The sequence below is a fragment of the Candidatus Tisiphia endosymbiont of Temnostethus pusillus genome (assembly GCF_964264675.1).
Classification (GTDB): Bacteria; Pseudomonadota; Alphaproteobacteria; order Rickettsiales; family Rickettsiaceae; genus Tisiphia.
Genome location: NZ_OZ183472.1, coordinates 1383223 through 1440893, shown reverse-complemented (window position 1 = coordinate 1440893; position 57671 = coordinate 1383223). Strand labels below are relative to the sequence as shown.

Sequence of the window (57671 nt, the reverse complement as noted above, 5' to 3'; positions counted from 1 at the left end):
AATTTTAATAATGACACTTTCCGAATATTTATTTTTGGAGGAAGCCAAGGAGCAAAGGTTTTTTCTACTTTAATACCTGAAGCTATTCAGATATTGGTGCAATCAAATCCTGATATTAAACTGCATATTACCCAACAAGCTCCCTTAGAAGATCATGATAATATTGCGAAAATTTATGCTCAGTTGAAAATTCCATATAAATTAGCAGATTTTTTTTATGATATGGATCAGCAATATGTGAGTCAAGAGCTAGTAATATCAAGAGCTGGGGCATCAACTATTTCTGAGCTTAGCTATATTGGCTTGCCGGCGATTTTTATTCCACTACCTTCAGCTAGCGAAAACCATCAATTCTATAATGCCAAGGCTCTAGAAGATAGTGGGGCAGGGTGGTGTTTTGAACAAAGTACGATCACAGCAGAAAAATTAGCCGATAAAATCTTAGTGCTGGTAAAAAATCGTGATATACTAGGGCGGGCATCTCGTGAATTATTAAAGCGAAGAAATGACGGTAGTATAGTTTTAGCTGATACAATAGAAGAAATAATAAGCTGACTTTTTAATTCAGTTGAGGGAATTGCTTCTTGCAACTTTAATAATTCTGTGTCATTAATTATGGCTTATTAAAAAATTATCGGATTGCTTTATGTTAAGGAAAACTATTATTACAGTTTTGGGATTGTTCCTACTTTCAGGTTGTACTGATGGTTTTAGAGGATATTTTAAAAAATCTGCTAATAATAAAATTATAGATACAAAAGGTTTTGAAGGTAGTAAGCGACCGCCTCTTTATAATAAGAAGTATATATCAATGGCAAAAAGGAACGTCACGGAAGAAAATTTTGATGACGATGAGGAAGATTTACTTAGTGAAGCTGATACGGAAACAATTAATCCAACTTTAAGAAATCGTCAGATGTATCTTAAGATGGTAAAACAGGATGCAGATCGCAAAAGAAGGCAGAAGTTAAATCAAGATAAAGATTATCCTTCATTGAACTTAGCAAGTGATAGGGTAAAAAAGCGAAATAGTGATGAGGAAAACAGTAAGTTGCACAAAGAGCTAGAGCAAATTAAAGCTATGCTGCATGAAACTAAAAAAGATTTAGAAAAGTATAGTTGTCCTGCGGGGAAAAATGTTAAAACACAAAGTGCTGATATGTTACCAATAGAAACAGATAGTCATAAAAACAGTAAAAAATTAGAAACTAATAAAACTAAGAGTGTACTCAATAAATCAGAAATGAAAAGAAAATTTCTTAGTGAAGATTATGATGATATAAAGGTAAATGATCCTAATGGGAAAGTTGGTAAAAACGACACTAATAATAGAGTGAATAGTACTATTGTTAATGAACAAGAGAAATTTCAGTTACCGCCTCGTGCAATATAAATACAGATTATATACTCAGGTAGAACTTCAAGAATTGGCGTTGTCGTGTCTAAAGATCGAAGCTGCTCCGTTACTCATGTACGCTACGCTGCTCGACTTTGCTACTGCCTAGCTCTTCTTGAAGTTATACTATCGTCTACCAACTCTTCATTTACGAGCAGTATATATATAATTAATTGGCAACTCGGGTTAATTATAGTTTTTTGTTACGCTGTCCATAAATTAAAAACTCCTGATTGCCTTTTGCTCCTAGAATAGGGCTGGGTATTATCCCATATATGTTAAAATTATAGTTTGATTCTAGCCATTGTTGAATATGGTCACATACTCTTTGGTGTAAGAGTTGGTTTCTAACAATGCCACCATCCCCTACCTCGTTCTTTGCCACTTCAAATTGGGGCTTAATTAGAGCAACTAAACTACAATTATCTTTTGCCAAGCTAAATGCAGTGGGTAATATGGTGGTAAGGCTAATGAAACTAGCATCGCAAACGATCAGGTCTGGTGGTAAACTAATTTGCTCAATTGTTAAATACCGGGCATTAGTTCTTTCAATTACTGAAATTCTGGGATTATTACGTAGCTTATGATGTAGTTCACCATATCCTACATCTACTGCAAAAATCTTTTCAGCATTCCTACGGAACAACACCTCAGTAAAACCACCCGTACTAGAGCCTATATCTAGACAGACTAGCCCTTGTGGGTCAATATTGAAATGATCTAGAGCAGCAATTAACTTTAACGCCCCTCGTGATACATAATCATGTATCGGGCGTTTTATAATAATATCACGAGTATCAGTTGATATGCCAGTACCTGGTTTAGTATTTTGCTGCTGATTAACATATACTTTGCCTTGTATTATTAAGCTTCGTGCAATGTTAATATCATCAACTAATTTGGATTCTACTAGATATTGGTCAAGTCTTATTTTTTTCATAAATCTTCATAGCAACTTAAACCTGAGTTCGATGTAATAGGTTTGATGTCATCCCCGTACAGGCTTTACCCGTGTGGATCACTAGTATATACTCTTCTGCTTTGAAGAATTGTCTCCGTAAAACTGCGGGGAATTCGCGTACTCACGTAGCTCATCTACGCTCCGTTCGCTCACCCCTTGTTTTACGTTCCAATTCTTCAAATCATTTGAGTATACTCGGTGAACTGTAAGAATTGGCGTTCTCGCGACCAAATATCTCCGCTCCTCATGTACTAGTTGTCCAGTAGTGTGACTAGTTGTACGCTCCAGTACTTGACACTCGTACTCCGAGTAGCAATTTAGTCTTGGGAAACTGTTTAGATTATACCCCTACCACCTGTACAATTTCCGTTTAAAAAAATACCAAGAATAATAAAGTACAAAAGTTCCAACAACGCTAAATGTAGAAAATAAAAAACCTTGTTCATCAGAAAGACCATAAGATATATATGAAGATAAAGCTCCAGAATACGCACCAATAGCACACATAGTTAAATATATTACAAGTGCGGTTCTAAAATCTTGTGTCTCGAATTTATTGGATAATATTAATATGTTACAAATAAAAATAGCACATAAACATACGCCAATTGTAGAAAGGAGATAGATATTACCTATTAAAGTTACCCCATAATTCGGTAAAAGAATAAAGCTGACTAAAAGGATAATTATCAATATTAAGTTAGCAAGATATTTATTGATTATTTTTAATAATAGAATAACAGGTGATATCAAGAAAAATATGCTTATAAGTGTAGAATGTGTAATAGATTCTATCTTTGATACAGGAAGATGTTTTTCCAATGCAAATTCTTCATAATACCACAATATATCGAAAGTAATGTAAGATACCATAAAGCCTGTTAGTATCTGTAATTCTATATTTTCTATTAAGAATGAAAACCTAGAAACTAAAGTTGTATTTTTATTAACACTCTCTCTTTGTAAGCAAGTTATAATAATGAAACTATAAAGTAATATGCATAATAATAACCCGTTTATGGCTGATACGAAAAAGTCGGTTAGTGAATTAACTGCAAAATACCCAGCTATCCATAACAAAGAAAAAATGATAAGAGAGAAATATTTGTAATTATTGGTAGATTCTATAATTTTTATGATAGTTATGGTTATATAAGTGTAGTATGCAGAGGCCATTACAATAAAATTGATTCTAAGGAGTGTGTAGTCCTGCATCATAATTATGTTTAATATACCTATTATAAGTATAACTAAACTAATAATGGTAGTTTTGTTATCACTGATTTTGTTAATTAATGGGGTTAAGAATAAACCAGCTATTATATAACCTAACATTTCGATTGATTCGATATGGTTTAGTTCCTCCCCAGATAAGCCTTTACTTAGCAGAAAACTTGGCATTATAATTGCATTGATGTAAGTGATACATGCAAAAAGAAATACGCTAAGAAACAATAGCAGAACTGTTTTTAAATGATTATTTTGGGTCATAAATAATTGTTTGCTAAACTAGATTACATCGTATATAAATTTTGTTAGTTGAGAGGCGTTTCAGAGGTTTTTATATAACCAAAAGTACATTATATCACTCATTATGATTTGTCTAATTAATTTGTTATTTTGACCTTAATAAAATATTATATAACCAAGTAGGTATAATAGTTCTCGATGTCATCCCCGCTTCACTGTAGAATCCAAACAGCCTGAATAACTGTTAGGTATCATGGATTTCTGCTTTTAGCTAGGAATGATCAATGGCATAGTAATGTTATATCGAATTTAGGTTAAGTAGAGTTTTTTAGTTATTTGTTAGGTTAATGTACTTGTTAAATGTTTTCTCATTAAAACTTAATATTAAGTTTTAAATTTGTTATAATATTCTCTAATGTTGCTAAATTTACAGAGCTTAGAGATATATACTCAAATGATTTGAAGAATTGGATTCGAAAATGAATGGTGAGTATGCTAGGAGTTACGCATGCAAATCCATGATATTTTCAAAAAACAATTCGTAGGAGCAGAAGAGTATACCTAGAAATTTACGAGTAAAAAATTAATGAGTAAAAAAATTATAGTTGATGCTAACTTCCCTAATGAAACAAGGGTGGTTTTACTGAATCATAGTAACAATATCGAGGATATTGAATATGAAACAGCCATAAAACAACAAATCAAAGGTAATATATATCTTGCAAAAGTTATAAGAGTTGAACCAGCGTTGCAGGCTGCCTTTATAGATTATGGTCCGGACAAAAGCGGATTCTTGCCTTTCAATGAAATTCATCCATATTATTATAATGTACCAGTATCTGATCTTAAATCTTTGACTTCTATAAATAAATTACAAGAAATTTCTCTTTTAGATATTACCCAAGATGATTTTGTAGAATCTGAAACAAAGAGGGATTATAATCCGATAATAGATAGTGAAGAAATTGATTTAAATGCCATAGAAAGATTAGTGGACGAAAAAATTCAGGTAGAATTTAATTTGGATGTCTTAGATAATGATATTGAAACAATAAGTGTAGACAAAAGTGATAGAGAGGAAGACAATAAACAAAAGCAATACAAAATTCAAGAAGTAATAAAAAAAGGACAAGTTATGCTTGTTCAAGTTACAAAAGAGGAAAGAGCTAATAAAGGTGCATCATTTACAACCTTTATATCTCTTGCGGGAAAGTATTGCGTTCTGATGGCTAATACTCCATTGCAGAATGGTGTATCACGGAAGATATCCAATGCTGATGAGCGAAAAAGGCTTAAGAATATAGTCAGTAAAATAACTGCAAATAATAACAGTAGTGGGTCAAGTATCATAATTCGTACAGCTGGTGCTGGCTGTACTACTTTAGACATAAAAAGAGATTATGATTATTTAGCAAGATTATGGAATAAAATTAGGGAGAATACTCTTAAATCTGTAGCTCCCTGTTTTATACATGAAGAAGATGGTCTAATTCAAAAAGTCATAAGAGATATGTGTGATCCTACTGTTAAAGAGTTGATAATACAAGGTAGTGGGGCTTATCAAAATGCTGTGAAATTCATGAAGGATATATTACCTATTGATTTGGTTAAGCTCAAAGAATACAAAAATAAGGTGCCAATTTTTACAAAATTTGCTGTTGAGGAACAACTAGCAAAACTATACCAACCAGTTTTTGCTTTACCTTCTGGTGGTTATATAGTGATAAATCCAACAGAAGCACTTATTTCAATTGATGTTAATTCAGGAAAAGCAACTTCTGAAAAAAATATTGAAGAAACGGCATTAAAGACTAACTTAGAAGCTGCTAGAGAAATTGCTAGGCAAATTAAATTAAGAGATTTATCAGGCTTAGTGGTTATTGATTTTATCGATATGTATGAGGCTAGAAATCGTAGGATTGTCGAGAGGTCTTTTAAGGAATTTCTAAGTAGAGATCGTGCAAGAATTCAAACTGCTCATATTAGTCAATTTGGTTTGCTTGAGATGTCTCGTCAAAGATTAAGCCCCTCATTTTTGGAATCAAATTCATCGATTTGTTCATATTGTAACGGTAAGGGTCTTGTTAGGGCAGATGAATCAAATGCTATGTTGATTCTACGTACAGTAGAAAATGAAATCTTTAATGAAAATATTGATTTAGTAAATATTTTTGCTAATATTCATTCAGTTATCTATTTACTGAATAATAAACGTTCAGAAATATCTCTAATTGAAGAAAAATATAATTTAAAGTTAAAATTCCACGTTGATCCTTCTGCCACTTCTGATAATTATTCAATTGAAAAAATAAAATTGCCGAAGAAGTCTAGCCATACAGAAACTGGTAATAAGCCATTAATTCAGAATCAGTCATCTAATTATCAAGAAGAAAAGAGTATTAAAGAGACTCCTGTTCCTAACAAGAAGAAGCAAAAATGGAAAATGCCTAATAAATTAGAAACTAGTAGTGAATCAAATAAGGATATAGAAAAAATTGATAAAGAGGTAATTGATTCTATTAAAGAAACTAATAAGCCAGTAGTGGTAAATGAATCGGATAACGGAGATAATGACCTTGACACCAATAAGTCAAGCCGTAAATATATTGAGAAAAAATCAAATTATTCTCGCCCCTCTAGAGTACGTAACTATAATAAACGTAAGGTAAATAACAATGATAGTGGACAATCTCAGGAGGTAGCTAATAGTTAAAAATGGTAAATATAATATGGTACGTTTAAATTTATTATTAGCTCTTGCTTACTTATTTTTATTTACCTCTTGTAGTTTAAAACCTGTATATAGTAATAAATATAGCACGCAGGAATTAAGCCAATTAAGTAGCATTGAAATTGAACCAATAGCATCTATTGAAGGTGCAGAATTTTGTTACTATTTATCGAGTATTTTACCAAGGTCTACAACAGCCACAACAAAGTATTTATTAAAGGTAAAATTTACCAACAAACGTTTACCACTTATTCTTCAAAAGAATTCTGATGTGTTAAGAGAAGCAATCAGTCAAACTGTTCAATATAGGTTAGTTGATATTGTAACTAGTCAAGATATTACTTCAGGAACATTCCGGCATGTAACTTCTTATAGTACAGCTGCTTTACCATATCATAGCTATATAGATGAAGAAGTAGCATTGAAAGACCTTACAAAACAAGGAGCAGATGATATCCTAGCAAGATTAATTTTATATTTTAAGAGAGTGCCTACGAACTGAATAATTTTTAGGAGAAATGTAGCTGAGTACCGCAACGTACTTAATGTACGTGAGGAACGGAAGCAAATTTTGACGACAAAATTACTAAAAAGAATCAGTTTGTTTTAACAAAATAGAATTAAAGATGAAGCTTTACCTATCACAAATCATTCAGCTACTTGATAAGGTAGAAAATGGACAAATTAAGGCTCTGTTGCTTTATGGTCCAGATAAAGGGTACATTGATAAAGTTTGTAAGACTTTAGTGAAGAAATTTGACTTACTAAAAACCTCTATAGAATATTCTGAAATTAAAAATCGATCTCTCGAGACTTTAGTTAATACCCAAAATTTCTTTATGCAAAAACAATTGATTATAGTAAGGTCAGTTGGTGAGTCTATAGATAAATCTTTAAAACTAGCTCTCAGTAAAGAGTCATTGCATTTCTTAGTTTTTATTGCTGATGAATTATCAGCTGCTTCTAGTATACGTAAGTTTTTTGAAACTGAAACTTATTTAGCTTCTCTAGCTTGCTATCACGATGATGAACACAAAATTACTAAGATAATTTTACAAAAATGTAACAGTGTTGGTAAGGTTATAAGTGAAGATACTGTTAACTATTTAACAGATCGTTTAAAAGGTGACCATCAAACACTAATTAATGAAATCAATAAGTTAATATATTTTACATTTGATAAAGATCAAATCACCTTGGATGACGCACTAGCTGTAGTTAGTGATGATTTTACAGGGAATGGGGATAATTTATGTGTTTATTTTTCCTCAGGAAATCTTGATAATTTTTTACAAGAATTCACCAAACTAAAACAACAAAATATTAATGAAGTGCTAATTATCAGAGCATTAATCAGGTATTATCTAAATCTATACACTGTATTGAATAAATTAGCAATGGGTGTTAATATAGATATGGCTATAAAATCAGTATCTCCACCAATTTTCTATAAATATGTGCCAAATTTTAAGCAAGCTCTAAATAAGGTTAACTTAGAAGATTGCATTAAAACATTGAAACATTTAGAGCAAGCAGAAATTGATTACAAGCTAAATCCAGCTGGCTTTGATATATATCAACAAGTTTATGTTAAAACATACTGATTGGAGATAATTATGCATAAAGCAAATTTTTAAGGAGTCTTCTAGTTAAATTGCCAACAAAATAAGTAAAATTATATAATATATTCTCAAAATATAACGATAAATCTATATGAAAACTACCTTACCTAGCCGTTCTATGATAATTCAAGAAAAGCTTGATGAGATTGTAAAAGAAATTTTAGCAGTTGGAAAAGATAAGATAGCGATGATTATTTTATTTGGCTCTTATGCTAGGGGAGATTGGGTACAAGATGAGTATAAAAAAGGACACATTACTTATAGTTATCAAAGTGATCTTGATCTTATGTTGGTGATGAAGAAAGGCAAGCATGCTGGTCTTGCCGGTTTATCCATAGAAGATAAAATAGAAAAAAGGTTGGAAAAAAAATCATTAAGAAGTCCTTTTGAGTTATGGGTAACTTTGGTGCTAGAATCAATCAAGACGGTAAATAGTCAGTTAGAGAAGGGGCATTATTTCTTTTCCGATATAAAAAAAGAAGGAATTCTTTTATATGATAGCGGTGAATTTCAGCTGGCAGAAGCTAAAAACTTACCATGGGGAGAAAGAAGACAAATAGCTAAAGAGGATTATGAATACTGGTTTGCAAGAGGCAAAGGTTTTTTTATTGATTGTAAATATCCATTAGAAAGAAAAGATTATGCTTTATCAGCTTTTTACCTTCATCAAACTACCGAAAGTTTTTATAATGCTATCCTGTTAGTTTTTTCCGGTTATAAACCGAAACTGCACGATATACGAAAATTAGGTAGCATAGCTGGAAATTACAATGAAGAACTATGGCAAATATTTCCTCATTCCAGCATTGAACAAAGGCAATGTTTTAGATTACTTGAACAGGCTTATATTGAAGCTCGCTATAACAAAGATTATAGAATAACTAAAGAACAGCTACTTTACCTTATTGATAGAGTTAAAAAATTAAAAACAGTGACGGAGAAAATTTGCTTGGAAAGGATTAATGGAAAAGAAGTACTGTGATTTGGCTTAATCTTACTATAATAAAAACAAAGTAATTAAGAACAGGAGAGTCTTTAAAGACTAAAGATCATTGAATTATCAGGTTAAGTGAAGAAAATGATAATTTTTATCGATTAAATGTTAAATATCGCTTAGTGGGTGCATTAATTGTGATATAAGTAGTAACTAGACGTTATGAAGTAAACACTAAGACAGGGTAATTAAAAGCCTACTTGCGGCTTTGAATGAAAAATAATAGACTAGTGCTATTAAACAAAAAAACGTGGAAAAGTTATGTACCCAACAATAAGATTAAGAAGAAATAGAAAAACGCGGTGGCTAAGAGAATTAGTAGAGGAGAATAGTCTTGGCGTGGATGATTTAGTGCTAGCATTATTTGTGGTTGAGGGCGAGAACCAGCGTCAAGAGATCAAAACTATGCCTGGCGTATATAGATTATCTATTGATCAAGTAGTGTTGACGGCTAGGCAGGCTTATGAAAATGGCATAAATGCTATAATACTCTTCCCTTGTATAGATGCAAAATTAAAAAGCGATAATGCTGATGAAGCATATAATCTAGACAACTTAATGTGTAGAACTATACGAAGTATAAAAAATGCCAACATCGATATTGGTATAATATGTGATGTTGCCCTAGATCCTTACACTACCCATGCACATGATGGTATTCTACATAATGGGGATGTAGATAATGATAGAACGGTTAAAGCTTTGTGCAATCAAGCTTTAGTTTTAGCAAAAGCTGGGGTAGATATTGTAGCCCCATCTGATATGATGGATGGTAGGATTATGGGCATACGTCAAATACTAGATTCAGAAGGGTTTATTAACGTTAATATACTATCTTATGCGGTAAAATATGCTTCAAGTTTTTATGGTCCATTCAGAGATGCATTGAACAATAATAAGACAGCTTATCTAAATAAAGCGACCTACCAAATGGACGTACGTAATAGCAGAGAAGCTATGTTAGAGATAGAACATGATCTTGCCGAAGGTGCAGATATGATTATGATTAAACCTGGTATGATGTTTTTGGACGTCATAGCACAAGCGGCCAATAACTTTAATACTACTATATTTGCTTATCAGGTAAGTGGTGAATATTCCATGTTAAGATTTGCGGCAGATGCCAATGCCTTAAATTGGCAAGCAAGCATAATAGAATCATTGGTATGTTTTAAGCGTGCTGGAGCAAAGGGCATTGTTAGCTATGCTGCATTAGAAGTAGCACAAATATTGAATAAGCAGTCTGTTATAAAAAAATAGTATCGCAAAGGTGAAGAATACAATGCAAAAAAAATGTAATATTAATTCGAATTGTCAGGCTAATATTGTTATAAAAATTATCTTAGTAGTAGGTTTATTGATAACTATTATGTCATTGTATTTTTGGTTATCTTTTGATATACCGCAAAAACCCCTTGCTGGGAAGGGAGGAGAGGATAATATTGACGTGCAAATTGGTGGAAACTTTGAGCTAACTGATCAAGACGGCAAGACTTTTAATAGTGATAATTTGAAAGGAAAATTAAGTTTAATTTATTTTGGTTTTACTTATTGCCCTGATATTTGTCCTACTTCTTTGCAAAAATTAACAGAGGTCATTAATACTCTTGATAAATATAAAATTGATGTTGAATTTGTTTTTATTACTGTAGATCCTCAGCGTGATACTCCAGCAGTGCTTAAAGAATATTTAAAGCATTTTAATTCTAAATTTATTGGTTTAACAGGTAATGAACAACAAATTAAAGAGGTTGCTGATAAGTTTAAAGTGTATTATGCTAAAGCAAATGATGGTGAAAATTATATGATTGATCATTCTTCTTTTAGTTATTTAATGGATCAACAAGGGAAATATATAAAGCATTTTTACTTAAATAGTTCTGCTCAAGAGATTATAGATTTTATTAGAGTGAAGCAGCAAAATCAAAAAAGATATTAAGATGTTTAATTATCTACTAGTCTCATACCTGTTTGCGTTTGCTGCTCTTGCATTATTGTTAATAACAAGTTGGCTAGATTATAATAAAATTAAAGTTAGATCAAGTAATGCAAAAAAAGGTAAAAAATAGATTAAAGTTTATATTATTTTACCTTTTATGCAGTGCTGGGGGAATATATATGATATTATACAATCTTGAAGATAGTATAGTATTTTTTTATCCTCCGTCAAAAATTAACGAGTTAAAACTTGGCAAAGAATTGAGAGTAGGGGGCTTAGTTAAAGTAGGCTCAATCAGAAAAATTACTGCTGATAAAGTGCATTTTGTCATTACAGATGACATTAAAGACCTAGAAATATCTTACCAAGGAGTTTTACCCGCCTTATTTCGTGAGAATCAAGGGATAGTAGCTGTAGGTAAGTTATCAGGTAATATATTCATAGCTCGTGAGTTATTAACTAAGCATGATGAAAATTATTCTCCAGCCTCACCTAACGTAGTTAAAAGACAAACTGGCTAAAAATATGCTATGAGACAATAATGATTATTCGAATCATCTTACTTGTTATGTAATGATGTAAAAATATGCTTTGCAAGAGTTTTGCTTATACCTTTTACCTTAGATAATTCCTCAATAGTAGCATCACATATTGCTTTATATGAGCCAAAATAATGTAACAAGGCTTTTTTTCGGATAAGACCAACTGAATTTATGTCATCTAGACTAGAAACTTTAATGGCTTTAGAACGGCGTAGCCTATGATTTTTTATAGCAAAATTATGAGCTTCATCACGCAGAATCTGTAAATATTTCATAATTGGCAGGTTTTTATCGATTGTAAAAGACTCTTTACCTGGCATATGAAATTGTTCGCATCCGGCATTTCTGTCAGGTCCTTTTGACATACAAACAAATGGAATTGCAAGGCCGAATTCTGCCATTATTTTTTGTACTACTGATAGATGTCCTCTTCCTCCATCAATAATCATCAAACTAACTATACTCTTTAGAGGTTCTTTTTTTAATCTTGTAAATCTTCTTGTTAGGACTGTTCTTAGCATTTCATAATCATCACCTCTATTGGCATCACCTCCTTTGGCATCACCACTGGAAGCGGGTATATTAAAAATCCTATATTCTTTTTTATCGAAACCGAATTTAGTCGCAACGATCATACTACCTACGGCAAATGTTCCCATAATGTGACTATTATCATAAACTTCTATTCTATCTGGTAGTAGTGGTAGGTTGAATAATTGTTGTATTTGTTGAAAGATCATTTGATTTTTAGCAAATTGTTTTAAATGCTGATCAAGTGCTAGCTGACCATTCAATTCAGCATTTTCTAATAATTTTACTTTATTACCGCGGATAGGGTGTATTATAGACAATTTATTATTAGCACTAAGTTGTTTAATAGCTTTAGTTACTAATTCTAGATCAATGATTGGATGATTTATAATTATCTCATCTGGAATCTGAGCAGTTTGATAAAATTGATTGATAAATTGTGTTAGAATTTCAGCTTTGTTGCTCTCTTCAGTGTGAATTGGGAAATAAGGTATATTCCCGTAAGATTGACCGAATCTATATACAAATAGTTGGATACAGTAATAATTATTTTTTTCAACAATAGCTATAATATCAGCATTTTTTATAGAACTACTGGATAAGGTTGATTTTAGTTGGACATAACTCAGTGCTTTTATTCGGTCTCGTATTTCGGCAGCAGCTTCAAAACGTAATTGTAGACTTAATTGTTCCATTTTGTCAGATAGAGTTTTTTGTAGTTCCTTAGTTTTACCAATTAAGAACTCTCTTACTTGGCTAACCAGCTCACCATAATCTTCTTTAGTAATTTTGCCAACGCACGGGGCAGAGCATCTACCAATTTGGTATTGTAAACAAGGGCGCTTGCGGTTCTTAAAATAATTATCACTACAAGAACGTAGTTTAAAAATTTTTTGTAATTCTTTTAAGGTAGTATCTACTTGCTCTGAAGAAACAAACGGACCAAAGAATTCACCACTAGATAAATTTTTTCCTCTATATTTAATTAATTGTGGGTAATCAGTATCCAAACGTAATTTGACATAGGGAAAAGATTTGTCATCTTTAAGTAATATGTTAAATTTTGGCTGAAACTTTTTTATTAATTGTGCTTCAAGTAATAAAGCTGCAATTTCGGAGTTAGTAACATTATACTCTAAATAATGTGTTAGAGATACCATGCGTATTGTTTTATTGTCAAGATCAGTTTTAATATAGTTAGTAAGACGTTTTTTTAGATTCTTAGCTTTCCCCACATAGATAACTTGCTGATCAGCACCCAGCATTTTATAAACCCCAGGAAGATTAGGAGCATTCTCAAGATGAGATTTTATTAATTCACTACCTATAAGTTTAGATTTTTGTAACATAATTTACCAAACAACCTGAGTTTGACATAATATTAACTGTACGTACGACTGTATACTGCTCGTAAATGAAGAGTTGGTAGACGATAGTATAACTTCAAGAAGAGCTAGGCAGTAGCAAAGTCGAGCAGCGTAGCGTACATGAGTAACGGAGCAGCTTCGATCTTTTGGTCGCGGGAACGCCAATTCTTGAAGTTCTACCTGAGTATACTCCTTATTTATCAAGGCTTATAGCTCAACTTTCAAATTACCTAGCTTTTTGGTAATTAATCCTATGCAGAAGACTAACAAACTGCACATAGTACCAACAAAGACAGCCTTTAGACAAGAATTATGAGTGAAAAAATATGTCCAAATGAGAAAAGATGTGACCCCGCTTAATCCACATAAAACCATCATTTTTTGTGTTATAGTAATGTTGAAAAGAGCAAATACTAGAGGGACTAATATTAGTGGTCCCCAAAATCCAGTAATAAACATTACTAAATCAATTACATTATTAAATTTTAAGGCAACAATTATTGCAAAGCTGCCGATTACGACATTAGTAATTCTAGCAATTAACAATAATTTCTTTTGATTTTGTATTTTAAAAATAGGATTTAATAAGTCCTTCACTAAAGCTATTGAGGTAACATTTAAATCAGAATCAGCAGTAGACATAACTGCTGCAAGTAAGCCAACTATCACAAAGCCTTGTAACCCTGAGGGTACTATTTGATCAATTAGGTGTGGTAATGCAAGATTAGAGGAGTAATTGGGATAAAGATTATAGGCAATCAAACCATTTAAGGTGATAAATATTAAGAATATAGCATATATAACTGATTTTATATATATAGCGGTACTAGTCTTTTTTGCATTATTATTAATTAGAGCCCTCTGAATAAAATTAGGATATAAATTCATTACACAAAAACCTAGCATGACAGTTATCGTATTAATAAATATCTCACTGGCAAAATTATTATTATAGATAAAATACACTTTTTCATTAGGTAGTTGTTGGATAAATTCACTAATGCCAACTTTATTGAGACCACATATGGCAATAACTGGAATAGCCATTATCATTGCAAAGAATTGTAATAAATTAGTAAACATAATCGATTGTAATCCACCAATAGTTGTGTAGATGATAACAATTCCATAGCTTAATATTACTCCTTCTAAATAATTAATCTTTAAAATATATTGAAAAATATAACCACTAACGCTAATTTGGGCAGCAACAAAGCCTATAGATACCATAACAGATGCAGTGCCAGCAATAAAACGACCTGATATACTATAATATTTTACCATTATATCACCGACACTTTCTGCTCCATAATGTTTAGTTATTTGGGGTACAAGATAAATAGCTATGAGTATATCGATTGGTAGAGTAAGTATTAGTCCGTAGCTATACGATAAATCACCGGAAAAGGCTTTTTCAGCAATACCAAAAGTAGCACCTCCACCAACAGATGAAGCAAAAATAGTTGCAACCAACAATAGTTTACTATTGCTAGTCTTACCTTGAACGGTAGCATAATCTGTAAAACTTATAAGTCTAGATCTGTAGTATGTACCAACAATAAGTATTGATAGCAAATATACTAATACAATAATATTATCAAGGGTCATTTAATTATTTTTATTGAAAGCGACAGAGTATAATATAAAAAAAAACTTTTTCAATAACTGCAATTATCTTTATATATACTGCTCGTAAATGAAGAGTTGGTAGACGAAGGTCAACTTCAAGAAGAGCTAGGAGTGTCAAAGTCGAGCAGCGGAGGGTACATTAGTACGTGAGCAGCGGAGATCTTTAGACACGACGACGCCAATTCTTGAAGTTCACCGAGTATATATCTTTTCTATGTTTTATAGCAACTATAAAAATCGTTTTAATTTTCGGCTCAATTCTATAGACAATACGATAATCGCTAACTCGGAGGCGTCTATGACCTTTCAGGCTATAACGTAAAGGTTTTCCAAAACCAATAGGGTCGATCATCAAACGCTCTTCAATAACTTTTTTAATAAGTGCCTTAGCTTTTGTAGAGAGAGAAGGAATGTGTTTGTTTATTACTTCTTCTAAATAACGTACTTGATATTTTACTTCCATGTATCATCATGGCTATAAGTTTTGACAGCGTCCTTATCAAGTTTCTCTGCTACTTTAGATAGATAGAAGTCCTCACGCATTTCTAAAGCTTCAAGAGCTAATTCACGCACTAAACTCGCAACAGACTTATGCTCCTGATGAGCTAAATGTGAGAGTAAACCAGCAGTTGTTTCTTCAAAAGTTACATTGATTCTTGGGTTTTTTGTTGCCATGATGTATAGCTTTATTAATGTTTAGCATAAGTGCAATGTAACACCTTTACATCACTTTGTCAAAGGATATCAGAAACAAGCAATGCTACAAGATCGTTTGTTACCTTCGAGTATTTGTAAATGAATTTTGGTTATAGGTCTAGGTAATATTTTTTCAATTAGTTCTGGCCATTCAATTAGACAAAGATTACCCTGAAGGGCTTCTTCTATACCTAGTTCATAAATTTCTTCTAAGTAGTTTAAACGATAAAGATCAAAATGATAAATCGTGAATTTTGATGTCGTATAAATTTGTAGCAAATTAAAAGTAGGGCTAATAATATGAGTAGCAGAGCCACAAAAATACTTTATGATCTCTCGACATATAAATGTTTTCCCGCAGCCTAAATCACCGGAGAAAGTTATAATTTCACTAGATTCTAAATTTTTAGCAATAGTTTGTGCAAACGATATAGAATCTTGTTCATTGTTTAAAATAATAGACTCTTGTTGAAACTTCATTGGATATTCAAATTTGGGAGTGAATCAATAGAAGTTAGGAAACTGGCTGTTTTTCCTCTTCCAAGCGATCAACCTTAGTTAAGAACCAATCTGTATTTTTAGAGATAAGGCTTCTAGAAAACGTCCATTCTTCTTGCATATATTTTATACTACTAGTTATTTTTTCACCTGTGAATAATACTTTTATGAAAATATTATTAGCAAATGTATAAGCTTCAGAAATTTTAGCATCTAGTACGCTGCCATTGACAAATTCTCCATAAGTTTCAGAAAAAATATGGAATTCTTGTATATATCTTTTATCTACCAATGTAAGTAAATCTTCAATATCATCATCATTAGAGGCTTCAATAATCAGTTCCAAGGCTGCTTTTGCACTATGTAGAAATTTTCTTGCTTTAAATGATGGAAGTTTAGCCAATACAGCTTCAAGACCAGCTATTATAGCAGTGGAATTCTCTTCAACTATTAACCCATCAAGCTCCATAGGGTTAATAGTAGGGGTTTTTACCACGCTATGAGGCAAATTATTCTTAAAAATATTACTAGCAGTAGTTTTTGCTGTATAAGTAACGTCTTTGATTCCTGTTTCACCGAAAAAGGAAGATTTTCGTTTAGCTGGATCGTCCTCTGATGTAGAGCCAAGAGTAGCAATTAGCCTATTTATAATAATAAAAGCAACTCCAGCAAAAATTAACAACTCTATTATTTGAGCAGACATTAATATAACTCTATTAGGTTGAATTCTTTATATACTCGGTGAACTTCAAGAATTGGCGTCGTCGTGTCTAAAGATCTCCGCTGCTCACGTACTAATGTACGCTCCGCTGCTCGACTTTGACACTCCTAGCTCTTCTTGAAGTTGACCTTCGTCTACCAACTCTTCATTTACGAGCAGTATATTATCCCTGAATTCGATGTAACAAGTTAACACTAGACTCAGTGTCATCTCTGTTAGGGGTGTGATGTTACCCTAGGCTATTAAACCAATGTCTTACATCGAACTTAAGATTATACATATTCTATTGTAAAATTTAAAGATTTGGAAGTTATTTATGCACCAAAATACTTAGTGCAAGTACAAAATATGTTATAAGTGACAATTATTATTTATTTTAGGTGAATATGATAACAAAATATTTAAAAAAAATCTTTAAAGCTAAGTCCTGTAAATCACATACATTTATTGATTTTACTGCTTTAGGGAATTCAGAGTTTAGGGATATAAAAGTTGGTATAGAGGCATATCGTAAAAATGTTATAGTTTATCGATGTGTGAATTTAATAGCACAGTCAGCAAGCCATGTACCTTGGATAGTTAATAAAAATAATCGAGGAGCTTTGGAAAAAATAGCAAATCATCCTGTTTATAATTTATTGAAAAGACCTAATCCAGAGAAAGCAGGGGCAGATTTTTTCGGTGAAGTGATAGCAAGTAAGTTGTTATATGGTAATGCCTATATTTTAGCTACGTTAATGAATAATCGCCCCCGAGAGATATACTTATTACCTGCCAATTCAACTGAATTAGTGTTAGAGAGGAATTCTCCAGTAGCTTATAGATATATGAGTAGCAGTGGAGAACGAATTTATCCTATTTCGCCAATTGATCGAATGAGTAAGGTATTACATTTAAAAAATTATCATCCTACTAATTCGTGTTATGGGCTATCTTGTCTTGATGCAGCTTCTTTGTCAATTGATTTGCATTCGCAGGCTACTAGTTGGAATAGTTCTTTACTAAGGAATGGAGCACGTCCAAGCGGAGCATTGATAGTCAAAGAGAGTAATGGTTATCTTAGTGATGAACAGTTTGACAGGTTACATGAACAGCTTACCGAAAAATTTACCAGTAGTAATAATTCTGGCAAACCTCTTCTTTTGGAAGGAGGACTTGATTGGCAGGAAATGAGTATTAATCCAAAAGATATGGATTTTATTGAAGCAAAAAATTCGGCAGCTAGGGAAATAGCTTTAGCTTTCGGCATTCCTCCTCAATTGCTAGGTATTAATGGCGATAATACCTATAGTAATATGCAAGAAGCTAGGTTAGCTCTGTGGGAAGAGACGTTAATTCCGTTGCTTGATAAATTATCAGATGCTTTAGGTAATTGGTTATCACATTGGTATCAGGAGGAGATTATTATTGATTTTGATCGTGATAGTATTTCAGCATTGACCGAAAAACGTGAGAATTTATGGGCTAAAATATCCAATGCTAGTTTTATGACTTTGAACGAGAAAAGGTCTCTTGTTGGGCTTAAGCCTATAGATGGTGGAGATAGATTATGACAAACGACACAATTACCATATTACATAGTTTCGTTGCTAAGATAGTTTCTCTACTTGAAAATGAACTAGACGAGCTAGAATCAAGAAAATCCAAGGGGGAGATAATAATTAAAAAGAATATTACTGAAACACTGAATAAATTAGTTAATTTAATTATCCAGCTAAATAAGCTCAGTAAAGATGAGTATTTAAATGAAAACACCATAATGAAAGAAGAGGATAAAGAGATTATAGCTGAATTTTTGAGTAAATATCAATGACTTATCCAAAGAAATTATTACATGCAATATTGAGACAAGATTTTAATAGTTTTATCAATAAAGTATTTAATACCATTAATCCTGGCACAGAATATCAAGCCAATTGGCATATTGAGCTAATTGCTGAATATTTGCAGGCTGTACAGAATGGGGATATTAAGAGGCTAATCATCAATATGCCGCCTAGGTCTCTAAAATCGGTGTGTATTGGGGTAGCATGGCCAGCTTGGATATTAGGACATGATCCGTCAAAAAGGATTATGTCTGCCAGCTATTCCCAAGTATTAAGTGTAAAACATTCTTTGGATTGTCGTTTGATACTTACTTCTGACTGGTACAGCCAAATTTTTCCGAAGACTATTTTAAGTAAAAAACATAATCAGAAAAGTAAATTTCTGACAAATAATAATGGTTTTAGGTTTGCTACGTCAGTTGGCGGTTCGGCAACAGGCGAGGGGGGTGATATACTGATCATTGATGACCCACATAACCCTACTCAAATCAACTCACCCAAAATGCGAAAGAGGGTAATTGAATGGTTTGAACAAACTTTTGTCACTAGACTTAACAACAAAAATACCGGAGCAATAGTATTAGTTATGCAGAGATTACATGAAGAAGATTTAAGCGGACATTTATTGGCAAATTCCAATTGTTGGCATCATTTAAAAATTCCAGCTATGGCGAAACGAGATCAAATATTCTCAATTAATAATTATAAATATCAATATGTTACAGGAGATATTTTGCATGGATTTCGCGATAATCCTGAATATCTTATAAAATTAGAACAGGAAATTGGGGTACATAATTATGCTGCTCAATATTTGCAAGAACCAATATCCAATAATTGTATATTATTGAATATGGAGGATCTTAGTTTTTATGAGAGCTTGCCAGAAAAATTTGATTATTTTGTGCAAAGCTGGGATACCGCCATTAAAATCTCAGAAAATGCTGATTATAGTGTTTGTACATCATGGGGCGTTTTAGATAAGAAATATTATCTTGTATCGATGTTTAGGCAAAAACTTACTTACCCAGAGTTAAAGAGTCAAGTAGAGAAATTAGCCAAGAAATATTGTCCTAGATATATATTAATTGAAGATAAAGCCAGTGGTCAGCAGGTTATACAAGATTTAAGATTAGATGGGGTTGTTAATATAGTTGCCATAAAGCCCAAACTTGATAAAATTACTAGGTTTTCTTCAGTTTTAGCTTTATTCCAATCTGCAGCCGTAGTTTTACCAAAACAATCGGCTTTTAATACTATATTACTTAGCGATTTGTTAAGTTTTCCACATTGCAAAAATGATGATATAGTTGATTCGGTTAGTCAATTTTTGAATTTTATAAAAGAACGGTCTAACAAATCATTAGCAAGGATAAGGGGGTTTTAGTTGGTTATATTTACAAATCATCCCCTGTTTGCTTTTTGTACAAATTACAAATATTATGAAACCATTTATTACGCCACTCACCTCCTACCGGGTGAGTATCAAGAACTTTTTTTAGTGCAGTTACAAATTCAAAACGACTATTAAAAGGTTTATATGATGGATTTTTTGCATACCAAGTTGCTGGTCTGATATTAAATGTTTGATTTTGTTTCCATTGGATTCTTAAAGCTGATCTTTCTGATGGGCAGCAAATTTCCCATACTTTCTTTAACCAAATATTCTTTATCATAATATCTGACTTTAATGCTGCATATTCAAAAATCAAATAATCAGCATTAAGTCTATATGGGTAGAATGCTATTGATCTACAATATGCAACAAAGTTTGCGACATCAAAATTTGGTGATTTTGTAAAACATTTAACTTCCAATAGATTTATGTCATTTCTATGCCCATCCATATAAAAATCAGGGAACTCCTGGCTATTATCAGGTAGACGATAAGTGATATTATGTTCATTCATAAAGGATTTTAGCCATTCTTGTATTACATTGCCAATAATACTATTATCTCTAACAATGGTTTTAATATTATGTAATTCAAAATATACATTACCTTTTGCTCCACAGATTCCAATATTTTGTAAGCTATCAAATAGTAATTTTGCACTCATGATAACATTCTTACAACGATTTCTTTTATTACTGGTGGCATCACAGTATTTCCTATTAAATCAAATGCTTTATAATAATCTAATTTGTCTAAACTGTAAGTTTCAGGATATCCTGAAAGTCTTAAGCCTTCACGAACAGTAAACCCTCTAATTCCATTTCCTACCGGAATTGCTAACTTACCAATTTCAGTTGCAACAATAGTTGGGACGTAACCTTTTGGATCAATAATCTTTGAGATTGGAAATGAAAGTTTGCCAGCTACTATATTATAGCCTTTTTCTTTAGTGGTATCGTATTCACGAACTCTGATTCCTCCATTTTTAATAAAAATATTTTTAGGATGTTCTAATTTTAAATAACCTTTTTTTGTTAGGTCATCAAGTAATCCTTGTAGTTTTGGATGTTGATAAAAAGTTTCAATTTCTGAGACCGTTAAAGGCATTCCATCCATCCACACAATGCCTTTTAATGTCGCCCATTTCTTCATTCTACGCTTCTTTAAAAGAATGTTCATTAGAGCTTTTTGTTCTTTACTTATTTGCCCCTTAAGATTTATATCCCAGCTGTGAATATTATCATTTCCGCCTCTTTTATCCTTAATTGATTTACCAGTAAGCTGCTCTATTGTATAATTTTCTAAGAGCAGCTTGCTAAATTTAGTATCATATAAAGGTATATTTTCTTCTAATATGTCTTGTATACAACGTGTTTTTTTATCAAAGTTTGTAAGTTGTATTTTTTTCTTTAAATGTCCAACAATATATACTCTTTTCCTATTTTGAGGCACACCAAAATCAGCGGCATTTAAAATACTCCAACTAATATTGTAACCTAAATTTTTAAGTGTCTTTATAATTTCGTCAAATGTTTTGCCATTGTCATGATTAACTAGACCATCAACATTTTCTAATAAAAAACCAATTGGTTTTTTTGCCTTTAAGATTCTAATTATATCAAAGAATAAACTACCTCTGTCATCTAAAAACCCTTTTCTTTTACCTGCACTGCTAAATGGTTGACAAGGAAAACCAGCTAGTAGGTAATCAAAATTTGGTATCTTATGTTCTGCAATTTTTTGAATATCACCTGCTATTTCTTGATCATGAAAATTTGTTTTATATGCTTGTATTGCATGTGCTTTAATTTCACTACTGAATACACATAAAGTAGAGAATCCTTGTTGGCTGCATGCTTCTTCAAAACCAATTCTAGTACCACCAATGCCAGCAAACAGATCGATAAACCTAAGATTATTCTTACTCATACCTTCACTTATCTTTCCATCCCAAGTTTTATAGCGTAAATATTAAGTTGCACTAATTATTACTATTTTATCGTAAAAATCAAGACGGTTTTGTTTATAACCAAAAATAATGAGTTAATATATACTCCGTACCGCCAACATGGTAGTTTGTCCCATTTTATTTTTTTATAAATTTTTTTTCCAAAACACTTAGTGCTAGAGATTTATAATATATATTACCATTAGTTATTGCAATTATGAGGTAATATGTATACTGAAAACTTACATCAAAGTCAAACGATTCAAAATTTAGTCATAAAATCTGTTACAAATAATAGCATAGTTATTTCAGGTTATGCTAGTGTTTATAATATTTCTGATCAGCATAATGACCTAATTGCTAAAGGGGCTTTTGCCTCAGCCGATCATTCGTCCATCAAATTTCTTTGGCAGCATGATTGGCAACAGCCAATAGGGGTAATTAAGTCTTTAACAGAGGATGATTATGGTCTAAAAGTTGAAGCTATAATTAATAATAAAATCGAGAAAGGTAAAGAGGCTATAGAACTTGTCCGTCAAGGGGCAGTTGATAGTCTTTCTGTTGGTTTTAATATAAAACTATCAAATTACAATAACTTAAACCAAAGAGTTATCACTGAAGCTGAATTAATTGAGGTTAGTATAGTGACTTTCCCAGCCAATTACCATGCCAAGATTTCGCATATCACCAAACATATATATTCAAATGATACAATTTTAATGGAGAATAACATGGATACAGAATTAACAACAAAACAAAATAGTAATGAAGTAAAAATCAATGAGTTACAGGAGAAAATTTATAATCTAGAAAATTTTCTATCTCGTCCAGAAATAGGGGGGATGCAAGATATTGAATATAAAACAGCTTTTAATAATTATATTCGCAAAGGTAACCAAAGTGAATTAATCGAAAAATCCTTAAATAGTGGGGAGCAAGAAGGCGGGGTATTATTAGTACCAGCTTTATATAATAGTATCATCAGTGAGATTAACGCTAGATCACCTATGCGGCAATTAGCATCAATTGAAATGATTTCTAGTAATGCCCTTGATATAGTAATTGAAGATGGCAATTTTGCTAGTGGTTGGGTTGGCGATCTAGAGGCAAGAGATGAAACAACGGCTCCTAAGTTAAAGCAACAGAGAATTTTTGTACATGAGCTTTACGCTCAACCAAAAGCCAGTCAAACTTTGATAGATGATTCAGCTATTAGGATAGAGAGCTGGCTGATAGAGCGTTTAAGAGATAGTTTTGTAAAAGCCGAAAATGATGCGTTTATTAATGGAGATGGTAAGAAGAGACCACAGGGTATTTTATCTGGATATCATGATAAAATAGAACATTTTGATATGGGTGAGCAAGTTACCGCAGAAAAATTACTGGATTTTATCAATTTACTTGATGAAGAATATTTGGCAAATGCTAGTTTTTTAATGAACCGTACTACCTTGTCATTCATTCAAAAACTGCAAGATAATAATGGTCGTTTTATTTGGCAGCAGTCCCTCTCGGACTCTTTAAAGCAAACAATTTTTGGAGTGCCTGTGGTTTGTTGTTCTGAAATGCCCTCGATAAAGAAAGATAATATTGCAATTGCCATAGGTGATTTTAAATCAGCATATAAAATTATAGATCGTGGTGGTATTAATATCATGAGAGACCCTTATACCGATAAGCCATTTGTAAAATTTTATGCAGTCAAAAGAGTAGGGGGTGATGTAGTAAATCAGAGTGCTATTAAATTGGCGATATTTAGTTAACCTAATCTCAATTTCGGATTAATTTCATTAATCCGAAATTAGAATGAGAATGTATATGCATAAAGAAAATATATTTAAAGTTATTGAATTAATTCCTCAGACTATTTGGACTTTAGTAGAAGTTAAAAACTATATGAGGATAGAAGGAAATTATGATGATGAGTTAATTAGTGGCTTAATAGATGCGGCAATTATGGCTGCTGAGAATTTTACTAAACTTACGATAATAACAAGGCGGGTAGAGTTTATTTGTAACATTAAAAATCAACAAAATTTTCAGCTAAAATATCAACCGATAAAAGAGATAGTGAAGATTGCTCTAACAAATAGTAGTGAATCGATTGAACTGCGATCTGATCAATATTATCTAGATCATGATCGATCGTTATTATGTTTGAATAAAAAGTTAGAAAACTATCAATTAATGGTTGAATATATTATTGGATATGATAAAATTAATATTCCAGCTTCAATAAGGCATGGAATATTAATGCATATAGCAGAAATGTATGATAGGGAAAGGCAAAATGCTACTTCTTTGTCAACGGAAGTTAAAAATTTATATTTAGCATATAGACAATTAAAAATATAGTTAAAAATGAAAAAATCAGTAGCACGTAGTTTGCAGCATCAGGTAAAAATTTTAGAAAACTTTTCTACAAGTGAAATAGAGCAAGAAAAATGGCAAGAGAAATTATCTGTTTATGCTGAAATAAAACCTATTTGTGATAATCGATTTACATCGATAGAACATGTGAATTTTGGTCATATTATGACGGAAGGGTTTTATCTGTTTAAAATAAGATTTATCAAAGAAATTACCACCAAGATGCGTATATCATTTAGAGATAGGCAATTTGAGATTAAACGGATTATTAACGTGGCAGAACAAAGTAAATTCTTGAATATCGTAGGGCTAGAGATATATGTCTGTTAATTTTATTCATGATTTTCACATGACAATATATAAATTATTATCTAATGACCAAGATATTAGACTTAGCGTTGATCGAATTTACATATCGGTAGTCCAAGATGCAAAATATCCGTGCTTACTAATAAATATTTTGAAAGTTGAAAATATATCAAGATTAGATCAAAATATTTACGAGGTGGAATTTGAGATAAGTGCTTTTGCTAGGGATAAAAACCAAGGTCTATTGACTTTACTTGCTGAAAAAATTACTAATAAATTAACAGCTAATGCATGTATTCTTCAAGATTATATTGTTGCTAGTATGAAGGCATGTAATATAAATTTTCAGCGTAGTTCTGACCTTATAACTACTAAGCTTACGATAGATTATAAAGCTTTATTAAAGGGAAGCAAAATTGGCAACAAGTCTGTAGTAAAAGGGATGAAAGATATTGATTAACAGTACCATATATAGTACTATTAGACTTGCTGCATAAATCAAAGATAGTTGAGGGATTTTTAGGAGAAACGAAGCCGAGTACCGCAGCGTACACAGACATACGTGAGGAGCGGAGGCGAGTTTCGACGACAAAATCACCAACTAGATTGACTTATGCAGTAAGTCTATTAATTAACATTTTAAAAGGAGTAATTATGACATATTTAATAGCTAGTGAAGCTAGAAAGAACTTATATAAATTGATAGATTTGGTAGCAGAGAATCATGAGCCAACAATAATAAAAGGTAAAAGAAATGCAGCAGTTTTAATTTCAGAGCAGGACTGGGAAGATATTCAAGAGACATTATTTGTAGCAACAAATAAAGAATTAAGCCAATCCATAATTAAAGGTCTTGCTACTGATTTTAAAGATTGTAAGACAAAACTGGTGGATTAGCTTAGATGTATAGTTTGTATTTTACTAGCGATGCTTGTAAAGATTTTAAAAAGATTAAAAAATCACCTTTGCAGAAGCAAATATACAAGTTATTAGAAATTGTAGGTAATGATCCATTTCAAAATCTGCCGCCCTTTAAAAAGTTAAGAGGTATGTATTTGGGGGCTTATTCAAGAAGGATTAATTTGCAACATAGATTATTTTATGAAGTAGATATGGTAGATAAGAGGATAAAGATACTACGTATGTGGAGTCATTATGGAGATAACTAAGAACTATAGCTAACCCGTTAAGGTTTTAGATAGCCTTTACGTCATTGCAAGGAGTCACTTCAGTGGTGACGAAGCAATCTAGGAAGGTGTGATTAGCAATGGATTACCACTACACTCACGTGGTCTTGCAATGATGCCTGAGATATCAATAACTTATTATGGTTAGCTATATAAGTCTAAAAAACGTCTATTGCCAAGAGGTGGGGGGATATTAAAACTAAATAATTTAAAGGTAGAAAATGGTATATTTGATTGACAATATTGATATTAGTAATTTATTAAAGGCACGTAGCAAGTTTGAGGATTTTCGTCTTAATTTGGATACTGAACAAAATAAAGCCGGGGCTATTCAAGCATTTGAATATTGTTATGAGTTAGCTTGGAAAACAATGAAGCGATTGTTAGAGGTTCAAGGTAAAAATGTTTACACCCCACGTGAAGTATTTCGTGAATCAGCTGCTGCCGGGTTAATTTCAGATCCTGCTGCTTGGTTTGATTGTATCAAGATTAGAAATCTTACAGTACATACTTATGACGTCAAGAATGTAGAGCAAGTTATTGCAACTTTTGATGATTTTTCGGGCATGTTACATGATTTTTTTAGAAATTTGCAGAGGTTGAAATGATCAATCTTGAGCAGAAAGACTTTTTGTTATTAAAATCTATCCTAAAGAAATATCCGTATACATTTCAAGCATACGGTTCTCGTGTTAAAGGTAGTCACAGGAAATTTTCTGATCTTGACCTCTGTGTTATGGAACTAATAAGTGATGAAGAATTACTTAACTTGCAAGAGGAATTAGAAGAATCTAATTTGCCAATTAAAGTAGATGTTAAAAGATGGCTTGTTGATATGAATGAGGATTTTAGGTCGTTGATAGAAAAAGATTTGATACATTTATAACCTCAGTTTTGGATTAAAATTTTTAATTTTAATCCAAAACTGGCTAGAATATCAGAAAAATGCATTCTTGAAGCGGCTAGTACGAATGCATTTTAATCTATTAGCAAATAAAATATTTAACAATCAGGCGTCAAACCGCTTTAAGCCTGATTGTTTACATTCTCATTCCAATTTCGGATTAATAAAATTAATCCAAAATTGAGGTTTATAGGAGAAATTATGAATTTTCATGATATACGTATGCCAAAATTTATTGAAACTTTTGCTGTTGGCAGACCAGAATTTGCTACTTCTTGTGCTATGACATTATCGGGCAGAGAAGTAAGAAATTTAGATAGAGAATATGCTAAACAAAAATATTTGATTAAAAATTGTCGTCTGAGTAGTCTCGAATTTGAACAGTTTAGTTCTTTCTTTAGAGCAAGAAGAGGAGGGAATTTTGCCTTCCGCTTTAGAGATAATGTCGATTATCAAGTATCAAGGCAAATTATTGGTAAAGGTGATGGGGAATTAACTCAATTCCAACTGGTTAAACTATATGAAGACCCAATTTTGCCCTATGCTAGGACAATTAGCAAACCGGTATTTGGTAGTGGAGAATTCTATGTTAATAATATTAATACAGAGGTTGAAGTTGACTATAATACCGGATTAATAACCCTACCAAGACCATTAGATAAGGGGCAAATTTTAATAGGTAATTTCACTTTTGATGTAGCTGTGCGATTTGCTAGTGATAGTTTTGAATATTTTTATTCTTCTGACGGGTCAATAGAATTATCTCCCATAGAATTATTGGAGGTTATATGACAGTAGCAGAAAATATTGATAATTCCATAGCTGAATTACAGGGGTTTACTTATTGTTTCCATATAAAACTACAAGATAGTCTTGATCTGTATCTTACCGAGTCTGATAGATATTTATCAATTGATAATGTAATATTTGTTCCGAATTCTGGAGTAACTTTAAAGGAAGGAGGATTTAATGATTCTGCCCAAAATTACATTATCTTAGAAGGAGTTTTTGAAAATGAGGGAGTAAAGCAACATTATGATTTAACGCAGGCTATAGTCAAGATATATGTTTGTTTTGCTAATTCTTGTAGGCATTTTGTTACTTATCGTTGCATCACTTATACTAAAAGAGATTTGGATTTTACTTTACGTTTAGAGCCAAATATAGATGTATATAATCAATCGTTACTGCAATCTTTTAGTAAGAAATGTCGTGCTAATTTTGGTGATTTAAAATGCAAAATAGACAAAACAGTTTATAGTCAGATATATAATATTAAGGAAATGTTTGGTAGAACTATGGTTATCTCAAACCTTGATAAAGAAAATGGTTATTTCAATTATGGGGATGCTACTTTAGTTGATGATCAAGCTGATGTTCAGTTTTATAGTAAAATCCTTAGTCATTCTGAGAATTTAATTACACTGGATAAAACAATTCCCGATAGTATGAAGCATAGTAAAATTGTTTTACTTACTGTAGGTTGTGATAAAAAATTTACAACTTGTTGCAATAAGTTCAACAATGCAGTAAATTTCAGAGGAGAGCCATTGATTCCTGATGATAACTTTATCAAAGTGATTTAGGAAACCGAATATACTCAGGTAGAACTTCAAGAATTGCCGTTCCCGCGACCAATAGTTAATGGCAATTACTAGAACCTTTACCCATCCCTACTGTAGTGTTATAGCCACAATCTACATAATGTATTTCACCAGTAACTCCTTCTGCTAAGTTACTCAGCAAATATAATGCAGCCCCTGCAACATCACGCTGAGAAGTGTTTCTGCGTAACGGCGATGCAGCTTCATGGAGAGCTAACATAGTTTTGAAATCATTAATACCACTAGATGCTAGAGTTTTTATAGGCCCAGCTGATATGGCATTTACTCGGATGTTATTTGAACCCATATCAGTTGCAAGATATTTTACACTAGATTCTAACGCAGCTTTAGCAGGCCCCATGACATTATAATTAGGAACTACTTTTTGTGAGCCATAATAAGTTAGGGTAAGGATACTACCACCGTCTTTCATCAAAGGTTCTGCACGTTTTGCCAAGGCAATTAGAGAATAACATGATATATTCATGGTATTAAGAAAGTTAGACAATGAGGTATCTATATATCTGCCTTTTAATTCATTCCTGTCAGAGAAACCTATAGAATGAACCAAAAAATCGAGTTTGCCCCACTTTTGCTCAATAATTTTAAACAAATTATCAAGTGATTCTTCATCTGTTACATCACATGGAACAACGAAATCACACTTAATTTCTTCAGCAAGTGGTATAACGCGTTTCTCAAGCACTTCTCCTTGATAGGTAAGGGCTAAGTTTGCACCATGTTCTTTGGCAATTTGAGCAATAGCCCAAGATATTGATAAATTATTAGCGACACCTGTAATTAATCCTTTCTTACCATCAAGCAAAGCAGTGACTTTAACTTGCATACATATTCCTTATTTTTATTAAAACCTTGCCCAAACAATAGCATGATGTATATTTTTGTAAACAATTTTTATCAAAGTAACATTAATGTTCTCATCCAAAATATTCACCCTGATTTCAGGTCTGATTAGCGGTTTAGTTTTCGCTCCAACTTTCTTTGTACCTGGGTTGTTTTTTCTGGCTCTACTATGTTATCAAGTACAAATTGCTAATAGTTGGCAAGAGGCGTCTATATTAGGCTTTATATTTGGTTTTGGGCATTTTTTAGTCAATATGTACTGGATTAGTATAGGAGTTACTGTATATATTGATGAATTTTGGTGGGCAGTACCACTGGCATTATTTGGCTTTCCAATTATTCTTGCTTGTTTTATTTCTGTAACCTGCGGTCTAGGGTTTTTAGCAAAGAATCATGGTTTGTATCAGTTTATCTTTTGCCTTTATTGGGTATTTTTTGAATGGGTAAGATCATGGATATTTACCGGATTACCTTGGAATTTGCTTGGATACGCTTTTTCATTTTCTGATACTCTTATCCAGCCTTCTAGTATTATAGGAGTATATGGTTTAAGTTTTATTGTAGTATATATATCAACAAGTTTTTATCACCTATTTACTAAACGATATAATCTACTAAAAATATCATTAGCAAATTCATTGCTAATAATGTCTCTGATAACTTCCTATGGTTTATTAAGGCTGCATAACAACCCTACCAGTTTCTCAAATGTAAAAGTTCGATTAATTCAGCCAAGTATCCCACAAACTGCTAAATGGGATGTTGAAGAATTTTGGAAAAATTTAAATCTTCATCTCACATTGTCTAAAGAGCCGGGCGACGTAGACCTAATTATATGGTCAGAAGCCGCTATGGTAGTACCGTATGATTATAAACCGATCAAAATGAAACTATCAAAAATGTTGGAAAGGAAAAAAGCAATTTTAATTACTGGTGGTATAACAAATAATGGTAAAAAAGGGGATGATTTTGAGATTTACACGAGCTTATACGCTTTAACAAAAGAAGGGGATAAATTATTTGAATATCATAAGTCTCATTTAGTACCATTTGGTGAATATATGCCTCTTAAATGGATATTACCCTTGAAGAAATTAACCCCTGGGTTGTTAGATTATACTGAAGGGAGCAGACAACTCGTTAGTCTTGATAAACCTAATATAATCATAAAACCGCTTATTTGTTATGAAGCGATCTTTCCAAACCTTGTTCAAACGAGTAATAAACTTTCAGATGTGATTATTAATGTCACTAACGATACATGGTATGGAAATTCCTCTGGTCCATACCAACATTTACAGATTAGTCGTATGCGTAGTATAGAGAATGGTCTTCCTATGCTTAGAACGGCTAATAATGGTATATCTGCCGTAATAGATCCAGTAGGCAGAATTATTCAACAACGAGCTCTCAATGAAGTATGTTATATAGATAGTTTATTACCAAATAAGCTAGAATATGAAACTTTATACTCCCAATTTGGGGATATAAGTGCTTTATTAGCAATAATATTTACCCTAATTAGCTATATTTTAATAAAAAATCTTATCAATATCAATAAAAAATTACTTGATTAAGCCAGAACATTATACTATCATTAGTTGCAATAGGTAGAGAAATATTAAATTATTATAACAATGAATAAATATAATGAATCAAAAGAAAGAATAAATATAGTTGTAGGTATGCGTTTAAAAAAGCGTCGTATAATGCTCGGCATAAGCCAACAAGAATTGAGTGAAGCTATTAATCTTAGTGTAAAACAGATACAAAAATATGAAGATGCTACTACCCCAATAGCTGGCAGTATATTGTATTTTTTTGCAAAAATATTAAATGTATCTATTGAATATTTTCTTGATATGACTAAACCTACTGAGGTATCAGAGGATTACCTATTTGGTACGCAAGACAACAATAGTCTTGTAAATAATATTATTGCTGAAGATAAAGCAGAGTATTTAGTACCTTTAAAATACGACACAGAAAAAGAAGTATCTTATCTTGTTGAAGGATTTACCGAGATTCAAAATCCACAGATTAGGCAGAAAATAGTTGAACTGATTAAGTCAATAGTAGCCTCTCAAGGTAATCAAGTCTAAACCGTAGTAATTACCTAGCTTTACAAGCTGTTCAACTTTTTAAGTTAGTCAAGTCAGGAGAGTTGGATAGCAGGAATGATGGAGCAAAGACTATAGATAATAGGCGAGCGATCGAAGACGACGTAACCAAATTCTTATCCATTGACTATATAACCTCAAATATTAGACCTCCCGACTTCCGCATTTTTTAATAAGGCATAAGCTTGGAAGGCTCATAGTGCTAGGGTTTTTAAAATTTAGGCACAACATTATTTTGTTATTTTAAATATATTTCAGTATGGTCTGAACGTTTGATGTTAAAGCTTTTATAGATTTTTCTAGCTTCGTTTTTTATTGCACTTGGTATACTGCTCGTAAATGAAGAGTTGGTAGACGATAGTATAACTTCAAGAAGAGCTAGGCAGTAGCAAAGTCGAGCGGCGTAGCGTACATTAGACTTGCTGCATAAATCAAAGATAGTTGAGGGATTTTTAGGAGAAACGAAGCCGGCTACCTTCGCGTACACAGACGTACGTGAGGAGCGGAGGCGAGTTTCGACGACAAAATCACCAACTAGATTGACTTATGCAGTAAGTCTATTAGTAACTAGGCAGCTTCGATCTTTGGTCGCGACAACGCCAATTCTTGAAGTTCTACCTGAGTATATTCGTTAGAAAGAAATTAATATTTTTATATGACAGAAAAGTTAAAGCATGATTCATTGGCCAAAACAATCATGAGTGATCCTGTAGCAGCACAAGAATTTTTAGAATATTATTTACCGAGTGATTTTAAGAGTTTAGTAGATTTATCAAAAATAACAGTAGAGAAAGAAAGTTATATAGAGGAATCGTTAAACAAAAAATATAGTGATATAGTGTATGGAGTTGCAACCAAGAAGCATGGCAGGGCGTTTGTTTATATATTAATTGAAGCTCAATCAGGTGTTGATTATTGGACAGCTCTACGGTTATGGAGATATACATTATTATTGTGTGAAAGGCATAAGAAAAGGAGGGCTAAATTACCATTAGTGTATAATTTAGTGATCTATAATGGTAAGGAGGTTTATAATGCTCCTAGGAATTTGTGGAATTTGTTTACCGATGCAGTGATAGCTAAGCAATTAATGACAGAAGATTATCAATTAGTTGATTTGCGAAGTATGTCAGATGATGAAATTATCCAAAAGAATCATATTGGTATGTTAGAGTATATGCTAAAACATATTCATCAACGAGATATGTTGAAGCTTTGGGAAGAGTTTCTAATAAAGTTTAAACATGTTATAATACTGGATAAAGAAAAAGGATATATTTACCTTCGATCATTTTTATGGTATACTGATACCAAATTACTAGAGGATCAGCAACCAAAATTAGAGCAGGTCTTGTCTAAGCATTTATCTGAAGAAGAAAAAGGTAATATTATGCGAACTATTGCACAAAAATATATCGAAGAAGGTGAGTTTAGAGGTATGAAGATTGGTAGAAAAGAGGGAAAATATGAAGTAGCAAAAAATATGTTCTCTAATAATTACTCTATCCCTGAAATTTCTCGTATTACCGGTTTATCTATTCAGGAGATCAACAATCTGCTTAAATCCTAGTTCGGGTCTGTCAGGGTCTGTTAGATTCTTTGTGTAAGTATGATTGCTCCATTCCCAATTTTATTCTTAACTGGCTTCATAACTTACACAAAGTATATTATAGACTCGGTTATTTTTTTGCTTTACTAGCATCAATACCATAAAAACTCCTTGCTCTCTCAACTATCAGATCAAATTGTTCTTCATTGAGAGTTTGTGGTGTAGCTCCTTCAATAAATGTTCCACCAATAACCCCTACATCATCAGCACTACTGCTCGGTAAATGCTTTGGATGCATGTAGAAATACCAATTTACTGCTTGCCCAAAACTAGTTTTACCGTTACCTAAATTAACTGAAATCAAATATTTCACATCTTCAGGATCTTGGTTTTTTAACATAATTAAATGTCCTTGACCAGGAGTCATTGCATTATCATTATCAAGTTCTTTAGCACCAAGACCAGTACAATCTACTATATACTTAGTTTTAATTTCTGCAAAATTTTGAATTTTATTTTTAATAAAAGGTACTTTCTTATTTTTTAAATAAGTTGTTAAACTTATCATCATTTTTGGTACATTGATCAGAATTCCATCATCATAAGCTACCATAAGCCTTGTTGTCCCATTACCAAAATCAAGTGCTACATCTTTGGCTGGTTGCATCACCCCGGCAGTTACATAAGGTTCTAAATCTGATTCTTCCCTAGTTGGAAAGTAAGCTGGCATTATAACAGCTCCATCTATAAAATTACTCTGTTGTTTTTTAGCAATAGCAGAATAAACTTTATAAGCATTAACAGCTATTTTATTCATCATAGGTCTTGCATTTGGTGGATAATCCATGAAAGAAGGCTTAAGCAATCCACCAGCATTATTAGAAGGTAGTCCATCAAATTGGTCAGCAATAATAGTGATGTTATTATATCCCCTTTCAATTAGATCATAAGCGCTCCATAACCCCATAACCCCATAACACCAGCTCCGATAATAGTAATGGGAGTATCGGGTTTTAAATCAGTAGCATATTCTGATTTTTGCAATAATTCATTAACATAAGCAATAGCTCCTGGTGCTAATGTCCAACCACTACCACTATGACCATAATTATGGGCAATAACTTTACCACCTAGCTTAGTAACAGTCATATTTGGTATACCATGCCTCGTAGGACGATAACATATAATTCTTTGACCAAGATTAACAGCTTCTAGTTTTAGTGGGACAATTTTCCGTATTTCAGGTTGAGGTTGAGCGTGCACCGTTGGTAACATAAATATTAGAACCATAGCAAAAGATTTAACATAATTAACCAATAGAGTAGGAGGTAGTAACTTTAATAAGGTGACAAACATATTTAACTCATTAATTAAAATTTTTATTAGCAATATATGACCATTTCCTTTCAAACAGTAGCTGAATATATAAGATGTGTTTTAGTAAATAAAGACATAAAATTTTTAGAAGTGTCACTTGCTACTGTTTCTAGGTTTGTTTCCTTTATTTCAGCTATTTTTTCTGCTACATATTTAACAAAAGCTGGCTCATTTTGCTTTCCACGCATTGGAACAGGGGCTAAGTAAGGAGAATCTGTTTCAATTAATAATCTATCTAGTGGAATATAACGTACTATATCCTGTAAACTAGCTGCATTTTTAAAGGTTATAATTCCAGCAATTGAGATATACATACCAAGGTCAAGCATTTTCTTTGCCAAATGCTTTGAAGCAGTAAAGCAATGAATAAGACCGGTAAATGGTGCATTTTGCATTTCACTGCTTAAAATATCAATAGTGTCTTCTTCTGCTTCTCTTGTATGTACTATAATTGGTAATCCGGTACTTTGAGATGCTTGTATATGCTGCTCAAAAGAGCTAATCTGTTTATTTTTGTCAGATGTTTGGTAATAATAATCAAGACCAGTTTCACCAATACCAATAATTTTGCGGTGATTAGAATAATCCACAATAGTTTCACACATAGTGATTTCTTTAACTTCATTAGGATGTACGCCACATGAAGCAAATATATTGCCGTATTTTACGGTTATTTCTAAAATAGCTGGTAATTCCTCAAGGGTAGTACAGATAGTCTGCATGTACTGAACACCATTATCCTTAGCCCGAGCTATTATTGCTGATAAATCTTCTTTCAACATGTTTAAATGGCAATGAGAATCAATTAATATCATGAGCGTGTCCAATTTTTTGAGACTATTATATTAGCAATTTTTTCTACTTCATTAAGTGGGACATAATTATACTGTTCAAGCTGAGTTACAGATTCGTCTAATATTTTCGCTATTCCTAATTCTACCAAATTTTGTGTAAATGATAGATGTTTAGGTAATTTAAAATTACTAGGACAGAATATATAAAGCGGTTTACCAGTAGAAGCTGCCTCACTACACATTGAAATCGAATCAGCAGTGGAAATTATATAATCTGCCTGTGATAACATACCAAAATAAGGGTTAGGTTTAGTGTTTTCCTCTGTTGGATCATAAATAATGGCAGAGGAAGATACATTGTTTTTAATAATTTCTTTTGCTGAATTGGGGGTACGTCTACTAAAACTAATAAACAAGCTATATTCTTTGCTTTTTTGTATAAGATTAAATAATATTGTTGCAATTTGGCGAGCATTATCATTGGTAAAAGTATAATTTTTACTATTACCACCGATAATTACTGAGATAAATTTCCCAAGTTTTGGATAATTTTTACGTAATTCAATGCCGCCATCCTGTATTTTTTCTTGAACATTGTTTAAAGCCCCAGTAATTCTCAATATACTCAAATCACTTGAGTACATATTTAGTTCTTCCTTACTAACTTTATCATGGTGTGGTAAAATAATTAGATCAAATTGTTTAAACGGCAGGTTAGGGTGCATAATTTGAACAATTTTTATTCTACCATTAGACTTATGTTTTAAATAACTTGCTAAAGAAGCAGTTCTTCTTCCGGCAGAAATTATTAAGTCTGGGAATCCTTGCCTGTCTGTAATAATTTTCCACGATTGTAATAGTTCCTTTTTTACATGGATAGGGCTGAATCGGAGTAAGAAATTTGGTAAATTACCCCAAAAATTATATTCAATAGGTTGTAATTCATAACCAAGCTTGATATTTTCTGCTAGAGCTATGGCTTGATTGGCATTACCGACGCTACTGTCAGTCAGCACCCAAATTTTAGGTTTAGTAGTATCTATCATATTCTTTTCTATTTAGGCTACTTTATTAATAACTAGTTCACTACCAGTTGATTTGATGTTTACCGTATCACCGCTCATGATACTACTCGAAAGAATCATTTTGGCAAAATGATTCTGTAGTTCTCGTTGAATAACTCTTTTCAATGGTCTAGCACCAAACATTGAGTCATAGCCCTTATCAGCAAGGTAATTTATAGATGATTCATCAAATTGCAATGTAATATTTTGTTGCAAAAGAACCTTTCTTAAATTATCTAGTTGTATTTTAACAATATCATGGATGTTGGCATGAGTTAGTTTATGGAATAGAATAATCTCATCTAGCCTATTTAGGAATTCTGGTTTAAATACGGCTCGTACATATTCCATTACTTGTTCTTTAATTTTATCTTGGTCATCGCCTTGCTGTTGATTAATAAGCGTTTCAGCTCCAAGGTTGGAAGTAAGAACAATAATGGTATTTTTAAAATCAACGACTATCCCTTGACTATCGGTTAGTCGTCCTTCATCTAAAATCTGCAGCATGATGTTAAAAATATCTGAATGAGCCTTCTCCACTTCATCAAATAAAATGACTTGATAAGGTCTCCTACGTACTGCTTCGGTTAAGATACCTCCCTGCTCATAACCAACATACCCTGGAGGAGCTCCAATCAAACGTGATATAGAGTGTTTTTCCATATATTCAGACATATCAATTCTGAGTATGGCATTACGATCATCAAATAAAAAAAGTGCCAAAGCCTTGGTTAGTTCGGTTTTACCAACACCAGTGGGACCTAAGAATAAAAATGACCCAAGTGGCCTGTTAATATCTTGCAAACCAGCACGAGAACGACGTACAGCATCACTGATTCCTTTTATAGCTTCATCTTGACCAATCACCGATTGACGCAGTTTATCTTCCATCGCTAGTAGCTTTTCACGCTCGCTTGATAGCATTGTATCAATCGGTATACCAGTAATTCTAGATATGATTATAGCTATATCGTTTTCTGATACGACTTCTTTTGATAGTTTGTTATCTCCACCTTCCATTGCTTGTTGTAGTTTCTTAGTTAAATCAGGAATAATACCATATTTCAGCTCACTAGCTCGGGCAAGATCGCTACTTCTTTCTGCTCGTTCAAGTTCTGCTTTAGCTTTTTCTAGCTCTTCTTTTAATTTTTGTTCAATATGTATTTTGGATTTTTCAGCTTGCCAGCTAGCACTCATATCATAAGAAAGAGATTCAAGTTTTTCTAATTCATCGGTTAAGAGGATAATTTTCTTTTTTGAATGTTCATCATTTTCTTTTTTTAGAGCTGCTAGTTCAATCTTTATTTGAATAATACGGCGATCAAGTTCATCCAATTCTTCCGGTTTACTAGATAATTCTATTTTTAATCGACTACATGCTTCGTCAATTAAATCAATAGCTTTATCTGGTAAATAACGATCAGTAATATATCTGTTAGATAAAGTACTAGCAGCAACTATAGCACTATCAGCAATTCTTACACCATGATGTAATTCATATTTGTCCTTAATGCCACGTAGAATTGAAATAGTATCTTCTACTGTTGGCTGGCTAACGTAAACTGGTTGAAATCTTCTAGCAAGAGCTGCATCTTTCTCAATATATTTACGATATTCATCTAAAGTGGTAGCACCAATACAATGGAGTTCTCCTCTAGCAAGCATTGGTTTTAGTAAGTTTGATGCATCCATAGCTCCGTCTGTCTTACCAGTTCCTACTAAAAGATGTAGCTCATCAATAAATAAAATAATTTCCCCACTAGAGTTTTTAATCTCATTTAATACAGCTTTTAGTCGTTCTTCAAATTCCCCACGATATTTAGCTCCAGCAATTAAGGCTCCCATATCAAGTTCAATGATACGACAATTTGCTAAAGTTTCAGGAATATCTTGGCTAAATATTCTTTGGGTTAACCCTTCTATTATGGCTGTTTTACCAACTCCTGGCTCTCCTATCAGTACGGGGTTATTTTTCATTCTTCTCGACAAAACTTGCACTGTTCTTCTAATTTCCTCATCTCTGCCAATTATTGGATCAAGTTTACCAAGTTCTGCCAGCTCGGTTACATCTCTACCGTATTTTTTTAGGGCATCGTAACTACTTTCAGAAGATTCGCTATCTGCTTTTTTACCTTTTCTTAACTGTAAAATTGCTGCATTTATTTTCTTATTAGTTATTGAATTATCCGATAAAATTTTACCAGCAGAGGTTTTGTCATATGATAAGCCTTCAAAAATTCGCTCAATAGTCACAAAACTATCAGCATTATTCTTGGCAAGCTCTGATGCTTTATCAAGTAATTTTAGTGCTTCCGATGATAGGTAAAGCTGCCCACCTCCCTCAATTTGTACTTTTGGGATTTTGTTTAATTCTATAGTTAAAGCTCTATTTAAATCATCTAGGCTAATGCCTAAAATATTAATGAGATTATCAATAACACCGCTATCATCATTTAATAAGCTTGCCAATATATGTAATGGCAATATTTGCTGATGATCATTCTTTGCTGCTATGCTCTGGGCATTAGACAGTACAGATTGTGCATGGGTAGTAAATTTATTCATGTCCATTTCAATAACCTTATAAATTGTAAATTAGGTCAAACCTGATTGTTAAAATGTACTCGTGTCAGCCGCTCCAAAAGTGCATTTATCGAATTAATGATTAGAATATATCATAATATTTGACCCCACTAAGTATTTTATATTATTTTATATAATTAATGGTTAATAATAATACAAGGGGCTATAACTTAACTAGAAAATGTTTGAGTCATGAGAACGATGCTAAACTAGCACTTATTTTAACAGATTGACAAATATATTAAATTCAGATATCCTCTAGTCCTTAAATTCTAGTAGGCGAAGAAATATTAAGGACTAGGTTTTAAGGGCTGAAAAAGAGAAATTCGGTGTCAAAATCACGACATCCTTGCTCACGAAAGGGTGGCAGTTCGAATCTGTCATTGTCCACTAATAATATTAAATAATTAATTAAATAAGTAGAATTATGACAAATTGTATTAAAAAATCATTGTTTGTTACAGCTGGTCTTGCTGTAATAGGTTTGGGACTATTTTTGGGTAATCCTAGTAGAGTTGATGCTGCGGTTAAAGAGGGGCAAAAATTTTCAGATTGGGTAGTTAACTGCACCACAGATGCTGAAAAAAAACAGGTCTGTTTTTTAAGTCAAGCAATTAACTCTACTAATAAAGATGGTAAACAACAAGTGTTAGCTGTGTATCAAATAGGTTATTTGGGTAGTGGTAAGGCAAGAAGTTTAAAAATGATACAAGTAGTTCCTGCTGATGTTTCTGTTGCTCCAGGTACGTCAATTATTAGTTCCCAAAAATTAGTTGCTCCAGGTAAGTACGTTACTTGTACAAAAGATTCTTGTCAGGCTGTTGCTGAAATATCAGATAAAGATCTTAAAGATATTTTATCAAAAGATGCTAATCCTAGCGTGGGGATAATGAATTCAGCTGGTCAACAAGTAAATTTTCCATTTTCTACGAAAGGTCTTGAAGAAGGCTTGAAAGCGTTAAAATAAATTAAGTTATAGCTAAACCGAAAAAGTTTTAGCCTAAACACCGTCTATTAGCGAGAAGACCGTAGGTCGGCGAAGCAATCTATATGACAAGCTTCATGGATTGACACGCTCACGTACGTTCGCTCGCTAATAGACATATCTATAATTTTATAAAATGCACTCGCAAAACCGCTTCAAGAATGTATTTCCCTTATATTAAAGCCAATTCGGAATAAAAATTAGTTACTTCTTATAGGTTAGCTCAATGACTATTTGTCCTAATAAATTATCTGAAACAGATAATGAAATATACCAAATTATTAATGGTGAAAAAAAGCGTCAGCATGATTTTATCGAATTGATTGCTTCTGAAAATTTTGTAAGTCCGGCAGTATTAGAAGCACAAGGGTCAGTTCTTACCAATAAATATGCTGAAGGATATTTTGGAAAACGCTATTATAATGGTTGTGAAGAGGTTGATAAAGCTGAGTTTTTAGCGATAGAACGAGTAAAAAAACTATTTAATTGTAACTATGCTAACGTTCAGCCTCATTCCGGCTCTCAGGCTAATCAGGCAGTATTGTTAGCTCTGTTAAAGCCACATGATACTATACTTGGTATGTCACTAGATACTGGAGGGCATTTGACTCATGGTGCTCCGCCTAACTTATCTGGTAAATGGTTTAACTCTGTGTTTTATTCGGTAAATAAAGAAACGTATCTCATTGATTATCAGCAAATAGAGCAATTAGCAATGCAGCATAAACCTAAATTGATTATAGCTGGTTATTCTGCTTATTCACGTCAATTAGATTTTGCTAAATTTAGGGAGATTGCTGATAGAGTAGGAGCATATTTGCTAGCGGATATTGCCCATATTGCTGGATTAGTTGCGGTAGGTGAGCATCCAAGTCCTTTGCCTTATGCTCATGTCGTGACTTCTACTACTCATAAAACTCTGCGTGGCCCACGTGGTGGTATTATTCTTTCAAACGATGAGGAATTGGGTAAAAAGATAAATTCTGCTTTATTTCCTGGGCTGCAAGGTGGACCGTTAATGCATATTGTTGCAGCAAAAGCAGTAGGCTTTTTGGAAGCCTTAACACCAGATTATCATCTTTATATAAAACAGGTTATGAGTAATGCAAAAGCTCTTGCTAACAGTTTGATGGTAAGAGGTTATGATATTTTAACTAATGGTACTGATAATCATATAGTATTAGTGGACCTACGAAAATATGGTATAACTGGTAAGATGGCCGCAGATTCGCTTGAAAGAGCCGGCATAACCTGTAATAAAAATGCTATACCATTTGATACAACTTCACCGTTCATTACTTCTGGTATTAGGCTTGGTACTCCAGCATGCACCACTAGAGGATTTAAAGAAAAAGAATTTGTAGAAGTTGGCGAGATGATTTGCAACGTATTAGATGGGTTGAAAGCTACGCAAGATAACAGTGATTGTGAGCAAGAAACTCGCAAGCAAGTTAAAAAGTTAGTAGATAATTTCCCGATTTATGTTTAAACTAGAAGTTAACAATCTAATGAATTCTTCACCTGTAATTAAAACAGTTTAATCAGAAACTGAAAGTGTTATGCAATAATTTTTATAATCTTCTTGACAAGCTATAGAAAGTTACTATTATCCGTTTATAACGGGTTTAAAAAGGTAAAAATTATGACTTTTAAAGAATTATTAGAAAAAATAAAAAATAATACGCTTAGTAGCGGTCTTCTTGACTTAAGGGAATATGATATAAAAGATGAAGAAGTTAAAAAATTAGGTGAAGTCCTTAAGTATAATGATCGAGTTTGGTATGTTGATTTAGCAAATAAACAGCATAATATCACCAATGAGGCATTTAAAAGTTTTGCAGAGAATATTAAGCTTAACGGAAGACCTATTGAGGTTGAATGTAATGACACAGCCTGGAATTACTTATTTATGTTTATTAAACGCATTAACAGTCAAAAGACCTCTAATTTAGACCAAAAAGCAAAAGATGAATGGTTTACAAGCATGGTAGTAGCAGGTCATAGTCATGACAGTATAATTGAATATTTACTTAAACATACCGATGAGACCTATTCGTTTTCAATTAATGGAGCTATTCAAGGACGGACTATTGCTAACTATTATATGGATAGACCGGATATTCAAAAATTGTTATTTGCTCATGGATACATTCCGCGTGAATTACCTGCTAATCATTATCATGATCTACAAGATATTATTCATGATACTCAATCTGTACATAACAGTACAGTAGTAAGAGCAACAAACTCCTACATCAAGGATATGTTAGAACAATTGAAAGCTTCTGATAAACAATTAGATCAAGCTGCAGTGCAAACTATAACAACAATAGAAAACTTGTCAAATATTACAAGCAAAGCAGAATATACACCATTTCTGTTGTCCAATTTACCTGAAGATAGGAAAAAGGATATTTTTTATAAAATACCAGAAGATCATAAACTAAATTATCTACAAGATAACAAGCAAGCTATGCGAGCAATAATAGCAAAAGCAGTCGATATCTTAAAGAATCTTTATGTAAAAATTAATGTTGATGGTAAATATGACGGAACTTATGCTAATTATAATTATTGTTATGATTACCTGCATGGGAAGAATCTACAATTACCTAGAGCAATAGGAGCTGTTAAGCTATTCATTGATAGTAATTATCCTAATGAGCAAGAAATACAAGAATTATATGTTAGCTCTATATCTAAATATTTAACTATAGAGACAGATGAGTCAAAAATTTTAAGTACTCTAACTAAAATTAAACAACTACTTAATAAAGATGAACTAACAATAGAAGAGCTTAAAAGTCAAGAGGCATGCCATAATTTACTTATTAACTGTAATGCTACTCAGCAGCAAATAAAAGACTTGTTTCAAGATTTAAACAACTGTTCTGTAGAAGAGGTATGGAAGGTAAATAAAATGTCGGAGTTGGCTATGCAATTATATATGGCTGCGACAACGTATGGTCCTAATGACTCTGCTTGTAATCAAGGAACCTTAACTCAAGTAATCCATACTTTAGCAAAGGTTAGTTCTCAATTTATAAATAACTTTGCATTACGGGAGGCTGAGACAAAAGAGGAGATTACTGAGAATAATATTGGAGACTTTATGCAACACATTGTTGATAAGTTAATAGTAACATGTGAAAAAAAAGGACTATCCAAGGAGCTTTTAGAATTTATAGCGTGTGAGATGGATATGGATTTTAACAAAACCACACATGAACAACAAAAAGTATTTGCTGAAATTAATAAATTATTTTTGGAGAATATTAGAGACTATCTACCTGAATATGCTGAGCGTAACCCTTTAGCGACAGAATACCAAATTATGATTAATGCACTACGACAAACCAAAAAGATGCAAGATTTTGCTAGTCAACATAATACCGAGCAATTAACTAAACAAGACAAACAATTTATTGTGGATATGAAACATCAACAAGAAGAACAAGCAACAAAATTGCAAGAACAGCAAGTTAAGGTAGTAGTTGAGGATATGTTAGATGCTTTGAAACTGTCAGAGACAGGCTCTAAATATTTTGATGATCCCATTGCAGCATACAAAAGCTTACTGGGAGAGTATGGTAGTATAATAGATTTTGAATAGGCTGTAATTCTTAATAATCGATCTCAACGTCATTATGAGGAACTGCTTTATAATCTCAATTTCGGATTAATGAAATTAATCCAAAACTGAGGTTTATAGTAGTGACTAAGCAATCCATTTCTAATCCTTTTTAAGGATTGCTTAGTTGCTTTCGCCTACTTGCAATGATGCCTTTTTTACATCCCCTTAATTTTTGCCATAATCTTTTCTAGGATATTTGAGGCAGTAAGCCCAAAATATGAGTATAAATCAGTAGAGGGAGCAGATAGACCAAATTGGTCGACTCCAAAAAACAGTCCGTTTTCTCCAATGATTCGATGCCAGCCAAAGCTACTTGCAGCTTCTATAGCAACTTTCAATTTGGCATTGGACAGGATATTTTGGGTATAACTACGAGGCTGTTTAAAAAATAACTCAAAACATAATATTGAAATAACATTTACACTAAATCCATTTTTACTTAGTATATCTTTTACCTCTAAGGCAATTGATAATTCAGAACCTGTAGCAAAGATAGCAACATCTACTTTTTCTTGACTATTTCCTGACAATATATACCCACCTTTAGAGTATAAATTTTGTGAACTAATGTGGCTAACTATTTGATTTTCCTTATTTTGAATCTTAATAATTTGAGAGACAGCTTGTCTTGTTAAAGCAAGAATAGAAGGACCTTGTTTATTAGATAGTGCAATTCGCCAGGACTCGGCTGTTTCTATATAGTCTGCAGGGCGTAATACCATCATATTTGGTAAGCTTCGAAAGGACGCTAGATGCTCAACTGGTTGGTGAGTAGGGCCGTCTTCTCCTACGCCGATTGAATCATGAGTCATTATATAGATTACTTGTTGCTGCATAATAGCAGAAAGTCGCATACTTGGCTTCATATAATCAGAAAAGGCTAGAAAAGTAGCACCTACAGGCAAAAATCCTGATAATGACAGTCCATTCATGATAGCTCCCATAGCATTTTCGCGAACACCATAATGGATGTAGTTGCCGCTAAAATCATCTTTACTGATTACTTTACTATGATTATTTTTGATATTATTGGATGATGATAAATCAGCTGACCCAAAAATAATTTTTTCAGATAGTTTGCTTAATTCTTCTACAATTCTACCGGATGAACTACGGGTTGCTTCATCTTTTACCGGGATAGGGATATTGTCAAGAAAAGAACAATCGATATTAGGTCTAGCAAAATACATTTTTTGTTCTTGACTTATATCAACAAAGTTTTCCTGCCAATTATTATAACTCACTTGATTTCTTAGCCAAGCCATGCCCCATATATCTTTTAATTCTTTTGGTAGGTCAAATTCTTCATCCTTAAAACCTAAATTTTCTTTTAGCAATTTAACTTCATCTTTGCCAAGGGGCGAACCATGGGCTGCATTTGAATTTACCTTGTTAATAGAACCTTTGGCAATTAAAGTACGACAAGCAATGAAGTAGGGTTTATCAGAATTTTTTGCCCTAGTTAAGCTGGCATTAATTTGCTCAAAATCATGTCCATCAATAGATTCAGTAATCCAACCCATGGCAGTAAATTTAAGCAAATGGTCTTCAGATACGGTAAGGTTGGTAGAGCCATCGATGGAAATTTTATTATCATCAAATAAAACTATTAGGTTATTAAGGCATAAATGTCCAGCTAAAGAAGCAGCCTCGTAGCTTATACCTTCCATTAGGCATCCATCTCCAATTATACAGTAAATTTTATGATCACTAAGATTTTTGCCCAATTTTTGTTGATATTTTTTTTGACCAATAGCCATACCCACTGAAGTGGCAAATCCCTGACCTAAAGGTCCTGTAGTAGCTTCAATAGCTTCATATGCTCCATATTCTGGATGTCCAGGAGTTTTTGAATGTAATTTGCGAAATTGTTTTAAATCTTCTAAGTGAAAATTTTTATAATTTGTTAAATAATAAAAACTATAAAGTAACATAGATCCATGCCCAGCTGATAGAACTAGGCGATCACGGTCAAACCAAGTTGGATCATTAGGATTGAATTTAAGAAAATCAAACACTAAAACTGTCATCACATCTGCCATGCCAAGTACCATACCTGGATGGCCTGACTTGGCATGTTCTATGCTATCACTTGCTAAAACTCTAATACAGTCACTTAGTTTACAATATTCTTCTGAATATTTTGGTATTTTATTAAACTTCATTATGATAAATATCGCTTTTATGTTAAAAGATATATACTTTTCTAGTTTTAAGAATTGGAATATATTGATAAAAATTTTTTATGAATCTACATCAAAATAGATATTATGACAACAAAACTATTATCCGTTTTCTCGTGGTTTACTACTTTATTTCATCAATTACGGTTATCAATCAGTTCAATAAATTTTTACCAAGATGTTTATAGATCATATACAGGGTATGGAATTAAATACATATTTACTGTATCTTTTATATCATCATTGATTTTCTGTCTTTTTATATTTAATTATTTGTTGGCTTTGACGGATTATTTTACTGAGAACCGCTCTACAAAAAGCACCACAACTATTGAATATATATTAAAACAGTTACCGGAAATCTATTATGATGGTAGTAAAATTTTAGTTGATCAAGATGAAGCTATATATTTACTCGATGAAAATGGTAATAAAATTGCTGTTATAGACTCAAAGAATCAACTACCTTATAGCGAGAAAATTAAAGTTCCTATCCTCTTTAGTAGCAATAATATAACCCTTACTACGATTGAAATAACTGATAAAAAAAAGAGTGCATTTAGTATTGGATATTCTAAATTATTTACTTCTGATCAAAAAATTCTAACTGAAGAAGTCATTAAAAAGCATTTTTCTAGGATTCTTACACAAGCACCGAAGGTATTTATTTACATTTTAATGCCGATAATGATAGTCTTTCGCTTTGTAACAATTTTATTCGAAAAAAGCTTTATTATCATATTAGTATATCTGTTAACTAATTATTTTGGTCCTAAATCCTCTTGGCAAACATGCACTAGGATAGTATTATTTTCAAGTGGAGTGCCCATTTTATTACAACCTATTATCGTTATATTTTTACCAGCATTGAGTGGCATACTATTTTTTATACAGATGTTTGCCTATTTTTTACTCTTTTTGGGGATGTTACAAATACGAAGTAAATAGGGAAGGGGGGCTAAACGTTAACGTTCTAGGCTTTGTTTATACAGTAACAATATTAATGATATTATGCAAACTCAAATTCAAAAATGGGGAAATAGTTTGGGGATCAGAATTCCTAAACATCTAGCTGATAAGTTACATTTTCAACAAGGTACATTTGTTAATTTAACAATAGCTGATAACTATTTGATTATCAGTACAGAAACACCAGAATTAGATATATTATTGGATAATATTACAGATTCTAACTGTCATCATGAAATGTTAAATGATGACATTGCTGTAGGCAATGAATCGTGGTAACATTCATACCTGAAAGAGGTGATGTAGTTTGGCTTAATTTTGAACCTCAAAAAGGCAAAGAGATTCAAAAAACACGACCAGCGGTAGTTCTTACTCCTTATAAATATAACCTTAAGAGTGGTCTTGCTCTATTTGTACCTATCACTAGTCAAGTTAAGGGCTATCCTTTTGAAGTGATAATAAACTTTGAACAAATAAAGGGAGCAGTATTATGCGATCAAGTACGTTCAGGGAATTATAGTTATCAGTATACAGTAACGAGTATGAAAAAAGGATTATTTACCCGTCGTTGTCCTCATTACACACTGAATTACAGGATCCTATTAAAATTTGAACATCACTAGAACAATCAGAAAATTTTTTTGACAATATTTTTGTCTCCCACTCCTCTTTAAGTATACTATAGTATACTGTATCTCGGCGTCTCTAATCTAGCATGAGGGTGTGACTTCGTAATACGCCTTCTTCCGTTGCTCCAATTTTAATAAGTGTACCTCTAGCCCTTACATTGAGTGCATCTATTTTAAACTCCACTCTTTCCATATTCAAGTAATTAAACGCAAAATTTAACAAAAGAAACTTTGAATTTGTATTAATACCACTGCCTTGGAACGATGTTTCTACCCAACTCCACCCTATTTCTATCCTGCTATCTTTGGGAGAATAATTTCCAAAAGCGGTTGATCCAACAATCTCACCTGTTTTCTGATCTTCGATAGCAAAATGATATCGCAATCTCAGCTTTCTTTGTTGTACAGCGTCATCAATGTAGTCGTTCATATCTTGTAATTGGTGCATTTTGATAGCAAAATATTTCTAGACCGCATAATCAGAAGTGAATCGAGCAAAAGCGACCATATCCTCTATTTTTAATGGTCTTAATCTTGCTGACTCATTATTGCAGATAATATCATGCTCAAAAAAGCTACCGTTATTTTGAGCTAATGCTAACTTAAAATTTTCCATATTTTTCTTAGTATTCATGCTAATGTATGACTTATTAATAGTATTTATTAATGTTCATGACCACACACTTAAAACCCGATGCAGCCTTGCTGTAAGTTATTTTCATGAGCTACCTCCTTATAATTTTACTTAAAATCTAAATATTTTAATGATTAATTATACGCACAGTACCATATAAACATAATGTCACGTATACAATTTTTTTGACCCTTAGGATTTATATTTTTATGGCTACTCCAACGTAACATACGAAATATATACTAATTTCATGTAAAAAAACAATATAATCAAAATTTTGTTACCTTCAAAAACAAGAAATACATATATGGAGTATTGATTTAAATAATTATCTTTATCAAGAAGAGAATTTATATAACATTCTAACTGATGATGAGCGTCAGCGTGCCAATGCCTTTACTCACAAAGAAAATAAATCATTTTTTGTTGTCACGAGAGGAATAGTACGTAAAATCCTCAGCTTATATACAAATATAATGCCGCATTGTATAAAGTTTACTTATAACGATTGCGGCAAACCCTATTTTAGCAATCAAAAAGATACCAGTAAGTTATATTTTAATATTGCACATTCGGAAAATTTCGCCCTATGTATTATAGCTTGGGATAGAGAAGTCGGATATGGATTGGAAAGCCCGCACAGCAACTAAAATTCTTACATTAGACAAAATACTCATAAATGTTATATTATCAAAATTAAGACTATTATTGTAGTTATACATTGCTATGAAACAAATATATAAATTTTACTCTCAAAAAGTAAAAGTTGCTTTGAGAATATTGCTTAAAACTATCCTATATGGGATTATAGCCATTAGGCTAGCGGTTGGAAAGAAGCTATTTCCTGGACCTGCAATGGCGCTGGAGCTTTGGCTATTGAAGCTGTAGGATATTGTGGATATGGTGCAATTAATGCAGCTCAAGATAATATTAACGCTACCTGCGACATTCCAACTATAAGTGATACTTACAGGTCTTTATAGGTAACTGCGATGACCATTCTTCTGTTCCTACAGATTTAATGGGACACAGTATGAATCACAGTATTTTTGACTATGGACATCATTAAAATCATGGAAAAATTGTTATTTAGACTCTGTTTATTTGGGATTTACCAAATCTTCATTTTTTGCCTAATAAACGTTGTTGTTTATCAATATAGTGGAGTCAAACTTTCTTGGCAGAAGAGTAGCTTTATAATATTGTTTAATATATTATTTATAAGTTGTTTGGTTAGTTTTTATTTTTGTAATCATTATAATAATTCTAAGGAGGATAAATTCTCTAGTGGTTTAGATTTTCTTACGTATATTATACTATTTCTAACTTTTGTGTTAGCTCTACCATTGATATCAGCAACTCAAGATGTTTATCATCAAAACCCTTTAAAAAATTGGCAGGAATATTTAAAATGTAAGCCTTAATATTTATCCATGAATTTACACGGTTAGAAAAAGCGATTAATAGATTGATGTTTAATTATTATCTTTTTTGTTGTCATTCTTATTATATTCAGAATAATAATGAAAAAATTTATTATTAAAATCTAATAATATGCAAAGACTAGCAAAAGCGATTAGTACGGCAGGAATATGTTCAAGGCGTGATGCAGAACTGCTTATTAAAAATAATCAAGTAAAAGTAAATGGTGTTATTATTGATTCACCAGCAACCAATGTTGATGAAACTAGTATTATTGAGGTATCAGGAAAACTAATAAATCAACAACAGATCCCACGTTTATGGGCATATTACAAACCTGTTGGACTCATTACTTCGCATAAAGATACAAGTGGTCGAGAAACAGTATTTGCCAGTCTTGCAAAGTTGAACCTGCCTAGAGTAATCTCAATTGGGCGACTAGATATCAATAGTGAAGGATTGCTATTACTTACCAATAATGGTGACTTAGCAAGGAAGTTTGAGCTACCATCAAGTAAACTCGAACGTGTATATAAAGTCAGGGCACACGGTAATCCAAATCTTTTGCTAAAAAATTATAAAAATATAGAAATTGATCAAATACGTTATGATCCTAAATCAATTAAATTAATAAAATCAGGCAGAACTAATTGTTGGTTTGAAGTAGTTTTGACTGAAGGAAAAAATCGTGAAATTAGGAAGATATTTGAACATTTTGGCTTGACTGTTAACCGGTTAATTAGAATTAGCTATGGAGATTTTTTATTAGGTAATTTGCAACCAAATCAGTATAAAGAACAGCCACTTGAACAATTTAAGAAATTTTTATGATTAGAATTATAGCAGGCAAACATAAAAATCGGATCATACCTACCTTAAAAAACTCTAACTATCGTCCTTCCACAGGGAAAATCCGAGAGGCGATTTTTAGTATACTAACTTCAGGAGAATTCATTGATTGTAGGTTATTTACCCAGGAGTCTAAAGTCCTCGATTTATTTGCCGGTACTGGCAGCTTAGCTTTTGAAAGCTGTTCTAGAGGTGCTGGGGCAGTTACATTAGTTGATATAAATAGCGATTATTTGCGGGTAGCAAAGGAATTTGCTAGTAAAATAGGTGAAATGGATAACATGACTTTCCTAAATATCAATGCTACAGCTTTGCCAAAATGTAAAAACAGCTTTGATCTAATTTTTATTGATCCACCATACGGTCATAATCTTGTCCCAAAAACAGTAAATGCTTTGAAAAAAGGTCAATGGTTAAAAGAAGGAACTATTATTGTAGTTGAATCTGCCAAAAATGAAGATTTTACTGATAACTCTTTGGAAGTCATTAAAGAAAAAATATATGGTGATAGTAAATTGCTTATCTTAAAATACATAAATGTTCTATAATATATATTATGGAAAATAAAAAGCAAAGTAAAGATAATCAGCAATGCTTTCTATAAAGAAGCATCGCATCACCATAACTAAAAAACCGCATTCTCGTATCTATAGCATATTTGTAGATATTAGTTATTTCCTTATAACCAGCAAAGGCACAAACTAACATGAATAATGTTGATTTTGGTAAATGGAAATTGGTAACTAACATATCAACAATTTGAAATTTAAACCCCGGTCTAATAAAAATGTCTGTTTCAAATTCACCACTTGTTATTTGTCCATTAAGAGAATTGGCAATGGCGTTACCTTCTAATGCTCGTAAGCTGGTAGTTCCCACGGCTATTATCCGTCTATTTTCTTTTTTTGCCTTATTAATCATATTTGCGGTTTTTTTATCTATATGATAATATTCTGAATGCATTTGATGTTGATCAATATCTTCAGTTTTAACTGGTAGGAACGTCCCTGCTCCAACATGCAAAGTAATAAAAGCAGTTTCAATATTTTTTGCTTTAATTAATGCAAGTAATTCATCAGAAAAATGTAGCCCTGCAGTTGGAGAGGCTACTGCTCCAGGTTTTTTACTATAGACTGTTTGATATCTATTATTATCCTCTAGTAAATTTTCGTGCCTCTTTATATAAGGAGGTAGCGGGATTTCACCATATTTCTCTAGAAATTCAAAAACTGAAATATTATCTAGAACAAACGTGACTTCAACCTGTCCCATCCCAAGTTTTCTACTTATAATAATCTTATTACCAGCAAAATCAAACTGATCTTCAATATCAAGTCTTTTGGACGGCTTGGCAAAGCCATGCCAATAATTATCACTTATTGGCTTATTTAGGTATAAATCGATCTTTTTTCCATCTTTATTCAATAGCAATTTGGCTTTAATAACTTTAGTATCATTAAATACCATTAAATCACCAGGGCATAGATAGTCAATTATATCATAAAACTTGGTCTGCACTAAGTCTTTGTTTGGTGCTACTGCCAACAAATTAGAGTCCTCTCGTTTTTTTTCTGGTTTCTGAGCGATTAACTCAGTCGGTAAGGTAAAATCAAAATCAGATAATTTCATTGTACCTCTTATATAAATTTGGGGGCGATTATGTTTTAATATAATCTGCTCGTCAATGATTATTTCACAAACCCCTTGTGTTACTGTAATATTAGCTAGACAATTATAGGTTTCTTTTCTACTATTCTATACCAATTATTATATTTTAACCTATTAAAACAGGTTCTATACTCAGGTATAACTTCAAGAATTGGCGTCGTCGTGTCGATCGAAGCTGCTCACGTACTAATGTACGCTCCGCTGCTCGACTTTGCTACTGCCTAGCTCTTCTTGAAGTTATACTATCGTCTACCAACTCTTCATTTACGAGCAGTATATGTGCTTATCTAAGGTTAAAATACTTATAGCAAAGGTGCTATTTGTAATATCTGCATTAGGGACTGTAATTATTATACCAGTTACGGTATATGGAACTGGTGATTCATCTAGGCATAAGGCTGTAGAACTTTTTAATACTCCATTGGTTATTAATGAAAAACGAGCATTGGAACAGTTTAAAAAACATTTGGGTGTTAACCGACCCAATTCTTACCTAACTAATGCGGCTAAATTTTTTCGTAAAAAAACACAAGGGCAAAATGAATTCGAACTAGAAGAGATGAATGTTGAATTTCCTTTCTCTGAATTTTATGATGAGATAGACCCTGATGACCCTTATGTGAATATAGAAAAAATAAAAAAAAAAGCAAAAGAATACAACCGATGGACAACAACCAATAGTGCCAGTAACTAATGTACCACAACAAGCAGGATTAGAAGGAGTTGGATCAGGATATAATCCTGCCACACTTTTATTTCCTAATAATGGAGTACTGCCAGCAAGGGAAGATGGAGCTGTTGGAACAATACCAGCAAGGGAAGATGGAGCTGTTGGAGAGTTGCTAGCAATGGAAGATGGAGATGCTGAAGTGCCGCCAGTAATGGAAGATGCAGCAGCTGTTGAAGTGCTGCTAGCAATGGAAGATGGATCTGTTGAAGTACTGCCAGCAAGGGAAGATGGAGCTGTTGGAACAATACCAGCAAGGGAAGATGCAGCTGTTGGAACAATACCAGCAGGAGAAGATGGAGCTGTTGAAGTGCTGCTAGCAATGGAAGATGGAGATGCTGAAGTACCGCCAGTAATGGAAGATGCAGCAGCTGTTGGAGCGCTGCTAGCAATGGAAGATGCAGCAGCTGTTGGAGCGCTGCTAGCAATGGAAGATGCAGCAGCTGTTGGAGCGCTGCTAGCAATGGAAGATGGAGATGCTGGAACACCGCCAGTAATGGAAGATGCAGCAGCTGTTGGAGCACTGCTAGCAATGGAAGATGTAGATGCTGTTGAAATACCGCCAGTAATGGAAGATGGAGATGCTGTTGAAGCACCTCCAGCAAGGGGGCATGCAGCTGTTGGAGCACCGCCAGCAAGGGGAGATGGAGATGCTGGAGCACCGCCAGTAAAGTCTATAGTACCACAAGAAAAAGTTGAACAGATAGCAAGGGAAACAGTGGCATTAGCGGTAGAATTATTACAAAAACAAAAAGAAACAGTAAGAAATATTGCCTTAGCACTGAATGAAATAATTCTCTTGTCTCATGAATTCGCAAACTCATCTATTGATTTAAGATTAAGCGATTTAAGACATCTAAACAATCTTTCTCCTCCCGCTGCTGATGATGAAGATGATATTGTTCCTAAAAATGTGTGGGTTAGTGGTACGATAGGTATAACCAAATATAATGGGAAATGCTTGTTAAGTAGCTATACTGGCAGAACTAGTGCTGCAACTATTGGAGGCGATTTAGAGTTACCTAATGGCAGCATTATTGGAGGAGCTTATAATTATGTTCTCTCTAATTTTGAATACAAGAATAGTACTGAGAAATTTACTGCCCACACCCACGTAATATTTATGTATGGTCAAACTAACTTGTCTAAGAAACTAATATTACAAGGATTCCTTTCCCTTGCTTCGGGTAATGTTTCTGCAAAATTACCAGTACAAAACCAGCTAGATAAAGCTAAATTTGCTAATAGCTCATATAGTAGCAAGCTAGTAGTTGCTTACAAATCAAAGGTTGGTAAAGCTTTAATTATCCCCCATATTGGACTCAAATATGGGGGGCAGGATATTGCTGGATATGGGGCAAGCTTTGAAAGACAAAGTCTATCGGTAGCTGCTACTAACAGCCGAAGATCTTCGGGGCTTATAGGATTTGAAGTAATTATGCCAATGAAGATTAGTGATACTACCCAAGTGATTCCTGGATTGCATATGGAAGTCGAAAAGTTTTTGCATAATAAGCAGCAAAAGCTTCATATGCAGGTCATGTCAGGTCCAAGCAGTAAAGAGGAAATATTGCTACTTGAAAAACCTGCTAAATACAACTACAAAATTGGCGGAACTATCACTATAAAACGTGGATTAACAGAAATCATGGCAGTATATAACTATTTAGCGTCTAATAATAAATATTCAAGCCATCAAGGTTCACTTAAATTAAAATTATCGTTTTAGGCTCAACTATTAAACCAAACTCAGATTATATATTATCATTCGAGTATATCCACATCCACCTCTTCCTCAGGGCTATCAGCAATCAATGCGGTAGAAACTACTTTTTCTCCTTGTTCGGTTTTGAATAATATTACACCACTAGTATTACGACCAGTTATACGTACAGATTCAAGTTTACACCTAATTAGTTTGCCATTATTAGTAATTAACATCAACTCATCAGACATATCAACCGGCATTACTCCAACAACTAATCCAGTTTTGTCAGACACATCCATATTAACAATACCACTACCACCACGGTTAGTAATCCTATATTCGTATGCAGAACTTCTTTTTCCAAAACCATTTTCACTAACAGTAAGAATAAATTCTTCTGAAACAGCCATTTCTAAAATCTGTTCTTTATTTAACTGTACACCAAATTCTTCCGGAGTGAATTCCTTGCCATCAGCGATTAACAACCTATTTTCTATAGGAATTGATAAATAGGCTTCCCTTTCCTCCATTGTACATGCTATGCCTTTTAATATTGTCATAGAAATAACGTAGTCACTAGCAGCAATCCTCATACCTCTTACACCATCAGAAGTACGGCTTTTAAATACCCTAACTGAACTAGCTGGGAATCTTATAGCTTTACCAGCTTTGGTTGCCAGTAAAACATGGTCTTCATCCTTACAAACTTTAACATCTATTAAATGGTCATTATCATCAAGCCTAATAGCAATTTTACCATTTGATTGAATACGTTTAAAGTCTGATAAATCATTCCTTCTAATGTTACCTTTGCTTGTAGCAAAAATAATATTCAAATTATCCCACTCATCCTGATTTTCAGGCAATGGCATAATATTATTTATACGTTCTCCTTCTTTTAAAGGTAAAATGTTGACTATTGGTCTTCCTTTACTCTGAGGATTACCAAGTGGCAGTTTATATAATTTTAAGCTGTATACCTGCCCGGTATTTGAGAAAAACAACATCGGTGTGTGAGTACTGCCAACAAATATTTGAGTGGTAATATCTTCGTCTCTCATTGACAGCCCTGCCCTTCCCTTTCCTCCTCGTTTCTGTGCTCTATAGGTAGCAAGAGGTACGCGTTTAATATAACCGCCCAATGTCACGGTCACAACCATTTCTTCTCTTTGGATAAGATCCTCAATATCTTGATCAAAGTCACCTAATTCAATGCTAGTAAGGCGGGGAGTAGCGAATTCATCTTTGATTCTAATTAACTCATTTTTTAGGATCTCTAGAAGTTTCTCACGTGATGCTAGAATGTCAGTATACCCCCTAATCTCCGTAGCTAGTTCTGCAAGATCATTTTCTAATTTATTTTTCTCCATAGCAGTTAAACGTTGCAATCGCATTTCAAGAATTGCTTTTGTTTGTGTTTCAGTAAAATAACATTTACCATCATCTGCTATCATTGCTCTATCATCAACAAGTTTTACTAGATCTATTATAGATGACGCATCCCAAGTTCTTTGCATTAGTTGCTCTTTAGCACTTGCTGGATCATTTGAAGATTTAATTATTCTAATAACCTCATCAATACTACTAACAGCAATCATTAGTCCCAATAAAATATGTGCCTTATCACGAGCCTTATTTAACAAATATATCGTCCTGCGAGTTATTACTATTTCTCTAAAATTGACAAAAGCAGCTATCACTTCTTTTAAGTTCATAACTTCTGGTAGCCCATCTCTTAGAGCTAACATAATCACACCAAAACTAGTTTGCAGCTGAGTATAGGAATATATTTGATTTAGCACCACTTCTGCTACAACATCTTTCTTTATTTCAATTACTACTCGAATACCATCTTTATTTGATTCATCTCTAAGATCACTGATACCTTCAATACGTTTTTCCTTGACCAGTTCGGCAATTTTCTCAACCAATTTAGCTTTATTAACCATATATGGTATTTCTGTAATAATAATAGCCTGTCTATTATTAGCAATCTCTTCAATTTCGCTACGTCCTCTAGTTAGAATACTACCCCTACCTGTTAAATAAGCTGACCTAATACCGCTTGTACCAAGTACGATACCAGCAGTAGGAAAGTCAGGTCCTTTAACTACTGACATAAGTTCTAATATTTCTACATCATTATTATCAACATATAGGCAACAAGCATCTATTATTTCTCCAAGATTATGAGGTGGAATATTGGTAGCCATGCCAACAGCAATACCATTAGTTCCGTTCACCAAGAGATTGGGAAACATTGATGGTAGTACCAATGGTTCTTTTTCAGAACCATCATAATTTGGCGTAAAATCAATGGTTTCTTTATCAATATCTTCAAGCAATGTATGAGCAACTTTAGCAAGTCTTGACTCTGTATACCTCATAGCAGCGGCAGCATCACCATCTCTTGAACCAAAATTACCCTGCCCATCAACGAGTAGTACTCTTAAAGAAAAGTCCTGTGCCAGCCTCACTAATGAGTCATAAATTGCAGCATCACTATGCGGATGGTATTTACCCATTACATCACCGACAGTTCTTGCTGACTTACGATAAGGTTTGTTAAAGTAATTAGATGCTTCATACATTGCATAAAGGATTCTGCGATGCACTGGCTTCAGACCATCACGTACATCTGGAATGGCTCTACTGACGATTACACTCATAGCATAATCTAAGTAAGAGCCTTTCATCTCATCTTCAATGCTAATAGATATTAAGTTTTGACGATCTAAATTAGTCACAGTTAGAACCTACATTATTAAGTATTACTAAGGAAAAAGCTATTGTTGAATAACCTATAGACTAGCTGGAAAAGCTATTTTTTTCAAGTAGATTATGGTTTTTAGCAAGATTTAGTAATAATAGAGTTATTTCGAAATTTCAGATAAATCGGCAGGCTAAATAATGTTAAAATTCTTATAACATAATAATAACGGTAATCACATGCCATGGTAGCAAAAAATAGTATTATTGAAAAAACAATAGATATTGCTACGATATATGCCAAAATAACTTTCTCGGGACTATTAGATTGTTTATTTGTTAGAATAGATATTAAATACACAAATGTTAGTATAAGGCTAACAATATTCTTTGTTAAAATCTTTGGCCATAATCCTATATACTTTACCATCCAGTCTTTTAAATGATTTTTTTTAAAATGAATTCCATGTTTTTGAGCTTCGTTATAATCAATAAATAATTCTTCCCGAGAATACCCTACACCTTTCATTAAAATAGTAAAAGCATTTGCCCGATGTTGTAA

59 protein-coding genes (2 of these 59 only partly in view) are annotated in these 57671 nt (G+C 32.8%); 37 read left to right on the top strand and 22 right to left on the bottom strand.

Going from position 1 to position 57671, the window contains the following annotated elements; all coding sequences use genetic code 11:
• Together murG and ACFEL2_RS06555 are read left to right on the top strand one after the other, a co-directional pair.
• Positions 1–555, top strand: the end of a protein-coding gene (gene murG / locus ACFEL2_RS06560; RefSeq protein WP_375331830.1) for an undecaprenyldiphospho-muramoylpentapeptide beta-N-acetylglucosaminyltransferase. The gene continues 669 nt to the left of window position 1, outside the view; only the last 555 of its 1224 coding nucleotides appear in the window; its start codon lies beyond the left edge, outside the window; its stop codon occupies positions 553–555.
• 91 nt (positions 556–646) lie between these two features.
• Entirely contained in the window at positions 647–1393 is a 747-nt protein-coding gene (locus ACFEL2_RS06555) for a hypothetical protein (protein WP_341751799.1), read from the top strand.
• Between the two features lie 193 nt (positions 1394–1586).
• Here ACFEL2_RS06555 and ACFEL2_RS06550 read toward each other — a convergent pair whose 3' ends face one another.
• Entirely contained in the window at positions 1587–2336 is a 750-nt protein-coding gene (locus ACFEL2_RS06550) for a TlyA family RNA methyltransferase (RefSeq protein WP_341751800.1), read from the bottom strand.
• A gap of 369 nt (positions 2337–2705) precedes the next feature.
• On the bottom strand, positions 2706–3848 hold the full coding sequence (locus ACFEL2_RS06545; RefSeq protein ID WP_341751801.1) for an MFS transporter: 1143 nt from the start codon (positions 3846–3848) through the stop codon (positions 2706–2708).
• A gap of 565 nt (positions 3849–4413) precedes the next feature.
• Here ACFEL2_RS06545 and ACFEL2_RS06540 point away from each other — a divergent pair.
• From ACFEL2_RS06540 to ccmE, 7 genes are all read left to right on the top strand, one after another.
• Positions 4414–6540 carry a ribonuclease E/G gene (locus ACFEL2_RS06540; protein WP_341751802.1) on the top strand — a complete coding sequence of 709 codons (2127 nt, stop codon included), beginning with the start codon at positions 4414–4416 and terminating at the stop codon, positions 6538–6540.
• 16 nt (positions 6541–6556) lie between these two features.
• Positions 6557–7060 carry a hypothetical protein gene (locus ACFEL2_RS06535; protein ID WP_375331829.1) on the top strand — a complete coding sequence of 168 codons (504 nt, stop codon included), beginning with the start codon at positions 6557–6559 and terminating at the stop codon, positions 7058–7060.
• Between the two features lie 124 nt (positions 7061–7184).
• Positions 7185–8162: a DNA polymerase III subunit delta gene (gene holA, locus ACFEL2_RS06530; protein WP_341751804.1), complete on the top strand. Its 978-nt coding sequence runs from the start codon at positions 7185–7187 to the stop codon at positions 8160–8162.
• A gap of 109 nt (positions 8163–8271) precedes the next feature.
• Complete coding sequence (locus tag ACFEL2_RS06525) at positions 8272–9162, top strand: HEPN domain-containing protein (RefSeq protein ID WP_375331828.1); 891 nt, start codon at positions 8272–8274, stop codon at positions 9160–9162.
• Positions 9163–9435: 273 nt separating this feature from the next.
• On the top strand, positions 9436–10434 hold the full coding sequence (gene hemB, locus ACFEL2_RS06520; protein ID WP_341751806.1) for a porphobilinogen synthase: 999 nt from the start codon (positions 9436–9438) through the stop codon (positions 10432–10434).
• Positions 10435–10456: 22 nt separating this feature from the next.
• Entirely contained in the window at positions 10457–11113 is a 657-nt protein-coding gene (locus tag ACFEL2_RS06515) for an SCO family protein (protein ID WP_341751807.1), read from the top strand.
• Positions 11114–11220: 107 nt separating this feature from the next.
• Positions 11221–11634 carry a cytochrome c maturation protein CcmE gene (ccmE, locus tag ACFEL2_RS06510; RefSeq protein ID WP_341751809.1) on the top strand — a complete coding sequence of 138 codons (414 nt, stop codon included), beginning with the start codon at positions 11221–11223 and terminating at the stop codon, positions 11632–11634.
• 38 nt (positions 11635–11672) lie between these two features.
• On the opposite strand, the gene uvrC is transcribed toward ccmE, so the two are convergent.
• The 6 genes from uvrC to ACFEL2_RS06480 all read right to left on the bottom strand — a co-directional run bounded on the left by uvrC (position 11673) and on the right by ACFEL2_RS06480 (position 17079).
• Positions 11673–13535, bottom strand: a complete 1863-nt coding sequence (gene uvrC, locus ACFEL2_RS06505; protein ID WP_375331827.1) for an excinuclease ABC subunit UvrC — start codon at positions 13533–13535, stop codon at positions 11673–11675.
• Between the two features lie 225 nt (positions 13536–13760).
• On the bottom strand, positions 13761–15161 hold the full coding sequence (locus ACFEL2_RS06500) for a sodium:solute symporter (protein WP_341755838.1): 1401 nt from the start codon (positions 15159–15161) through the stop codon (positions 13761–13763).
• A 184-nt stretch (positions 15162–15345) separates the two neighbouring features.
• A complete protein-coding gene (locus ACFEL2_RS06495; RefSeq protein ID WP_341751812.1) occupies positions 15346–15645 on the bottom strand; it encodes a type II toxin-antitoxin system RelE family toxin in 300 nt (99 codons plus the stop codon).
• Entirely contained in the window at positions 15636–15857 is a 222-nt protein-coding gene (locus ACFEL2_RS06490) for a DUF6290 family protein (RefSeq protein ID WP_341751813.1), read from the bottom strand. The genes ACFEL2_RS06495 and ACFEL2_RS06490 overlap by 10 nt, the downstream gene beginning before the upstream one ends.
• Before the next feature lie 69 nt (positions 15858–15926).
• On the bottom strand, positions 15927–16358 hold the full coding sequence (gene tsaE, locus ACFEL2_RS06485; RefSeq protein ID WP_341751814.1) for a tRNA (adenosine(37)-N6)-threonylcarbamoyltransferase complex ATPase subunit type 1 TsaE: 432 nt from the start codon (positions 16356–16358) through the stop codon (positions 15927–15929).
• A gap of 34 nt (positions 16359–16392) precedes the next feature.
• Entirely contained in the window at positions 16393–17079 is a 687-nt protein-coding gene (locus tag ACFEL2_RS06480) for a hypothetical protein (RefSeq protein WP_375331826.1), read from the bottom strand.
• Positions 17080–17483: 404 nt separating this feature from the next.
• Here ACFEL2_RS06480 and ACFEL2_RS06475 point away from each other — a divergent pair, with 404 nt between their 5' ends.
• From ACFEL2_RS06475 to terL, 3 genes are read left to right on the top strand one after another with little or no spacing between them, the layout of a single operon-like run.
• A complete protein-coding gene (locus ACFEL2_RS06475; RefSeq protein ID WP_375331825.1) occupies positions 17484–18650 on the top strand; it encodes a phage portal protein in 1167 nt (388 codons plus the stop codon).
• Complete coding sequence (locus tag ACFEL2_RS06470; protein ID WP_341756790.1) at positions 18647–18910, top strand: hypothetical protein; 264 nt, start codon at positions 18647–18649, stop codon at positions 18908–18910. The genes ACFEL2_RS06475 and ACFEL2_RS06470 overlap by 4 nt, the downstream gene beginning before the upstream one ends.
• A complete protein-coding gene (terL, locus tag ACFEL2_RS06465) occupies positions 18907–20310 on the top strand; it encodes a phage terminase large subunit (RefSeq protein ID WP_375331824.1) in 1404 nt (467 codons plus the stop codon). The genes ACFEL2_RS06470 and terL overlap by 4 nt, the downstream gene beginning before the upstream one ends.
• A gap of 10 nt (positions 20311–20320) precedes the next feature.
• On the opposite strand, the gene ACFEL2_RS06460 is transcribed toward terL, so the two are convergent.
• Positions 20321–20983 (bottom strand): NgoBV family restriction endonuclease, encoded by a 663-nt coding sequence (locus ACFEL2_RS06460; protein WP_375331823.1) that lies wholly within the window; start codon positions 20981–20983, stop codon positions 20321–20323.
• Positions 20980–22248 (bottom strand): DNA (cytosine-5-)-methyltransferase, encoded by a 1269-nt coding sequence (dcm, locus tag ACFEL2_RS06455; protein WP_375331822.1) that lies wholly within the window; start codon positions 22246–22248, stop codon positions 20980–20982. The genes ACFEL2_RS06460 and dcm overlap by 4 nt, the downstream gene beginning before the upstream one ends.
• 246 nt (positions 22249–22494) lie before the next feature.
• Between dcm and ACFEL2_RS06450 the strand changes: the two genes are divergently transcribed.
• From ACFEL2_RS06450 to ACFEL2_RS06405, 10 genes are all read left to right on the top strand, one after another.
• Entirely contained in the window at positions 22495–24030 is a 1536-nt protein-coding gene (locus tag ACFEL2_RS06450; RefSeq protein WP_375331821.1) for a phage major capsid protein, read from the top strand.
• 55 nt (positions 24031–24085) lie between these two features.
• On the top strand, positions 24086–24622 hold the full coding sequence (locus ACFEL2_RS06445; RefSeq protein WP_375331820.1) for a head-tail connector protein: 537 nt from the start codon (positions 24086–24088) through the stop codon (positions 24620–24622).
• Between the two features lie 6 nt (positions 24623–24628).
• Positions 24629–24967: a phage head closure protein gene (locus ACFEL2_RS06440; RefSeq protein WP_341751821.1), complete on the top strand. Its 339-nt coding sequence runs from the start codon at positions 24629–24631 to the stop codon at positions 24965–24967.
• Entirely contained in the window at positions 24957–25406 is a 450-nt protein-coding gene (locus ACFEL2_RS06435; RefSeq protein ID WP_375331819.1) for a hypothetical protein, read from the top strand. Before ACFEL2_RS06440 ends, ACFEL2_RS06435 begins: the two co-directional genes overlap by 11 nt.
• A 194-nt stretch (positions 25407–25600) precedes the next feature.
• Positions 25601–25843: a type II toxin-antitoxin system Phd/YefM family antitoxin gene (locus ACFEL2_RS06430; RefSeq protein ID WP_341751823.1), complete on the top strand. Its 243-nt coding sequence runs from the start codon at positions 25601–25603 to the stop codon at positions 25841–25843.
• A gap of 5 nt (positions 25844–25848) precedes the next feature.
• On the top strand, positions 25849–26115 hold the full coding sequence (locus ACFEL2_RS06425) for a Txe/YoeB family addiction module toxin (RefSeq protein WP_341751824.1): 267 nt from the start codon (positions 25849–25851) through the stop codon (positions 26113–26115).
• Positions 26116–26354: 239 nt separating this feature from the next.
• The gene (locus ACFEL2_RS06420; RefSeq protein WP_341751825.1) at positions 26355–26741 is read left to right on the top strand and encodes an HI0074 family nucleotidyltransferase substrate-binding subunit; all 387 of its coding nucleotides are present in this window, start codon (positions 26355–26357) and stop codon (positions 26739–26741) included.
• On the top strand, positions 26738–27019 hold the full coding sequence (locus ACFEL2_RS06415; RefSeq protein ID WP_342259582.1) for a nucleotidyltransferase domain-containing protein: 282 nt from the start codon (positions 26738–26740) through the stop codon (positions 27017–27019). The genes ACFEL2_RS06420 and ACFEL2_RS06415 overlap by 4 nt, the downstream gene beginning before the upstream one ends.
• Positions 27020–27238: 219 nt before the next feature.
• On the top strand, positions 27239–27829 hold the full coding sequence (locus tag ACFEL2_RS06410; RefSeq protein ID WP_341751827.1) for a TIGR02217 family protein: 591 nt from the start codon (positions 27239–27241) through the stop codon (positions 27827–27829).
• The gene (locus ACFEL2_RS06405; RefSeq protein WP_341751828.1) at positions 27826–28623 is read left to right on the top strand and encodes a DUF2163 domain-containing protein; all 798 of its coding nucleotides are present in this window, start codon (positions 27826–27828) and stop codon (positions 28621–28623) included. Before ACFEL2_RS06410 ends, ACFEL2_RS06405 begins: the two co-directional genes overlap by 4 nt.
• Before the next feature lie 55 nt (positions 28624–28678).
• Here ACFEL2_RS06405 and ACFEL2_RS06400 read toward each other — a convergent pair whose 3' ends face one another.
• Entirely contained in the window at positions 28679–29488 is an 810-nt protein-coding gene (locus ACFEL2_RS06400) for an enoyl-ACP reductase (protein WP_341747572.1), read from the bottom strand.
• A gap of 85 nt (positions 29489–29573) precedes the next feature.
• Here ACFEL2_RS06400 and lnt point away from each other — a divergent pair, with 85 nt between their 5' ends.
• The 3 genes from lnt to ACFEL2_RS06385 all read left to right on the top strand — a co-directional run bounded on the left by lnt (position 29574) and on the right by ACFEL2_RS06385 (position 33195).
• A complete protein-coding gene (gene lnt, locus ACFEL2_RS06395) occupies positions 29574–31082 on the top strand; it encodes an apolipoprotein N-acyltransferase (protein ID WP_375331818.1) in 1509 nt (502 codons plus the stop codon).
• A gap of 60 nt (positions 31083–31142) precedes the next feature.
• Positions 31143–31607, top strand: a complete 465-nt coding sequence (locus tag ACFEL2_RS06390) for a helix-turn-helix domain-containing protein (RefSeq protein ID WP_341751830.1) — start codon at positions 31143–31145, stop codon at positions 31605–31607.
• A 673-nt stretch (positions 31608–32280) separates the two neighbouring features.
• The gene (locus ACFEL2_RS06385; protein ID WP_375331817.1) at positions 32281–33195 is read left to right on the top strand and encodes an Rpn family recombination-promoting nuclease/putative transposase; all 915 of its coding nucleotides are present in this window, start codon (positions 32281–32283) and stop codon (positions 33193–33195) included.
• A 109-nt stretch (positions 33196–33304) separates the two neighbouring features.
• Here the strand turns inward: ACFEL2_RS06385 and ACFEL2_RS06380 are convergent, their stop codons facing one another.
• The 5 genes from ACFEL2_RS06380 to clpB are packed head-to-tail and all read right to left on the bottom strand — an operon-like array spanning position 33305 to position 38980.
• Positions 33305–34141: an FAD-dependent oxidoreductase gene (locus ACFEL2_RS06380; protein WP_375331816.1), complete on the bottom strand. Its 837-nt coding sequence runs from the start codon at positions 34139–34141 to the stop codon at positions 33305–33307.
• Positions 34114–34530, bottom strand: coding sequence for an FAD-dependent oxidoreductase (locus tag ACFEL2_RS06375; protein ID WP_375331815.1), 417 nt, complete (start codon positions 34528–34530; stop codon positions 34114–34116). The genes ACFEL2_RS06380 and ACFEL2_RS06375 overlap by 28 nt, the downstream gene beginning before the upstream one ends.
• A 50-nt stretch (positions 34531–34580) precedes the next feature.
• Positions 34581–35363: a TatD family hydrolase gene (locus ACFEL2_RS06370; protein WP_375332396.1), complete on the bottom strand. Its 783-nt coding sequence runs from the start codon at positions 35361–35363 to the stop codon at positions 34581–34583.
• Positions 35363–36391, bottom strand: coding sequence for a mitochondrial fission ELM1 family protein (locus ACFEL2_RS06365; protein ID WP_375331814.1), 1029 nt, complete (start codon positions 36389–36391; stop codon positions 35363–35365). Before ACFEL2_RS06365 ends, ACFEL2_RS06370 begins: the two co-directional genes overlap by 1 nt.
• A 12-nt stretch (positions 36392–36403) precedes the next feature.
• Entirely contained in the window at positions 36404–38980 is a 2577-nt protein-coding gene (gene clpB, locus ACFEL2_RS06360; protein ID WP_375331813.1) for an ATP-dependent chaperone ClpB, read from the bottom strand.
• 439 nt (positions 38981–39419) lie between these two features.
• On the opposite strand from clpB, the gene ACFEL2_RS06355 reads away from it, so the two are divergent.
• The 3 genes from ACFEL2_RS06355 to ACFEL2_RS06345 all read left to right on the top strand — a co-directional run bounded on the left by ACFEL2_RS06355 (position 39420) and on the right by ACFEL2_RS06345 (position 43590).
• Positions 39420–39959, top strand: coding sequence for an invasion associated locus B family protein (locus ACFEL2_RS06355; RefSeq protein WP_341751834.1), 540 nt, complete (start codon positions 39420–39422; stop codon positions 39957–39959).
• A gap of 244 nt (positions 39960–40203) precedes the next feature.
• Positions 40204–41466 carry a serine hydroxymethyltransferase gene (gene glyA / locus ACFEL2_RS06350; RefSeq protein ID WP_375331812.1) on the top strand — a complete coding sequence of 421 codons (1263 nt, stop codon included), beginning with the start codon at positions 40204–40206 and terminating at the stop codon, positions 41464–41466.
• A gap of 153 nt (positions 41467–41619) precedes the next feature.
• Positions 41620–43590 (top strand): hypothetical protein, encoded by a 1971-nt coding sequence (locus ACFEL2_RS06345; RefSeq protein WP_375331811.1) that lies wholly within the window; start codon positions 41620–41622, stop codon positions 43588–43590.
• Between the two features lie 176 nt (positions 43591–43766).
• Here the strand turns inward: ACFEL2_RS06345 and tkt are convergent, their stop codons facing one another.
• Positions 43767–45776: a transketolase gene (gene tkt, locus ACFEL2_RS06340; protein WP_375331810.1), complete on the bottom strand. Its 2010-nt coding sequence runs from the start codon at positions 45774–45776 to the stop codon at positions 43767–43769.
• Positions 45777–45881: 105 nt separating this feature from the next.
• On the opposite strand from tkt, the gene ACFEL2_RS06335 reads away from it, so the two are divergent.
• From ACFEL2_RS06335 to ACFEL2_RS06325, 3 genes are all read left to right on the top strand, one after another.
• Complete coding sequence (locus tag ACFEL2_RS06335) at positions 45882–46742, top strand: DUF1189 family protein (protein WP_375331809.1); 861 nt, start codon at positions 45882–45884, stop codon at positions 46740–46742.
• Positions 46743–46805: 63 nt separating this feature from the next.
• A complete protein-coding gene (locus ACFEL2_RS06330; protein ID WP_375331808.1) occupies positions 46806–47042 on the top strand; it encodes an AbrB/MazE/SpoVT family DNA-binding domain-containing protein in 237 nt (78 codons plus the stop codon).
• Positions 47036–47386: a type II toxin-antitoxin system PemK/MazF family toxin gene (locus ACFEL2_RS06325; protein ID WP_375331807.1), complete on the top strand. Its 351-nt coding sequence runs from the start codon at positions 47036–47038 to the stop codon at positions 47384–47386. Before ACFEL2_RS06330 ends, ACFEL2_RS06325 begins: the two co-directional genes overlap by 7 nt.
• 82 nt (positions 47387–47468) lie before the next feature.
• On the opposite strand, the gene ACFEL2_RS06320 is transcribed toward ACFEL2_RS06325, so the two are convergent.
• Together ACFEL2_RS06320 and ACFEL2_RS06315 are read right to left on the bottom strand one after the other, a co-directional pair.
• Positions 47469–47840 carry a GNAT family N-acetyltransferase gene (locus ACFEL2_RS06320; protein ID WP_375331806.1) on the bottom strand — a complete coding sequence of 124 codons (372 nt, stop codon included), beginning with the start codon at positions 47838–47840 and terminating at the stop codon, positions 47469–47471.
• 18 nt (positions 47841–47858) lie between these two features.
• On the bottom strand, positions 47859–48008 hold the full coding sequence (locus tag ACFEL2_RS06315) for a hypothetical protein (RefSeq protein ID WP_375331805.1): 150 nt from the start codon (positions 48006–48008) through the stop codon (positions 47859–47861).
• A 317-nt stretch (positions 48009–48325) separates the two neighbouring features.
• On the opposite strand from ACFEL2_RS06315, the gene ACFEL2_RS06310 reads away from it, so the two are divergent.
• The 4 genes from ACFEL2_RS06310 (at position 48326) to rsmD (ending at position 50845) form a co-directional block, all read left to right on the top strand.
• Entirely contained in the window at positions 48326–48676 is a 351-nt protein-coding gene (locus ACFEL2_RS06310) for a 4'-phosphopantetheinyl transferase family protein (RefSeq protein ID WP_375332395.1), read from the top strand.
• A 423-nt stretch (positions 48677–49099) separates the two neighbouring features.
• Complete coding sequence (locus ACFEL2_RS06305; RefSeq protein WP_375331804.1) at positions 49100–49450, top strand: hypothetical protein; 351 nt, start codon at positions 49100–49102, stop codon at positions 49448–49450.
• 130 nt (positions 49451–49580) lie between these two features.
• Positions 49581–50279: a pseudouridine synthase gene (locus tag ACFEL2_RS06300; protein ID WP_341751840.1), complete on the top strand. Its 699-nt coding sequence runs from the start codon at positions 49581–49583 to the stop codon at positions 50277–50279.
• Positions 50276–50845: a 16S rRNA (guanine(966)-N(2))-methyltransferase RsmD gene (gene rsmD, locus ACFEL2_RS06295; protein ID WP_341751841.1), complete on the top strand. Its 570-nt coding sequence runs from the start codon at positions 50276–50278 to the stop codon at positions 50843–50845. The genes ACFEL2_RS06300 and rsmD overlap by 4 nt, the downstream gene beginning before the upstream one ends.
• Positions 50846–50882: 37 nt before the next feature.
• Here rsmD and queA read toward each other — a convergent pair whose 3' ends face one another.
• A complete protein-coding gene (gene queA, locus ACFEL2_RS06290) occupies positions 50883–51926 on the bottom strand; it encodes a tRNA preQ1(34) S-adenosylmethionine ribosyltransferase-isomerase QueA (RefSeq protein WP_375331803.1) in 1044 nt (347 codons plus the stop codon).
• A gap of 316 nt (positions 51927–52242) precedes the next feature.
• On the opposite strand from queA, the gene ACFEL2_RS06285 reads away from it, so the two are divergent.
• On the top strand, positions 52243–52659 hold the full coding sequence (locus ACFEL2_RS06285) for a hypothetical protein (RefSeq protein ID WP_375331802.1): 417 nt from the start codon (positions 52243–52245) through the stop codon (positions 52657–52659).
• Entirely contained in the window at positions 52646–54421 is a 1776-nt protein-coding gene (locus ACFEL2_RS06280; protein WP_375331801.1) for an autotransporter domain-containing protein, read from the top strand. Before ACFEL2_RS06285 ends, ACFEL2_RS06280 begins: the two co-directional genes overlap by 14 nt.
• A gap of 35 nt (positions 54422–54456) precedes the next feature.
• Here ACFEL2_RS06280 and gyrA read toward each other — a convergent pair whose 3' ends face one another.
• Positions 54457–57147: a DNA topoisomerase (ATP-hydrolyzing) subunit A gene (gyrA, locus tag ACFEL2_RS06275; protein WP_375331800.1), complete on the bottom strand. Its 2691-nt coding sequence runs from the start codon at positions 57145–57147 to the stop codon at positions 54457–54459.
• A gap of 101 nt (positions 57148–57248) precedes the next feature.
• Positions 57249–57671: the 3' end of a hypothetical protein gene (locus ACFEL2_RS06270; RefSeq protein WP_375331799.1), read on the bottom strand. Its footprint extends 849 nt past the window's final position; 423 of the gene's 1272 nt are visible here — the last part of the coding sequence; its start codon lies beyond the right edge, outside the window — the gene reads right to left on this strand; its stop codon occupies positions 57249–57251.

What these genes read in the sequence shown, in the direction of transcription:
- ACFEL2_RS06555 (WP_341751799.1), top strand. Translation starts at nt 647, where the DNA reads ATGTTAAGGAAAACTATTATTACAGTTTTGGGATTGTTCCTACTTTCA.
- ACFEL2_RS06550 (WP_341751800.1), bottom strand. Translation starts at nt 2,336, where the DNA reads ATGAAAAAAATAAGACTTGACCAATATCTAGTAGAATCCAAATTAGTT.
- ACFEL2_RS06545 (WP_341751801.1), bottom strand. Translation starts at nt 3,848, where the DNA reads ATGACCCAAAATAATCATTTAAAAACAGTTCTGCTATTGTTTCTTAGC.
- ACFEL2_RS06540 (WP_341751802.1), top strand. Translation starts at nt 4,414, where the DNA reads ATGAGTAAAAAAATTATAGTTGATGCTAACTTCCCTAATGAAACAAGG.
- ACFEL2_RS06535 (WP_375331829.1), top strand. Translation starts at nt 6,557, where the DNA reads ATGGTACGTTTAAATTTATTATTAGCTCTTGCTTACTTATTTTTATTT.
- holA (WP_341751804.1), top strand. Translation starts at nt 7,185, where the DNA reads ATGAAGCTTTACCTATCACAAATCATTCAGCTACTTGATAAGGTAGAA.
- ACFEL2_RS06525 (WP_375331828.1), top strand. Translation starts at nt 8,272, where the DNA reads ATGAAAACTACCTTACCTAGCCGTTCTATGATAATTCAAGAAAAGCTT.
- hemB (WP_341751806.1), top strand. Translation starts at nt 9,436, where the DNA reads ATGTACCCAACAATAAGATTAAGAAGAAATAGAAAAACGCGGTGGCTA.
- ACFEL2_RS06515 (WP_341751807.1), top strand. Translation starts at nt 10,457, where the DNA reads ATGCAAAAAAAATGTAATATTAATTCGAATTGTCAGGCTAATATTGTT.
- ccmE (WP_341751809.1), top strand. Translation starts at nt 11,221, where the DNA reads ATGCAAAAAAAGGTAAAAAATAGATTAAAGTTTATATTATTTTACCTT.
- uvrC (WP_375331827.1), bottom strand. Translation starts at nt 13,535, where the DNA reads ATGTTACAAAAATCTAAACTTATAGGTAGTGAATTAATAAAATCTCAT.
- ACFEL2_RS06500 (WP_341755838.1), bottom strand. Translation starts at nt 15,161, where the DNA reads ATGACCCTTGATAATATTATTGTATTAGTATATTTGCTATCAATACTT.
- ACFEL2_RS06495 (WP_341751812.1), bottom strand. Translation starts at nt 15,645, where the DNA reads ATGGAAGTAAAATATCAAGTACGTTATTTAGAAGAAGTAATAAACAAA.
- ACFEL2_RS06490 (WP_341751813.1), bottom strand. Translation starts at nt 15,857, where the DNA reads ATGGCAACAAAAAACCCAAGAATCAATGTAACTTTTGAAGAAACAACT.
- tsaE (WP_341751814.1), bottom strand. Translation starts at nt 16,358, where the DNA reads ATGAAGTTTCAACAAGAGTCTATTATTTTAAACAATGAACAAGATTCT.
- ACFEL2_RS06480 (WP_375331826.1), bottom strand. Translation starts at nt 17,079, where the DNA reads ATGTCTGCTCAAATAATAGAGTTGTTAATTTTTGCTGGAGTTGCTTTT.
- ACFEL2_RS06475 (WP_375331825.1), top strand. Translation starts at nt 17,484, where the DNA reads ATGATAACAAAATATTTAAAAAAAATCTTTAAAGCTAAGTCCTGTAAA.
- ACFEL2_RS06470 (WP_341756790.1), top strand. Translation starts at nt 18,647, where the DNA reads ATGACAAACGACACAATTACCATATTACATAGTTTCGTTGCTAAGATA.
- terL (WP_375331824.1), top strand. Translation starts at nt 18,907, where the DNA reads ATGACTTATCCAAAGAAATTATTACATGCAATATTGAGACAAGATTTT.
- ACFEL2_RS06460 (WP_375331823.1), bottom strand. Translation starts at nt 20,983, where the DNA reads ATGAGTGCAAAATTACTATTTGATAGCTTACAAAATATTGGAATCTGT.
- dcm (WP_375331822.1), bottom strand. Translation starts at nt 22,248, where the DNA reads ATGAGTAAGAATAATCTTAGGTTTATCGATCTGTTTGCTGGCATTGGT.
- ACFEL2_RS06450 (WP_375331821.1), top strand. Translation starts at nt 22,495, where the DNA reads ATGTATACTGAAAACTTACATCAAAGTCAAACGATTCAAAATTTAGTC.
- ACFEL2_RS06445 (WP_375331820.1), top strand. Translation starts at nt 24,086, where the DNA reads ATGCATAAAGAAAATATATTTAAAGTTATTGAATTAATTCCTCAGACT.
- ACFEL2_RS06440 (WP_341751821.1), top strand. Translation starts at nt 24,629, where the DNA reads ATGAAAAAATCAGTAGCACGTAGTTTGCAGCATCAGGTAAAAATTTTA.
- ACFEL2_RS06435 (WP_375331819.1), top strand. Translation starts at nt 24,957, where the DNA reads ATGTCTGTTAATTTTATTCATGATTTTCACATGACAATATATAAATTA.
- ACFEL2_RS06430 (WP_341751823.1), top strand. Translation starts at nt 25,601, where the DNA reads ATGACATATTTAATAGCTAGTGAAGCTAGAAAGAACTTATATAAATTG.
- ACFEL2_RS06425 (WP_341751824.1), top strand. Translation starts at nt 25,849, where the DNA reads ATGTATAGTTTGTATTTTACTAGCGATGCTTGTAAAGATTTTAAAAAG.
- ACFEL2_RS06420 (WP_341751825.1), top strand. Translation starts at nt 26,355, where the DNA reads ATGGTATATTTGATTGACAATATTGATATTAGTAATTTATTAAAGGCA.
- ACFEL2_RS06415 (WP_342259582.1), top strand. Translation starts at nt 26,738, where the DNA reads ATGATCAATCTTGAGCAGAAAGACTTTTTGTTATTAAAATCTATCCTA.
- ACFEL2_RS06410 (WP_341751827.1), top strand. Translation starts at nt 27,239, where the DNA reads ATGAATTTTCATGATATACGTATGCCAAAATTTATTGAAACTTTTGCT.
- ACFEL2_RS06405 (WP_341751828.1), top strand. Translation starts at nt 27,826, where the DNA reads ATGACAGTAGCAGAAAATATTGATAATTCCATAGCTGAATTACAGGGG.
- ACFEL2_RS06400 (WP_341747572.1), bottom strand. Translation starts at nt 29,488, where the DNA reads ATGCAAGTTAAAGTCACTGCTTTGCTTGATGGTAAGAAAGGATTAATT.
- lnt (WP_375331818.1), top strand. Translation starts at nt 29,574, where the DNA reads ATGTTCTCATCCAAAATATTCACCCTGATTTCAGGTCTGATTAGCGGT.
- ACFEL2_RS06390 (WP_341751830.1), top strand. Translation starts at nt 31,143, where the DNA reads ATGAATAAATATAATGAATCAAAAGAAAGAATAAATATAGTTGTAGGT.
- ACFEL2_RS06385 (WP_375331817.1), top strand. Translation starts at nt 32,281, where the DNA reads ATGACAGAAAAGTTAAAGCATGATTCATTGGCCAAAACAATCATGAGT.
- ACFEL2_RS06380 (WP_375331816.1), bottom strand. Translation starts at nt 34,141, where the DNA reads ATGGGGTTATGGAGCGCTTATGATCTAATTGAAAGGGGATATAATAAC.
- ACFEL2_RS06375 (WP_375331815.1), bottom strand. Translation starts at nt 34,530, where the DNA reads ATGTTTGTCACCTTATTAAAGTTACTACCTCCTACTCTATTGGTTAAT.
- ACFEL2_RS06365 (WP_375331814.1), bottom strand. Translation starts at nt 36,391, where the DNA reads ATGATAGATACTACTAAACCTAAAATTTGGGTGCTGACTGACAGTAGC.
- clpB (WP_375331813.1), bottom strand. Translation starts at nt 38,980, where the DNA reads ATGGACATGAATAAATTTACTACCCATGCACAATCTGTACTGTCTAAT.
- ACFEL2_RS06355 (WP_341751834.1), top strand. Translation starts at nt 39,420, where the DNA reads ATGACAAATTGTATTAAAAAATCATTGTTTGTTACAGCTGGTCTTGCT.
- glyA (WP_375331812.1), top strand. Translation starts at nt 40,204, where the DNA reads ATGACTATTTGTCCTAATAAATTATCTGAAACAGATAATGAAATATAC.
- ACFEL2_RS06345 (WP_375331811.1), top strand. Translation starts at nt 41,620, where the DNA reads ATGACTTTTAAAGAATTATTAGAAAAAATAAAAAATAATACGCTTAGT.
- tkt (WP_375331810.1), bottom strand. Translation starts at nt 45,776, where the DNA reads ATGAAGTTTAATAAAATACCAAAATATTCAGAAGAATATTGTAAACTA.
- ACFEL2_RS06335 (WP_375331809.1), top strand. Translation starts at nt 45,882, where the DNA reads ATGACAACAAAACTATTATCCGTTTTCTCGTGGTTTACTACTTTATTT.
- ACFEL2_RS06330 (WP_375331808.1), top strand. Translation starts at nt 46,806, where the DNA reads ATGCAAACTCAAATTCAAAAATGGGGAAATAGTTTGGGGATCAGAATT.
- ACFEL2_RS06320 (WP_375331806.1), bottom strand. Translation starts at nt 47,840, where the DNA reads ATGCACCAATTACAAGATATGAACGACTACATTGATGACGCTGTACAA.
- ACFEL2_RS06315 (WP_375331805.1), bottom strand. Translation starts at nt 48,008, where the DNA reads ATGGAAAATTTTAAGTTAGCATTAGCTCAAAATAACGGTAGCTTTTTT.
- ACFEL2_RS06305 (WP_375331804.1), top strand. Translation starts at nt 49,100, where the DNA reads ATGGAAAAATTGTTATTTAGACTCTGTTTATTTGGGATTTACCAAATC.
- ACFEL2_RS06300 (WP_341751840.1), top strand. Translation starts at nt 49,581, where the DNA reads ATGCAAAGACTAGCAAAAGCGATTAGTACGGCAGGAATATGTTCAAGG.
- rsmD (WP_341751841.1), top strand. Translation starts at nt 50,276, where the DNA reads ATGATTAGAATTATAGCAGGCAAACATAAAAATCGGATCATACCTACC.
- queA (WP_375331803.1), bottom strand. Translation starts at nt 51,926, where the DNA reads ATGAAATTATCTGATTTTGATTTTACCTTACCGACTGAGTTAATCGCT.
- ACFEL2_RS06285 (WP_375331802.1), top strand. Translation starts at nt 52,243, where the DNA reads ATGTGCTTATCTAAGGTTAAAATACTTATAGCAAAGGTGCTATTTGTA.